Consider the following 55268-nt stretch of genomic DNA (forward strand, 5'->3'; position numbering starts at 1 on the left):
AAGATAGACAGGTCGTTGCCGCTGCGCGGCTTCACCGCCATGGCCTGCACCACCAGCAGTTCGAGCAGTTCCTCGAGGCTGGCGCGTGGCCCGTCGGGCTTGGCCTGGCGACGGTCCAGTTCCTTTTCCAGGCTGGCGCAGAAGGGCCCGAGGAAGCGCGAGAAGACCGCCTGGATCAGCGCCTTCTTCGAGCCGAAGTGGTAGTTCACCGCCGCCAGGTTGACCCCGGCCTTGCTGGTGATCAGACGCAACGAGGTCTCGGCGAAGCCTTTTTCCGCGAACAGCTGCTCCGCAGCATCGAGGATACGTTCGACGGTTTCCGACTGGGCCATGGATGAATCCACCTGACAAACACTTGTTTGAAACTTACGTTTCACAGCAATCCATTGTCAAGCCTGGCACGGGGGATTGTTGCGGATTTTCAGGCAATACGACGAACGATACCAGCGGGACGTTGGCCGAATCCGCCGAATTACCACCCCGCCCGACGAAATAATTCGTTGCCAGCGGCCGACCACTGTATATAATTCCAGCAACTGTACAAAAAGACAGAGTAGGGACATGCAGAAGCTGACGCCGCGCCAAGCCGAGATCCTCGCCTTCATCAAGCGTTGCCTGGAAGACAACGGCTACCCGCCCACGCGCGCCGAGATCGCCCAGGAGCTCGGCTTCAAGTCGCCCAACGCCGCCGAGGAGCACCTCAAGGCCCTGGCCCGCAAGGGCGCCATCGAGATGACCCCGGGCGCCTCGCGCGGCATCCGCATTCCCGGCTTCGAACCCAAGGCCGCGGCCAACGAGGACGAGCTGCCGATCATCGGCCGCGTCGCCGCCGGCGCGCCGATCCTCGCCGAGCAGAACGTCGAGGACGCCTGCCGCATCAACCCCACCTTCTTCAACCCGCGCGCCGACTACCTGCTGCGCGTACGCGGGCAGAGCATGAAGGACGTCGGCATCCTCGACGGCGACCTGCTCGCCGTGCACGTCACCCGCGAGGCGCGCAACGGCCAGATCGTCGTCGCCCGCCTCGGCGAGGAAGTCACGGTGAAGCGCTTCAAGCGCGAGGGCAGCAAGGTCTGGCTGCTCGCCGAGAACCCCGAGTTCGCCCCCATCGAGGTCGACCTCGAGGAACAGGAACTGATCATCGAAGGCTTGAGCGTCGGCGTCATCCGCCGCTGACAGGAGGCACCATGCAGTATCCCCAGCCGCTGGACCTGCCCCAACTGCCGCTGTTCCAGGAGGCGCTCTGGGCCAACGCCGAAGAGCCCCTGCTGGCCCAGCTGGCGGAACCGGACACCACCGAGGACGAAGCCTTCAGCGAACTGTCGCTGCGCGGCCTGCCGGGCCACTGCCAAAGCCTGCTGGCGCCCATCCTGCGCGAACTCAGCGAAGAACAGGATGCCCGCTGGCTGACGCTGATCGCCCCGCCGGCCAGCCTCACCCACGACTGGCTGCGCAAGGCCGGGCTGAACCGCGAGCGCATCCTGCTGCTGCCGGCCCGCGACCAGGCGTCCGCCCTGAGCCTGGCCTGCGAGGCGCTGCGCCTGGGCCACAGCCACACGGTGGTCAGTTGGCTGCCGGCGCTCAACGGCCGGACGCGCGCGCAACTGTCCCGCGCGGCACTCGCCGGGCAGGCGCAGAGCCTGAATATCCGTCTGGGGTAGAAAAGAAGGGAATCAGTGCAGGACGCGCGGGCCGTCCTGCTCGACCTCGCCGCCTTCGGCGAGGCGGCCGGCCAGTTGCACGCCGACGTTGAACATCGCCTTGGCGATCTCGATGTGCTGGCCCTGCAGGAAGCCCTTGGCGTCGTTGGAGAACTCCAGGGTCACCAGCGCCTCCTCGTCCTCCGCGCGGCGCAGTACGATGCGGCCATCGGGCAGTTCAACGATTTCCAGGAATGAGGTCGGCATGGCTAGGTTCTCTCACAGCAGAACGGCCATTGTAACAGCGATGACCGCCCTACCCTAGCCCGCCGACTTACGGCTTGCATCAGAGTTCGGTCAGTGCCCCGCGGAAACGCAGCACCATTTCCTTCAGCGACTTGCGCCAGGCTTCCAGCTCGGCATTGCCCAGGGCCTGCGGCGCCTCGTCGTCCAGACTGACGGCCTGGATCAGCGGCTGGGTCGGGTCGACCTTGGCCTTGCGCGGCTCGCGCGGCGGCTGGAACAGCTCGGCGTAGGCGGCCAGCAATTGCGCCAGCCAGGTTTCCGGCTGCTGCGCCAGTTCCACCAGCTCGGCCAGTTCCGGGCTCGGCGAGGCCGCCAGCACCTCGGCGTTGAGCAGCAGCTCGACGCGCGGCGCATTGGCCTCGGGCAGGCGGTAGTAGCCGGCGATCTCGTGGGCCACGCCCAGCACCGCGCCGTACAGGTGGAACAGCGCCGCCTCGCGCTCGGCCTGGACCTGCGCCTGGGCGTTCATCGGCCGCACCTCTTCCGCCTTGCGCCAGGCCTCCAGGGCCAGGCCGGCGAAATACAGCTTCTGGTTGGTGCGGGTGTAGCGTTCCTGAGCCATCAGCGCGCCCTCATACGGTCACTCGGCAGTATATGCGCACCCCGCCTGCGCGGGGCGCGCCGCCCATCAGCGCTTGTCCTCGACCTTCCACTTGCCGCCGTCGAAGAAGGCGCGCCAGCCGCTGGGCTTGCCGTCCACCTCGGACTGCACGTACTGCTCCTTGGTCTTGCGGCTGAAGCGGATCACCGCCGGGCGGCCGTCCGGGTCCTTCTGCGGCGCGGAGAGCAGGAAGTGGTACTTCGGGTCCAGCTCGTCCTTGTGCGGCACCAGCTCGCTCACCAGGGGCGCGCGGGTCTCGCGGTTCTTGGGGAACTGGCTGGCGGCCAGGAACAGGCCGGAAGCGCCGTCGCGCAGCACGTAGACGTCGTCGACCTTCTCGCACTTGAGCTCGGGCATGCGGATGGCGTCCATCTTCGGCGGCGCCGGCTCGCCGTTCTTCAGCAGCTTGCGGGTGTTCTTGCAGGCCGGGTTGGTGCAACCGAAGAACTTGCCGAAGCGGCCGGTCTTGAGCTGCATCTGGCTGCCGCACTTGTCGCATTCCAGGCTCGGGCCCTCGTAGCCCTTGATGCGGTACTGGCCTTGCTCGATCTCGTAGCCCGGGCAGTCCGGGTTGTTGCCGCAGATGTGCAGCTTGTGCTTCTCGTCCAGCAGGTAGGCGTCCATCGCCGTGCTGCAGATCGGGCAGCGGTGCTTGCCGCGCAGCACGCGGGACTCGGACTCGCCCTCGTCGTCCGCGGCGATCTCGTCGCCGGGGATGAGGTTGATGGTGGCCTTGCAGCGCTCCTTCGGCGGCAGGCTGTAGCCGGAGCAGCCAAGGAACACGCCGGTGGAGGCGGTGCGGATCATCATCGGCCGGCCGCACTCGCGGCAGGGGATGCTGGTCAGGGTCGGCTGGTTGGCGCGCATGCCCCTGTCGCTGACCTCGGCCACTTCGAGCTTCTTCTTGAAGTCGCCGTAGAACTCGTCCAGCAGGTGCTTCCAGTCGCGCTCGCCCTGGGCCACGTCGTCCAGGTGCTCTTCCATGCCGGCGGTGAAGCCGTAGTCCATCAGGTTGGAGAAGCTCTCGTTGAGGCGGTCGGTGACGATGTCGCCCATCTTCTCGGCGTAGAAGCGGCGGTTGTGGGTGGTGACGTAGCCGCGTTCCTGGATGGTCGAGATGATCGCCGCGTAGGTCGATGGGCGGCCGATGCCGCGCTTCTCCAGCTCCTTGACCAGGCTGGCTTCGGAATAACGCGCCGGCGGCTTGGTGAAGTGCTGGCTGGGGTCGAGCTTGAGCAGCTTCATCGCCTCGCCCTGGGCCATGTCCGGCAGCACGTCGTCCTCGCCCGGCTTGTTCTGCTGCGGCAGCACCCTGGTGTAGCCGTCGAACTTGAGGATGCGGCCCTTGGCGCGCAGCTCGAAGTCACCGGCGGCGACGCTGACGGTGGTGGACAGGTATTCGGCCGGCGGCATCTGGCAGGCCACGAACTGGCGCCAGATCAGGTCGTAGAGGCGCTCGGCGTCGCGCTCCATGCCCGACAGCTGGGTCGGGCGCAGGTTGACGTCGGACGGACGAATCGCTTCGTGCGCCTCCTGGGCGCCTTCCTTGCTCGAATAGAAGTTCGGCTTGGCCGGCAGGTATTTCTTGCCGAACTCGCCGTCGATGAAGCCGCGCACCATGTCGATGGCATCGGCCGACAGGTTGGTCGAGTCGGTACGCATGTAGGTGATGTAGCCGGCCTCGTAGAGGCGCTGGGCCATCATCATGGTCTTCTTCACGCCGAAGCCCAGGCGGTTGCTCGCGGCCTGCTGCAGGGTCGAGGTGATGAAGGGCGCCGAGGGCCGGCTGGAGGTCGGCTTGTCCTCGCGCTTGGCCACGCTGTAGCTGGAGGCCTTGAGCTTCTCCAGGGCGGCCATGGCCTGGGCTTCGTTCAGCGGCTTGAAGGCTTCGCCCTTCTCGCGCACCACTTCGAAGCGGGCCTTCTCGCCGCGCGGGGTGTTCAGGTCGGCATGGATTTCCCAGTATTCCTCGGGGACGAAGGCGCGGATCTCGCGCTCACGCTCCACCACCAGCTTCACCGCCACCGACTGCACGCGGCCGGCGGACAGGCCGCGGGCGATCTTGGACCACAGCAGCGGCGAGACCATGTAGCCCACCACGCGGTCGAGGAAGCGCCGCGCCTGCTGGGCGTTGACGCGGTTGATGTCCAGCTCGCCGGGCTGCGAGAAGGCCTCCTGGATGGCCTTCTTGGTGATCTCGTTGAAGACCACGCGCTTGTAGCGGCTGTCGTCGCCGCCGATGGCCTCGCGCAGGTGCCAGGCGATGGCCTCCCCTTCGCGGTCCAAGTCGGTTGCGAGGTAGATGGTGTCGGCATCCTTGGCCAGGCGGCGCAGTTCGTCGATCACCTTCTCCTTGCCGGGCAGGATCTCGTACTTGGCCTTCCAGCCGTGCTCCGGGTCCACGCCCATGCGGGTGAACAGCTGGCGCTTGGCCTTTTCCTTCGGCGACAGCGCAGGGGCTTCGGCGGCGCTCTTGCGAGCCTTGGCCGCGGCCGGCTCCTTGGCGCTGGACGATCCGCTGGTGGGCAGGTCGCGAATGTGGCCGATGCTCGACTTCACCACGTACTGGTTGCCCAGGTACTTGTTGATGGTCTTGGCCTTGGCCGGTGATTCCACGATGACCAGCGATTTACCCATGGATCGGAAGATTCCTGCTTCGAGAAGGTGAATATAAGGAGGGAGGCGCCCGGAACGGCACCGCTATATATAGTGGCGGTCCGTCCAAGGTCAAGCTCAGGATTCCCTGGAACCGACCTGGGTCAATCCCAGCGGGTCGCTTTCGGGCGTTACCAGAGCAAAGCGCGGAACCAGCTCGCCGTCCACCTCCACCGCTTCGGTGAACATGCCCAGCGGGCGTACCCACAGGCCGAATTCGCCGTACAGCGCCTGGTAGACCACCAGGGTCTCCTCGCTCTCCGAATGCCGCGCCACGCCCAGCACGCGGTAGTGCTGGCCCTTGTAGTGACGGTACAGGCCGGTCTGCAGTTCCATACGCTGCCCTCCTCGACGAAAAAAGCCGCGATTCTCCGGTGCCGGGGCGCGCCAGGCAATCCCCCGTTCCGGAAAAACGAAAGCCGGGGCACAGGGCCCCGGCTCGTCCACCTGCGAAAGCTTAGAATCTGTTCACGATCTCGCGAGCTAGCGCAGAACAAGGCGCAACGACCAACGGGAGTAACAGCCGAAGGCTGGCCCGAAGGGCGAGCGCAGCGAGTCAAATAGGCGAGGAAGCGCAGTTTAGTCCACTAAATGAGCATTGCTCGCCTGTTTTTAACGCAGTTATGCCGACGCGCAGCAGATCGTGGGCAGGTTCTTAGACGCGTTCGAAGATGGTGGTGATTCCCTGGCCGAGGCCCACGCACATGGTGGACACGCCCAGGGTGCCGCCGTTCTGCTTCATCACGTTCAGCAGGGTGCCGGAAATACGCGCACCGGAGCAGCCGAACGGGTGGCCCAGGGCGATGGCACCGCCATGCAGGTTGACCTTCTCGTCCATCTTGTCGAGCAGCTTGAGGTCCTTCAGCACCGGCAGGGCCTGGGCAGCGAAGGCTTCGTTGAGCTCGACGAAGTCGATGTCGGCGATGGTCAGGCCGGCGCGCTTGAGCGCCTTGTTGGTCGACGGAACCGGGCCGTAGCCCATGATCGCCGGATCGACGCCCGCCACGGCCATGGCGCGGACCACGGCCATCGGCTGGATGCCCAGGTCCTTGGCGCGCTGGGCGCTCATGACGATCATGCAGGAGGCGCCGTCGGTGATCTGCGAGGAAGTCCCCGCGGTCACGGTGCCGCCTTTCGGGTTGAACGCCGGCTTCAGCGAGGCCAGGCCTTCCAGGGTGGTTTCCGGACGAATGGTCTCGTCGAAGTCGAAGACCTTCAGGAAGCCGTTCTCGTCATACCCTTCCATCGGGATGATCTCGTCCTTGAACTTGCCTTCCTGGGTGGCCTTCCACGCCAGCTGGTGCGAACGCACGCCGAACTTGTCCTGGGCTTCGCGGGTGATGCCGTGCATCTTGCCCAGCATCTCCGCGGTCAGGCCCATCATGCCGGAGGCCTTGGCGGCGTACAGCGACAGGTGCGGGTTCGGGTCGACGCCGTGCATCATGCCGACGTGGCCCATGTGCTCCACGCCGCCGATGACGAAGACGTCGCCGTTGCCGGTCTGGATCGCCTGCACGGCGGTGTGCAGGGCGCTCATCGACGAGCCGCACAGGCGGCTGACGGTCTGGCCGGCGCTGGTGTGGGGGATCTGGGTCATCAGCGAGGCCATGCGGGCGATGTTCCAGCCCTGCTCCAGGGTCTGGTTGACGCAGCCCCAGATCACGTCCTCGACTTCCGCCGGGTCGACCAGCGGGTTGCGCTCCAGCACCTTGCTGATCAGGTTCGCGGACAGGGTCTCCGCGCGGGTGTTGCGGTGCATGCCGCCCTTGGAACGCCCCATCGGGGTGCGGCCGAAGTCGACAATGACAGCGTCTCTCGGATTCAGGCTCATAAATTCACTCTCGCTCTATTCGTTGCGCACTCAACCGAAGAACTGCTGGCCGTTCTTGGCCATTTCACGCAGCTTCGCGGTCGGGTGGTACAGCGGGCCAAGGTCGGCGTACTTGTCGGCCAGGGCGACGAATTCGGCCACGCCGATGGAGTCGATGTAGCGCAGCGCACCGCCACGGAAGGGCGGGAAGCCGATGCCGTAGATCAGGCCCATGTCGGCCTCGGCAGCGCTCTCGACGATGCCGTCTTCCAGGCAGCGTACGGTTTCCAGGCACAGCGGGATCATCATGTAGTTGATGATGTCCTCGTCGGACAGCTCACGCTGCTCGCTGACGATCGACTTGAGCAGTTCGTAGGCCTGCGGGTCGCTGACTTTCTTCGGCTTGCCGCGCTTGTCGGTCTCGTAGGCGTAGAAGCCCTTGCCGTTCTTCTGGCCCAGGCGGTTGGCCTCGTACATGACGTCGACCGCGGTGCGGCCCTCGACCGCCATGCGGTCCGGGAAGCCTTCGGCCATCACGTCGCGGCCATGATGGCCGGTGTCGATGCCGACCACGTCGGACAGGTAGGCCGGGCCCATGGGCCAGCCGAACTTCTCCATGACCTTGTCGATGCGCGCGAAGTCGACGCCGAAGCCCAGCAGCTTGGAGAAGCCGCCGAAGTACGGGAACAGCACGCGGTTGACCAGGAAGCCGGGGCAGTCATTCACCACGATGGGGTTCTTGCCCATCTTCTTGGCATAGGCCACGGTGGTGGCGACGGCGACGTCACCGGACTTCTCGCCACGGATGACCTCGACCAGCGGCATCATGTGCACCGGGTTGAAGAAGTGCATGCCGACGAAGTTTTCCGGGCGCTTCAGGGCCTTGGCCAGCAGGCTGATGGAGATGGTCGAGGTGTTGGAGGCGAGGATCGCGTCCTCCTTGACCACGCCTTCCACCTCGGCCAGCACGATCTGCTTGACCTTCGGGTTCTCGACCACGGCTTCGACGACGATGTCGACGTTGCCGAAGTCGCCGTAGGACATGGTCGGGCGGATGGCGTTCAGCGCCTCGGCCATCTTGGCCGGGGTCAGGCGGCCCTTCTCGACGCGCTTGCCGAGCAGCTTGGAGGCCTCGTCCAGGCCCATCTGGATACCCTCTTCGCGGATATCCTTCATCAGGATCGGGGTGCCCTTGACCGCCGACTGGTAGGCGATGCCGCCGCCCATGATGCCGGCGCCGAGCACGGCGGCCAGTTTCACGTCCCTGGCGACTTCATCGTACTGCTTGGCTTTCTTCTTCAGTTCCTGGTCGTTCAGGAACAGGCCGATCAGGCTTTCGGCAACCGAGGTCTTGGCCAGCTTGACGAAGCCCTGGGCCTCGACTTCCAGCGCCTTGTCACGGCCGAAGTTGGCGGCTTTCTGGATCGACTTGATGGCTTCCACCGGGGCCGGGTAGTTCGGGCCGGCCTGGCCGGCGACGAAGCCCTTGGCGGTTTCGAAGGCCATCATCTGCTCGATGGCGTTGAGCTTGATCTTTTCCAGCTTGGGCTGGCGGCGGGCCTTGTGGTCCAGCTCGCCGGCGATGGCGCGCTTGACCAGGTCGAGGGCCGCGGCCTGCAGCTGCTCGGGGGCGACCACGGCGTCGACGGCGCCGACTTTCAGGGCGTCCTCGGCACGGTTTTCCTTGCCCGAGGCGATCCACTCCACGGCGTTGTCCACGCCGATCACGCGCGGCAGGCGCACGGTGCCGCCGAAGCCCGGGTAGATGCCCAGCTTGACTTCCGGCAGGCCGATCTTGGCGGTCGCGCTCATCACGCGGAAGTCCGCGGCCAGGCACATTTCCAGGCCGCCGCCCAGGGCGATGCCGTTGATCGCGGCGACGGTCGGGACCTCGAGGTCCTCGAAGGCGCTGAAGATCTTGTTGGCTTCGAGGTTGCCGGCCAGCAGCTCTTCGTCGGGCAGCTTGAAGTTGTCGACGAATTCGGTGATGTCGGCGCCGACGATGAACACGCCCTTGCCGCTGGTCACGATCACGCCCTTGACGGACGCATCGGCCTTGATCGCATCGACTGCTTCACGCAGTTCGTTCAGGGTGAGCCGGTTGAACTTGTTGACGGACTCGCCCTTGAGGTCGAAATTCAGCTCGACGATGCCGCTCTCAAGAGCCTTAACCGTGATGGCTTTACCTTGGTAAATCATCAACTGATCTCCACGCTAGGGAAGCTTGAACTCACGCATCGGACGCCGTGTATCGGGACCCTTCCGCCGTCGCGGAGCATAGTCCCAAAGCCTGCGGCACACCCGCCGATGCGATAGTCGGGGCCTTTGTTCGACCGTTCGTACGCAGCAAACGCTCGATTCATACGCCCGTTTGATTCGGGTGTGCACACCTTCTTCGAAAAGCCTGCGCTTGTCAATCGCGGAGAACCGTCCGAAAGGCCTCTGGTTCGCCGCATTCAGCGGCGTTCTCGCGCAACATTCACTAAAACCATGGCGTGCCGCGCCGCTGGCTGGCCTGGGGCCAGCCCCGCCGTTGGCAAAACGCCCGGACGCGGGTTAGAGTCCGGCGAATCGCTTGTCGCCGAGCATCGCGAAGAACAAGAAGAAGCCCCACGGCCCCAAGGAGACGCGCCCATGCCATGCCGACCGCTGGCCCGCCTGTTGTCCCTGTTCGTACTGTCCGTCCTGCCCCTGCTGGCCCACGCCGAGCCCGCCGGCGACCTGCTGGCGCTGCACCAGATGCGCCTGGCCGCCCAGCGCAGCCTGAGCGACCTGTTCCTGCTCAACGCCATGGCCGGCGACCCGCGCTACGCGGGCCTGGTGGCCAGCTCGACGGCCGACGCCGGCGCCGCCCTGGAACGCCTGGGGCAGATGCCCGGCAGCGCCTCGGCGCAGCTCAGGAGCAAGCTGCAGGAACAATGGGACGGCTACCGCCAGGCCCTGCAGCAGCAACTGCAGGCGCAGAAGCAGAACGGCTACAACGACTTCCAGCCCCTGGGCGACCTGGCCAGCCGCAACAGCCAGTTGCTGGATACCGCCGAACAACTCTACGACGGCATCCAGAAGGACAGCGGCCAGCAGGTGCCGCCGCTCACCCAGCAGAGCCGCGAGCAGAGCCTGCTGATGCAGTCGATCACCTGGAACTACGTGTCGCGCAACGCCTCGGTGGGCGCCAACCCGGTGCGCAGCGAGGACCAGCAGGCCCTGGACGACCTGACCAACCGCTTCGCCATCAACCTGCTGCAGTTGCAGCAGGCGCCGCAGACCAGCCCGGAGATCGGCCGCGAGCTGCGGGCCATCTCCACCAAGTGGCGGTTCATCGAGAAATCGCTGCAGAGCGCGGCGCAGAGCAACGTGCCCTTCCTCATCGACAAGTACTCCGACGGCATCATCGCCGACCTGGAGCAGGTCTCGGGCCTGTATGCCGCGGCGCAGCTCTGAATGAGGGCAGCGCTACGGCGCTCAGGCGCGCCGGGAAAGGAACTCGGCGATGCGCTGCAGGTGGCTGGCGTCGCCGCGCTCGCCCCAGTACAGGGCGATGAACTGCGCCGAAGCCTCGGCCATGTACACGTCGCCCGGCAGCGTCGCCAGGTCGGCGAGCAGCTGCGCATCGCCGCAGGGCTCGCGCCAGCGGTCCAGCCAGACGCCCGGCGCGCTCTGCCAGTAGCGCCACTCGTCCGTGCGCCCGCGGCTGCGCCCTCGGTGGTACTGCGCGCAGCTCTGCGGCGGCTGCCGCTCCAGCCAGTGCGGCCACTCCTGGCGCGCCATCTGCATGGCCAGCCCCAGGCGCCGCGCCTGCAGGCGCAGGTCCATCTGCCCGCGCTGCCCGCGCGAGGGCATCAGCCAGGCCAGCGGGCTGAGCACCAGCGCCAAGAGCAGGATCGACCACCAGACTGTCATATCAGGTATACCCCGGCCCGAAGGGCCATACTTGCATTCATAACTGTCCCCCGGAGGAGACGCTCATGCCCTACCAACACATCCTGGTCGCCGTGGACCTCACCGACGAATGCGACCCGGTGATGAAGCGCGCCGTGGCGCTGGCCTCCAGCACCCAGGCGCAGCTCTCCACCGTGCATGTGGTCGAGCCCATGGCCATGGCCTTCGGTGGTGACGTGCCGATGGACCTGTCGATGCTGCAGCAACAGCAGTTCGACCAGGCCAAGGAGCGCATGCACCAGTTCACCCTCTGCTACCCGCAGGTGTCCATCGCCCAGAGCCACCTGGTCTACGGCCAGCCGCGCCAGGAAATCCACCGCCTGGCCAAGGAACAGGGTTGCGACCTGATCATCGTCGGCAGCCACGGCCGCCACGGCCTGGCCCTGCTGCTGGGCTCCACCGCCAACGACGTGCTGCACGGCGCGCCCTGCGACGTGCTGGCGGTGCGCCTGCAGAAGACCGAGTGAGACAGACCGGGCGCCCGCCGCGGCGGGCGCCCGGGTTCAGAACACTTCCCCCCCGCTCATCAACGCCGGGCGAACCTTCTGCAGCTGCGCCTCCAGCGAGTAGCTCATGCTCGAGGACATGGAGAAGAAGCTGAGGAAGGCCTTGAGGTTGGAGTCGCCCACGCAGGTGTCGTGGATGCGCTGCCAGAACGCCTGGTTGACCAGCTGCAGCTGCTGGTACAGGCGCACCAGCCCCTTCAGTTCCCAGTCGGCGTGCCGCCCCTCGCGGTAGTTGAAGTACTGGCGCATCAGGTACAGCGACACCGCGCGGGTGATGAACTCCTGGTTGCTGGCGAACGGCAGGTGCTGCTGGGCCATCGGCTTGAGCCGCCCGAGCAGCGGGCAGGCGCTGGTGGCCATGATCACCCCCAGCAGCGCCCGCAGGCCCTCCTCCAGGCCGACCTGCTTGTGGTACTCGCGCTCGGGGGTGCGCACCAGCACGTCCACCTTCTTCAGCGCTGGCAGGCCGCGGAAGTCCTCGATCACCCGGTGCAGGTCCACCGCCGCCGGGCAGTAGCGGTGCTGCTCGCGGGACAGCGGGCAGTTGCTGCACTGGTTGTGCCCCAGGCGCGTCCACGCCGGCGCCCCGGCGGCCCGCTCGCCGTCGGAGCCGCGCTCCAGCTCGATGCGGTAGCTGAAGCCCTGCTCGTCATCCAGATTGATGCGGTACTCGATTGTCATGCCCTTCCCCAACTCGCCGATCGCCGCCACGGCGGCAGCCCCCGGGCACCTTCCCGACAGGGCGGGTCACTCTTCCAGTTCGGCCCAGCGCTCGATCAGCCGGTCCAGTTCGGCCTGCAGGCTGTCCAGGCGCTCCAGCACCACGCGGGTCTCCTCCGCCGGGCGCTGGTAGAAGCTGGGCGCCGAGATTTCCCCCTGCACGCCAGCCAGCTCGGCCTCCAGGGCATCGATCTGCCCGGGGATGGCCTCCAGTTCGCGCTGCAGCTTGTAGCTGAGCTTCTTCTTCGCCGCCTCCGGCGCCGCCGCTGCCTGCGGGGCGGGCTCGGCGGCGGGCTTCGCCGCCTTCTCCTCGCCCACGCCCAGCAGGCGCGGCGAACCGCCCTGGCGCAGCCAGTCGTTGTAGCCGCCGACGAACTCGCGCACACGGCCCTCGCCTTCGAAGACCAGGGTGCTGGTCACCACGTTGTCGAGGAACTCCCGGTCGTGGCTGACCATCAGCACGGTGCCATCGAAGCTCAGCAGCACCTCTTCCAGCAGCTCCAGGGTTTCCACGTCCAGGTCGTTGGTCGGTTCGTCCAGTACCAGCAGGTTGGCCGGCTTGCTGAACAGCTTGGCCAGCAACAGACGTGCCCGTTCGCCGCCGGACAGCGCCTTGACCGGGGTGCGGGCGCGCTGCGGGGTGAACAGGAAATCGCCCAGGTAGCTGAGCACGTGGCGGTTCTGGCCGTTGATGGTGATGAACTCGCGGCCTTCGGCGATGTTGTCGATGACGGTCTTTTCCGGCTCCAGCTGGTGACGCAACTGGTCGAAATAGGCCACTTCCAGGCGCGTGCCTTCCTTGATGCTGCCGCTGGTGGGCTGCAGGTCGCCCAGCAGCAGCTTGAGCAGCGAGGTCTTGCCGGTGCCGTTGGCGCCCAGCAGGCCGATGCGGTCGCCGCGCTGCAGCACCAGGGAGAAATCGCGGATCAGCGGCTCGCCGCCGGGGTGGGCGAAGCCGACCTTCTCGGCGACTATCACCTGCTTGCCGGACTTCTCTGCCGTCTCCAGCTGGAAGCTGGCCTTGCCGGTGCGCTCGCGGCGCTCGGCGCGCTCGTTGCGCATGGCCTTGAGCGCGCGCACGCGGCCCTCGTTGCGGGTACGCCGGGCCTTGATGCCCTGGCGGATCCACACTTCCTCCTGGGCCAGGCGCTTGTCGAATAGCGCGTTGGCCGCCTCTTCGGCCGCCAGCTGCTGCTCCTTGTGCACCAGGAAGCTGGCGTAGTCGCCCTTCCAGTCGATCAGGTGGCCGCGGTCCAGTTCGAGGATGCGGTTGGCCACGGCCTGCAGGAAGGCGCGATCGTGGGTGATGAACAGCACCGCGCCCTGGAAGCCGGACAGCGCCTCTTCCAGCCAGGCGATGGCGCCGATGTCCAGGTGGTTGGTCGGCTCGTCCAGCAGCAGCAGGTCCGGCTCGGCCACCAGCGCCTGGGCCAGCAGCACGCGGCGGCGCCAGCCGCCGGAGAGCTCGGCGAGGGTCTTGTCGGCCGGCAGTTGCAGGCGCGTGAGGGTGGTTTCCACCAGCTGCTGCAGGCGCCAGCCGTCGCGGGCCTCCAGCGCCTGCTGGACGCGCGCCAGCTGGGTCAGGTCGTCCTCGCTCTGGATGTGCAGGCTCAGGTGGTGGTAGCGGCTGAGCAGCTCGCCGACCTCGGCCAGGCCCTCGGCGACCACGTCGTAGACCGTGCGCTCGTCGGCCACCGGCAGTTCCTGGGGCAGCTCGCCGATCTTCAGCGCCGGGGCGCGCCAGATGGCGCCGTCGTCGGGCATCTGCTCGCCCTTGACCAGCTTGAGCATGCTCGACTTGCCGGTGCCGTTGCGACCGATGATGCAGACCCGCTCGCCCTTCTCGATCTGCCAGGACACCTTGTCCAGGAGCGGCGTGGTGCCAAAGGCGAGGGATACATCGGTGAACTTCAGCAGGGTCATGGGGCATCTCCGGAAACTGGGGCCGCAGTGTAAGGGAAACTCGAAAAAAGTCAGAGCCTTGCGCGGGCGCCGCGGCTGACATCTTTTGTGCCCGACGGTAGCCCCGCGACGCTTCCGCCGTCGCCGCGCAACAGGCTAAGCTTGTGCCTATAGGCGCCGATCAGACTGCGCCACGAATTACTTTGCGGAACAGTCATGCGCGGTCGCCTTTCACTTTTGTTCTCCTGCCTGATCCTCACCCTGACCAGCGCTGCGCCGGCGCATGCCGCCCCGCTGCAGCAGCAGCGGCAGATGTACGACGAGGCCAAGGCCGCCCTGGCGCGCAACGACAACGGCCCCTACCTGCGCTACCGCCAGGCCCTGGCGGATTATCCGCTGGAACCCTACCTGGGCTACGACGACCTGACCAACCGCCTGAAAAGCGCCAGCGACGCCGAGATCGAGGGCTTCCTCACCGAGCACGGCGACCTGCCGCAGATCAACTGGCTGAAACTGCGCTGGCTGCGCCAGCTGGCCGACCGCCAGGACTGGAAGACCTTCCTCGACTATTACGACCCGAAGATGAACTTCACCGAGCTGGACTGCCTGTACGGCCAGTACCAGCTCACCCACGGGCAGAAGGCCGCCGGCTACGAGACCGCGCAGAAGCTGTGGCTGGTGGGCAAGTCGCAACCCGACGCCTGCGACACCCTGTTCGACCTCTGGCAGGCCGACGGCCAGCTCACCGAGGACATGGTCTGGAAGCGCCTGAAGCTGGCGGCCGAGAAAGGCAACTACGGCCTGGCCACCACCCTCGCCAAGCGCCTGCCGACCCTCGGCAGCCTCGGCGAGCTGATGGTCAAGGTCGCGCAGAACCCCTCCCAGCTGAGCCAAACCGAACGCTTCAGCCTGCGTACCCACGCCATGGCCGACGTCGTCGGCCTGGGCCTGCGGCGCCTGGCCAAGCAGGACCCGGAGCGCGCCCTGGGCCTGCTCGACGGCTACGAGAGCAGCCTGCCGTTCACCGGCGAAGAGAAGGTCAACATCGCCCGGCAGATCGGCCTGGGCCTGGCCCGCCGCTACGACCCGCGCGCCCTGCCGCTGATGACCCGCTACGACCCCGAGCTGCGCGACAACACCGTCAGCGAATGGCGTCTGCGCCTGCTGATGCGCCTGGGCCGCTGGGAAGACGCCTACCAGTTGACCCGCCAACTGCCCAAAGACCTGGCCGAGACCAACCGCTGGCGCTACTGGCAGGCGCGTACCCTGCAACTGGCCCAGCCGCAGAACCCGCAGGCCATGGCGCTGTACCAGCCGCTGGCGCGCGAGCGCGACTTCTACGGCTTCCTCGCCGCCGACCGGATCAACGCGCCCTACCAACTGAACAACCGCCCGGTGAGCATCAGCCCACAGGTGATGCAGCGCGTGCGTAACGCCGCCAGCACCCGCCGCGCCCTGGAGTTCTACGCCCGCGGCGACGTGATCAGCGCCCGCCGCGAGTGGTACTACGCCGCCCGGGTGTTCAACCGCGACGAACTGCTGGCCCAGGCCCGCATGGCCTACGACATGCAGTGGTACTTCCCGGCCATCCGCGCCATCAGCCAGGCGCAGTACTGGGACGACCTCGACATCCGCTTCCCGGTGGCGCACCGCGACAGCCTGCTGCGCGAGGCGCGCAACCGCGACCTGCACCCCAGCTGGGTGTTCGCCATCACCCGCCAGGAAAGCGCCTTCATGTCCGATGCGCGCTCCGGCGTCGGCGCCACCGGCCTGATGCAGCTGATGCCGGCCACCGCCAAGGAGACCTCGAAGAAATTCGGCATTCCCCTGGCCGGGCCGCAGCAGCTGATAGTGCCGGACCTCAACATCCGCCTCGGCGCCGCCTACCTCAGCCAGGTGCAGGGCCAGTTCAACGGCAACCGCGTGCTCGCCACCGCCGCCTACAACGCAGGCCCTGGGCGCGTGCGCCAGTGGCTGAAGGACGCCCGCCACCTGTCCTTCGACGTCTGGGTGGAGAGCATTCCCTTCGACGAGACCCGCCAGTACGTGCAGAACGTGCTGTCCTACTCGGTCATCTATGGGCAGAAGATAGGCGTGCCGCAGCCGCTGGTGGACTGGCACGAGCGCTTCTTCGACGAGCTCTGAGCCGCCCCGCCACCACGGCAAGCCGCATCCTCCCTCACGGATTTCCACCGGGCGCCTATGCTTGCAGGGGCGCCCGAGCATCCCGCTCCGGCCAGTGATTTCCGCCGCCTTGCGGGAGATGCGCCATGCGTCCAGTCCGTACAGCCCTGACCTTCGCGGTGCTGGCTCTCGCCAGTCTGTCCCTGCAACCGGCCTGCGCGGCCGCCCCTGGTGCCCCGGCGGACAACCCGCCAGCGCCGGCCGACGCGGCGCCAGCGGCCCAGCCGGCCGCGCCGGAGCAGATAGCACCGCCGCCTGCGCCCCTGCCAGCCGCAGCGCCAGCGCCGGTCGAAGCCGTCTTCAACGCGGAACAGCTGGAACAGATGCTCGCGCCCATCGCGCTCTATCCCGACTCGCTGCTGGCCCAGGTGCTGATGGCTGCGACCTACCCCGGCAACGTCGCCGACGCCGTGGCCTGGTCCAAGGCCCACCCCGGCGTCGAGGGCGACGACGCGGTGCGCCAGGTCGGCGACCAGCCCTGGGACCCCAGCGTGCAATCGCTGGTGGCCTTCCCCGCCGTGCTGCACCTGATGGGCCAGGACCCGGCCTGGGTGCAGCGCGTCGGCGACGCCTTCCTGGCCCAGCCCGACGACGTGATGCAGAGCGTGCAGAAGCTGCGCCAGCGCGCCCAGGCGGCCGGCACCCTGGCGTCCAACCAGCAGCAGAAGGTCTCGGTGAAGGAGGCCGCGCCAAGTGCCACGACGCAAGCGGCGGCGCCGGCGCAGACCATCATCATCGAGCCCGCCGACCCGCAGGTGGTCTACGTGCCCAGCTACGACCCCAACGTGGTCTACGGCCAGTGGCCGGCGCCGGCCTATCCGCCGACCTACTACCCGCCGCCACCGCAGTACCCCATCGCCACCGGCCTTGCGACCGGGCTGGCGTTCGGCGTGGGCGTGGCGGCCATCGCCTCGCTGTGGGGCGATTGCGACTGGGACCACGGCGACGTCGATATCGACGTGAACCGCTACAACAACATCAACGTCAACCGCCGCATCGACGCCAGCCAGCGTACCTGGCAGCACAACCCGAGCTATCGCCAGGGCGTGCCCTACCGCGGCCAGGCCGCCCAGCAGCGCTACGACCGCCGCCTGGCCGGCGCCGACCAGCGCGCCGCCCTGCGCGGCCAGGACCCGCGCGCCGCCGAGCGTGACCGTGCGCGGCAGAGCCTGGCCAAGCACGGCGTGGAAGCCCCGGCCACCAGCAACCGCCAGGCCCGCGAGCGCGCCCAGAGCGCCAGCCGCGAGATGCGCCAGGAGCCGGGGCTGCGCCAGGACAACAAGCTGCGGCAACGCGAACAGGCCAGTTCGCGCCCCCGCGAGCGCGCGCCGGACAACCTGAAGTCCCAGCGCCAGGCCCGCGAGCGCTTCGCCGGCAGCCAGGGGCCGCGCAACAACGCCTTCGCCGACGCCCGCAACCCGCGCCAGGCACGCGCCAGCAGCGAACGCGGCCAGCTCAGCCGGGCCAGCTCGCGCAACAGCATCGGCGCCGGCCGGGCGCAGGCCCAGCATGTCGGGCGCCCGGTGCAACGCTCTGCCCCCGCGCTGTCGCGCGGCGGCCGTTCCAGACGCTGAGAGGAGCACCGCCATGTCCCGTATCCCGCGCATAGCCCTGCTCTCGCTGCTACCGCTGCTCGTCCCGCTGGCCCAAGCGCAGCAAATGTTCAAGACCCCGGACGAGGCCGCCGCGGCCTTCGTCGCCGCGCTCGGCACCCAGCACGCCGACGCCGGGCGCCTCGCCGCGCTGCTCGGCGACGACTGGCGCACCTACATCCCGGCCAGGAACATCGAGCGCAAGGACGTCGACGCCTTCCTCGCTCTGTACAAGCAGAAGCACGTCATCCACGACGATGGCGACGACCGCGCCCACCTGGTGGTCGGCGACGACGGCTGGACCCTGCCGCTGTCGCTGCAGCACGGCAAGCAGGGCTGGGCCTTCGACGCCAAGGGCAGCGTCGAGGAGATTCGCGACCGCCGTATCGGCCGCAACGAGCTGGCGACCATCCAGGCGGTGCAGGCCTACCACGACGCGCAACTGGACTATGCGTCGGTCGACCGCAACGGCGACGGCCTGCTCGAATACGCGCAGAAGTTCCAGAGCAGCGACGGCAAGTTCGACGGCCTGTACTGGGCCGAACAGCCCGGCGTCGAGCAAAGCCCGCTCGGCCCGCTGTTCGGCGACGCCAAGCCCGGGGGCGAATGGCACGGCTACCACTACCGCATCCTCACCGCCCAGGGGCCCTCGGCGCCCGGCGGCGCCTACGACTACCGGATCGGCGGCCACATGACCCGCGGCTTCGCCCTCGTCGCCTGGCCGGCGCGCTACGGCGACAGCGGGGTGATGTCGTTCATGATCAGCCACGACGGCGAGGTCTTCGAGAAAGACATGGGGCCGGACAGCGCCAGGCTCGCCCTGGCGATGAAACGCTTCGACCCGGACAGCAGCTGGACCGAGGTGAAGGACGCCGCCAACCCCTGAGGCCCGCGCCGGGCCGGGCCCGGGTTTACTCGAGCACTTCCACCGGCATGCCCACGCGCAGCTCGCCGCGGCCGACGGGGATCAGGTTCTGCCCGAACAGCGCCTCGCCATCCACCTGGCGGTACTTGAGCAGGGTCGCCAGGGGTTCGCGGTTCGGGTCGCGCTCGCCGGTGTGCGGGTCGATGGTGGTGAGGATGCAGCGGCCGCAGGGCTTGGCCACGTGGAACTCGATATCGCCGATGCGGATGCGCTTCCAGCCATCCTCGGCGTAGGGCTCGCTGCCCGCCACCACCAGGTTGGGGCGGAAGCGCAGCATCTCCAGGGGCTGGCCGACGCGGGCGGCCAGGTCGTCCACCGAAGCCTGGCTCATCAGCAGCAGCGGGAAACCGTCGGCGAAGTGCACCTTCTCGCCCGGCTCGGCATAGGCGGTATCCACCTGCCGGGCGCGCTGCTCGGGAATCTCCACCAGCCGGCAGGGGCGGCCGAGGAAGCGGCTCAGCCAGTCCGCCGCGGCATCGCCGGCGTCCGGCACCTGCAGGCTGTCGCGCCAGATGGTCACGCCGCGCAGCGCATCGTCCACGCCCGGCACCGCCACCCGCAGGTCCTCCATCCCCGGCGCGCGCAGGCGCAGGGCCTGGCCACCGTCCTGCCAGCGCGCCTCGATGCGGCCCAGTTGCGGCAGCAGGCGCTGGGTGAGAAAGCGCCCGTTGGCAGCCTCCACCACCATCCAGCGGCGATCGCCCTGCAGGCCGAGGGCGTCCAGCCCGATGCTGTCCAGAGGCTCGAACCGGCCGGACTTGAGCGGGTAACGGTAGAGGGCGCTGAGGGTGACCATGCTGGCGGCTTCCTTGTTGCGGGCAAAGAAGCCGTTATACGGGGCGGGCCGGCGCCTAGCAATCGGGCATCGTGGACGGAGTCCGCTCCTACGGCGATGCGTCCTGGAACCGTAGTAGGACTCTGTCCGCCCTACGGGTCAGGATGACTCCTGATTCTCCAGCCAGCTCAGGACAGCCCCCTCTCCCTTCAGGGAGAGGGTTGGGGAGAGGGGCGGAGCCAACCCCAGGCGCCGTGGCCGCCGGGAAACGCCATTCGCGAGCAAGCTCGCTCCTACGAAGAGCATTTCAACATGGCCTGCAAGACAATTGCCCCTACAGCTCCAGGGAAGCACGGTCGTAGGAGCAACTGTCTTGCAGGCTGCGCCGCCTCTTTCCAACCCGTAGGGCGCATAACGCCTACGGCGTTATCCGCCGCGGCCGTCGGGCACCGGCGTTCCGGCCAACGGCGGATAACCGCGAACGGTTATTCGCCCTACGGTCGAGCACGGTCGTAGGAGACTCCGTCCGCGATTGAACCCGCCAGCCGCGCCGGACCATCCCGTAGGGCGCATAACGCCTACGGCGTTATCCGCCGCGGCCGTCGGGCACCGGCGTCCCGGCCGACGGCGGATAACCGCGAACGGTTATTCGCCCTACGGTTGGACACGGTCGCGGCTCAGGCCGGCAGCTTCTCCAGGCGCCGGCGGATCACGTCCACCAGCAGGTCGGGTTGGAACTTGGAGAGGAAGTCGTCGCAGCCCACCTTGCGCACCATGGCCTCGTTGAAGCTGCCCGACAGCGAGGTGTGCAGCACCACGTAGAGCCCGGCCAGGCGCGGGTCGTTGCGGATCTCGGTGGTCAGGCGGTAGCCGTCCATCTCCGGCATCTCGGCATCGGTGAAGACCATCAGCAGCTTCTCCTCCACGTCCTCGCCGGCGTTGGCCCAGGCCTGCAGCTGGCGCAGCGCGCGCAGGCCGTCGGTGGCCACGTGCAGTTTCAGGCCGAGCTGGCCGAGGGTGTCGCGCAACTGGGCCACGGCGACACTGGAGTCGTCCACCACCAGCACCTCGCGGCCACTGGTCTGCGCCAGCAGGTCGTGGTCCAGGCGCTCGGCGGAGACGCGGGTGTTCATCGGCACTATCTCGGCCAGCACCTTCTCCACGTCGATGATCTCCACCAGGCGCTCGTCGACGCGGGTGATGGCGGTCAGGTAGTGCTGGCGCCCGGCGCCCCCGGGCGGCGGCTGCACCGCCTCCCAGTTGAGGTTGAGGATGCGCTCCACGCCGCCGACCAGGAAGGCCTGCACCGAGCGGTTGTACTCGGTGACGATGATGGTGCTGCGCTCCTCGGGGCGCAGCGGGCGCATGCCGATGGCGTGGGACAGGTCGATCACCGGCAGGGTCTGGCCGCGCAGGTTGATCACCCCGCAGATCATCGGGTGGCGCTGCGGGATCAGCGTCAGGCGCGGCAGCTGCAGCACCTCCTGGACCTTGAACACGTTGATGGCGAACTGCTGCCGGCCGGCCAGGCGGAACACCAGGATCTCCAGGCGGTTCTGCCCCACCAGTCGGGTGCGTTGATCGACGCTGTCGAGAATGCCGGCCATGGGGGCTCCTGAAATCGGGATGAATAGCGTAGGGCTATCGGCCAGAATTCCGGCGACGAAATACTGGCGCTACGCCATCATGCCTTAGAAGCCCGTCCCGGGCCAGCCCCGGCGATCAGTCGCTGAGCAGCGGCGAATCCGCCGGCAGGTGCAGGCGCAGCGCCGCCGGGCGTACCTCGAAGCGCGCCCGGCGGGCTTCCAGGGGCTCGCCGTCGAGGTTGATCGCCAGGCCCTCGCCGGCCTCCAGTTCGAGCCACGGCAGGCGCGCGCGGACGAATAGCTCCTGCAGCCCGCCACCACTGCCGAGCAGCGTTCCCAGGGCCGACAGCATGTCGCCCGGCGCCGGCAGGATGCTGACGTCCAGCAGCCCGTCGTCGGCCAGGGCCTGGACGCACAGCGGGTGGCCGCCGCCGGCCTGGCGGCCGTTGCCGATGCCCAGGGCGAGGAACTCGCCCTGCCAGTCGAAGCCCGGGCCGCGGAAACGGCCCTGGGCCGAGTGCACCTCGGAGAAGCGGCTGATCCCGGTCAGCAGGTAGGCCGCGCCGCCCAGGGCCTTCTTCAGGTCCTCGGAGGTGTTGGCGGTGACCGTGGAGCCGAAGCCGCCGGTGGCCATGTTGAGGAAGATGCGCCCCTGGACCTCGCCCAGGTCGATGGGCCGCGCCGCTTCCTCCAGCAGCCCCAGGGCCGCGTCCGGCTCCAGCGGGATGCCGGCGGCGCGGGCGAAGTCGTTGGCCGTGCCCAACGGCAGCAACGCCAGGCTCGCCGCTGCGCCGGCGCGGTACAGCGCCTCGGCCACGGCCCGCGCGGTGCCGTCGCCACCGCCGGCGACCAGCGTCGGGTAGCCGGCCGCCAGCGCCTCGCCGACCAGGCGCTCGGCGTCGCCCTCCTCCCAGGTCACCCGCACGTCCAGCCGCCAGCCGGCCTCGCGGCGCGCCAGCACCGCCGCGCGCACGGCGTCGTTGGCCGCCTGCTTGCCGTGCAGGATGAGCATTGCCTCGGGTTTCGCCATGGTCCCTCTCCCCTTATCGAAATCCATTCACTATGGACCAACCAACCGGGGAGCGAAGTTCAGGCCGGGTAGCCGGTGATCTCGCGGATGCTCCGGTACAGCGGCCGGAGTTGCCGGTACATGCGCTGGTAGACCTCGCGGTACAGCCGCTCGTAGGTGCGCTGCGCCTGCGGGCGCGGCTGGAATACCTGGCCGACGCGGGTCATGGCGGCGATGGCGCTGGCGAAGTCCGGGTACAGCCCCAGCCCCACCGCGCAGTCGATGGCCGCGCCCAGGCCGGAGGCCTCGTAGACGTGCGGGCGCTCCGCCGGCAGGCCGAAGATGTCGGCGGTCAGCTGCATGGCGGCGTCGCTCTGGGAGCCGCCGCCGGCCACGCGCAGGCGCTCGATGCGGGTGCCGGAGCGCTTCTCGATGCGCTCCTTGCCCTGGCGCAGGGCGTAGGCCAGGCCTTCGAGGATGGCGCGGTACAGGTGCGCGCGGGTGTGCACGTCGCCGAAGCCGATCACCGCGCCCTTGGCCTCCAGCCCCGGCTCGCGGATGCCCGGCGTCCAGTAGGGCTGCAGCATCAGGCCCATGGAGCCGGGCGGCACCTGCTCGACCAGTTCGTCGAACAGCTTCTCCGGCTCCACGCCCAGCTCGGCGGCGCGCTGCATCTCGCGCAGGCCGAACTCGCGCTTGAACCAGCTGACCATCCAGAAGCCGCGGTAGATCATGACCTCGGTGTTGAAGTGGTCGGGGATCGCCGCCGGGTACGGCGGGATCAGCGGGATGGTCTCCAGGTAGCGCGGGCGGGTGGTGTTGATGGTCGCGGTGGTGCCGTAGGATAGGCAGGCCACGCTGGGCTCGATGGCCCCGGCGCCGAGCACCTCGCAGGCCTTGTCGGCGCCGGCGGCGATCAGCGGCAGGCCCTCGGGGATGCCGGTGTGGCGGCTGGCCTCGGCGCTGATCTCGCCGAGCTTTTCGCCAGGCTTGAACAGCTGCGGCAACTGCTCCTGGCGCACCTTCACCGCCTGCCATTTCCAGTCGCGCGGGACGGCCCACTTCAGGCGTTTGTAGTCGAACGGCAGGTAGGCCACGCTGCACGCCAGGGAATCGACGAAGCGCCCGCACAGGCGGTGAGTGAGAAAACCCGACAGCAGCAGCACCTTGTGCGTGGCCGCGTGCAGCTGCGGCTGCTGCTGCGCCACCCAGTTGACCTCGGCCTGGCTGCGGAAGTAGTCCACCGCGCCCTCGGCGCCGGCCAGCTTGAACAGCCAGCCCCAGGCCCCCTTGATGCGCCCCTCGACCTCGGCGCGGCGCTGGTCCAGCCAGAGGATCGCCGGGCGCAGCGGCTTGCCCTGCTCGTCCACGTGGATCACGGTGCCGCGCTGGGTGGTCAGCGACACGCCGCGGATCAGGCTGCGGTCGACGCCGGTCTGCGCCCAGAGCAGTTGACAGGCCTCGCCGAGCCTGGCCCAGTAGTACTCCGGGTCCTGCTCGGCCCAGCCGGGCTGGGTCGAATAGTAGGCCTCCAGCTCCACCTTGCCCTTGCCCACCAGGTTGCCGGCGAGGTCGAAGAGCAGCACGCGCACGCTCTGGGTGCCGTTGTCGATGGCCAGCAGGTAGCTCTTGTCGTTATCCATTGCGCGCTCTCGGTCTTCTTGTGGCTTGCCGCTCGTGGCTCTCAACTACCCGCCGGGGCCGGCAGGCTGTAGCAGCGCCGCCAGAGGTCCAGGTAGGCACGTTCTTCTTCGCTCCAGCGGGCGTCGTCCCAGCCCAGGCGCGCCTGGCACAGCGCGCGGATGGCCGGCAGCTCGGCGGCGCCGCCGTGCGCCAGCAGCAGGCCCAGGCGCGTGCGGCGCAGCAGCAGGTCGTCCAGGTGCAGCACCAGTTCGCCTTCGGCGGCCCAGGCCAGCTCGGCCCACAGGCAGTCGCTGTCGCCCACCCGGCCGTTGCCGACTTGCGCCAGCAGCCCGGCCAGCTGCGCCAGGTTGCGCCCGTGGCGGCCGGCCAGGCGCCGCCGTTGCTGCGGCCCCAGGCCCGGCAGGTCGACTTCGGGGGCTGCGGCGAAGATCGGCTCGGGGCTGTCTTCCAGCGTCTTGCCGAGCATGGGCGCGCAGGCCCGCAGCACTTCCAGGGCCAGCAGGCGGAAGGTGGTGAGCTTGCCCCCGGCCAGGGTCACGCAGCCGGGTTCGCTCCACAGAGCGTGCTCGCGCTTCTCGTCCGAGGGCTTCTTCTGCTGCGCGGCGCCGCTGGCGACCACCGGGCGCACGCCGGCCCAGGTCGAGCGCACGTCGGCCTCGCCGATGCGGGCGGCGGGAAACTGCTGCGCGCAGGCCTCCAGCAGGTAGTCCAGCTCCGCGCGGCTGATGCGGGCGTCGCCGTCCAGGCCGTCGCCATGGTCCAGGTCGGTGGTGCCGACCACGGTGGCGCCTTCCCAGGGGAAGACGAACACCGGGCGCTTGTCCGCCCGGTGCATGAAGCTGAAGGCATGGGCCACCGGCAGGCGCCAGGCCGGCAGCAGCAGGTGGCTGCCGCGCAGGGGGCGGATGTGCTCGTCGCCCTCCATCCGGCGCAACCGGTCGGCCCAGGCGCCAGTGGCCAGCGCCACCGCGCCGGCGCGGAAGGCGAAGCGCCCCGCGCCTTCGCGGTCCTCCGCCAGCAGGCCGGTGACCCGCCCGCCGTCGCGGCGCAGTTCCAGCACGCGCAGGCCGTTGAGCGCCTCGCCGCCGTCGGCGCGGGCCTCGTCCAGCACGCGCATGACCAGCCGGGCGTCGTCCACCACCGCATCGGCGAAGCGCGTGCCGCCCAGCAGGCCTTCCTCCTTCAGCCCCGGCGCCAGGTAGCGCAGTTGCTGCAGCGGGTAGTAGAGGTGGTTGCGCTTGCCGGCCAGGGCGTCGTACACGGCCAGCAGGCCGCCGAACACCTTCGGCCCGGGGAAACCGCCACGGTAGTGCGGCATGATGAAGCTCAGCGGCTCCACCAGCCCCGGCGCCTCGCCGAGCAGGCGCTGGCGCTCGCGCACCGAGTCGCGGGTCAGGCCGACCTGGCCCTTGGCGATGTAGCGCAGGCCGCCGTGGACCATCTTCGAGGAACGGCTGGAGGTGCCCCAGGCGAAGTCGCGCTGTTCCAGCAGCAGGCAGCGCCAGCCGCGCCGCGCGGCCTCGCGGAGGATGCCGGCGCCGGTGATGCCGCCGCCGACCACGATCAGGTCCCAGTCGCGCCCGGCCAGTTCGGCCAGCGCCTGCCCGCGCCAGGCGGCGTTCCACATGGCGTCAGTCCTGCAGCAGGCTGCCGGGGTTGAGCCGGCCGGCGGGGTCGAAATGGCTGGCCAGGGCCCGCAGGGTGGCCATGCCCAGCTCGCCCTTCTCCACCGCCAGGTAGGGCGCGTGGTCGCGGCCCACGCCGTGCTGGTGGCTGATGGTGCCGCGGTTGTCGACGATCGTCCGGCTGGCGGCGTCCTTGAGCCGGCGCCAGCGTTCGAGGGTGGCGGCGTAGCTGGCCGCGGGGCGGAACACGTAGGTGGTGTAGATGCTGGAGCCTTCGCCGTAGACGTGGGACAGGTGGGTGAACACGTGCACCCGCTCGCCTTCCGCCGCCAGGCCGTCGCGCAGGCTGGCCTCGATGCGCTGCATGAGGTTGTCGACGTTGCTCCAGTCGGTGGCGGTCTCCAGGGTGTCCACCACGTAGCCGGCCTGCCAGAGCGTTTCGCGCAGGTAGGGCGAGCGGAAGCGGCTGGCCTCCCACTTGCGCCCCAGCAGGGTGCCGGTGAACACCCCGCCGAAAGCCTTCAGCAGGCGCCGCGCGAGCTTCAGCGAGGCGGCGTTCTGCGCGCGGCTGCCGGTGACGCCGAAGGTCAGCATGCACTTGCCCTCGCCCGCCCCGCGCCACTTCAGGTAGCGCTCCAGCCAGGCGATCTGCCCGGGGTGCCCGGCGAGGGTCAGTTGGGTGCGGGTTTCCACGGCATTGGACAGGCGCAGCATGGACAGCTGCACCCGTGCCTGGGCCAGGTCGCGGATGGCCGCCAGGCCCTGTTCCCAGGACGGCAGGAAGACCACGTAGAAGCGTTCCTGCTCGGCCAGCCGCGAGACGCGCACCTTCACCGAGGAGAGGATGCCGAAGCGGCCTTCCGAGCCCAGCACCAGCTCGCGCAGGTCGGGGCCGGCGGACGAGGCCGGGAAGGTGGGGATGTCCAGCGGCCCAGCGAAGGTCTCCAGGGTGCCGCCGGCGAATAGCTGCTCGATGCGCCCATAGCGCAGCGACTGCTGGCCGCTGGAGCGGCTGGCCACCCAGCCGCCGAGGGTCGAGAGCTCCCAGGACTGCGGGAAGTGGCCGAGGGTGTAGCCGCGGGCGCGCAGCTGGCTTTCCACCTGCGGGCCATTGGCGCCGGGGCCGAAGGTGGCCACCAGGCTCTCCTCGTCCAGTTCCAGCAGGCGGTTCATGTGCGCCAGGGAGACGGTCAGCACCGGCTTGTCGGCGGCCGGCGGGTTGATGTGCCCGGCCACCGAGGTGCCGCCGCCGTAGGGGATCAGCAGGCAGTCGGTGGCCTGGGCATGGCGCAGCAGTTCGCGGATCTGCTCGGCGCTCTGCGGGTAGGCCACGCCGTCGGGGAAGCGGCCGAACTCGCCCTCGCGCATGGCCAGCCAGTCGGCCAGGCTCTGGCCGCGGGCGTGCAGCAGGCGGTCCATGGGCTCGCGCAGCACCAGCGGGTGGTCGGCCAGGCGCGAGGCCGGCACCCTGGCCAGCACGCTGTCGAGGCTGGCGTCGGGCAGCGCGAGGCCAGGGCCGATCTGCTCGGCGAGAAAGGCGCGGCCCGAGCCGGGCAGCTCCATCGAAGTGCTTTCCTCACCCCAGCCATTCCAGCGTCGCATGCCTGCCGTGCTCCTGTTCCGATCGCTTGCAATGGCTGCCTATACTAGTGCGCCGCCCGAGCCTGTCACTGTCGGATCGGGCCAGCGCCTGTCGCCAATAGAGCCACCAGAACAAGAGCGCCCCCATGCACGCCCTCGGCTACACCTCCGTACCCGCCCTGCTCAAGTACCTGCGCCAGGCCGAGCACCTCGGCCTGGACGTCGACGCCGGCCTGCAGGCCGCCGGCCTCACCCGCGCGCAGCTGGCCGACAACAGCCAGCGCCTGCCCAGCGAGGCCCACGAGCGCCTGCTGGGGCATTTCTGCGAACACGCCGACGACCCGCTGTTCGGCCTGCACGCCGCGCGCTTCGTGCAGCCGGGCTCGTGGAGCGTGCTCGGCTACATCACCATGAACTGCGCCACCCTGGGCGAGGCGATGAACCGCATCATCCCCTACGAGAAGCTGGTGGGGGACATGGGCGTGAGCCGCGTCGAGCCGGGCGACGGTCACGTGCGCCTGGTCTGGAGCTGCCGCCACCAGGCCGCCGACATCCGCCGCCACATGGTGGAGAACGTGCTGGCCTCCTGGCTGCTGTACGCACGCTGGATCGCCGACTTCGAAGGCTCGCCCGAGGAGGTCTGGTTCGAACACCCGCAGCCGGCCGGCACCGACCTGGCCGAATACGAGCGGCTGTTCGGCTGCCCGGTGCGCTTCGAAAAGCCCTGCAGCGCCCTGCTGGTGCCCCTGCCGCTGCTGGCCTTCCCGCTGCGCCAGGCCGACGCCAACCTGCTGCGCACCCTGGAAGAGCACGCCCTGGCCATGATGGCCGAGCTGGACGACGACGAGCCGTTGCCGCTGCGGGTGAAGAACGCCCTGCGCCTGCTGATGAAGGACGGCCTGCCGCGCAAGGAGCGCGTCGCCGAGCGCTTCGAGATGACCGTGCGTACCCTGCAGCGCCACCTGCAGCAGGCCGGCACCAGCTACCAGCAGATACTCGACACGCTGCGCCAGGAACTGGCCGAGCACTACCTGCTGCACAGCGACCTGCAGATCCAGGACATCGCCCAGTACCTGGGCTTCACCGAGTCGCGCTCCTTCCACCGCAGCTTCAAGGGCTGGACCGGGGAAACGCCGGGGGAATACCGCCAGCGCCATCGGCCGGTGGCAGGGTGAACGGCTTCGCCCTACGTCATGGGTAGGCCCGGCGTAGGGCGCATAACGCCTACGGCGTTATCCGCCGCTTGGCCGTGCCCTCCGACGGCTCCGAGGCTGACCTGGGCATTGGCCGTGGCCCCGGCGCATCGGCGGATAACCGCGAACGGTTATTCGCCCTACGTCACGGGTAGGCCTGGCGTAGGGCGCATAACGCCTATGGCGTTATCCGCCGCTTGGCCGTGCCCCCCGGCGGCTCCGAGGCTGACCTGGGCATTGGCCGTGGCCTCGGCGCATCGGCGGATAACCGCGAACGGTTATTCGCCCTACGCCCTACGTCTGGGCGTGGGGAAATGCCTGCTGGGAAAAATCGCAGGCAATAAAAAACCCGCCGGTTAAGGCGGGTTTTTCGGGAATTGGTCGGAGCGACTGGATTCGAACCAGCGACCTTCTCGTCCCGAACGAGACGCGCTACCAAGCTGCGCTACGCTCCGTTTGATGGCGCGCATTCTACCGAAAAACTTTTGATGCACAAGGGGTTAGCGAAAATTTTTTCAGAAATATTTTCTTCCCCCCGAAAAAGCCGACGCCCCGCGGGACTCGGAGTCCGGCGGGGCGCCCGGGTGCTGGCGGTCGGGGATCAGAGATCCTTGACGGTACGCACCTGGTCCTTGTTCACGCGTACGCGTTTGCCGTCCAGTTGTTCGAATTCATAGAAACCGGTGTCGTCGTCGTACTTGGGCGTGTCGACGGACTGGATCTCGCGGCCGTCGTTCAGGGTGATGACGCTGGGGCTGGAGCAGCCAGCGAGTGCGCCAAGGCCCAGGACGAGCAGGAAAGCTGGGAGCGCGCGATTGATCATTCGTATATCTCCTGTACGAATCGAGGTTTGTTCGGAGTTTCCGACTGGGAGAGTAGTGGCAAAGTTCCCCGTCATTTCTCGAAAGACCCTGGATCGAGCGTCTAGCCCGGGCTGTTCAGCAGCTCGGGGGAGTTCAGGTTGGCCAGGCGCGGGTCGTCCCTGGCGCAGGCCACCGGGCACGCCCCCAGGGGCAGCAGGACCTGGCGCGGGCTGCGCTCGCCGCGTTGCCAGGCGGCTTCCAGCTGGGGCGCCAGGGCCTTGGGCAGGATGCAGAACAGCGGCTCCCAGTGCTCGCCGTCGTGCAGCATGTGCGGTACTTCGGGTCGCGCGGCGGCGGCCTGGCGCAGGCGCTCGATGAGTTCCTCGTCGAACAGCGGGGCGTCGCAGGGCAGCACCAGCAGCCAGGGGTGACGGGCGGCCTGCAGGCCGGCGCGGATGCCGGCGAGCGGGCCGGGGTAGTCCGGGGTGTCGTCGTGCACCAGCTGGTCGGCGTAGGCACGGTAGATGTCGGCGTTGCGGTTGCAGGAGACGATCAGGTCGTCGCTCAGCGGGCGCACGCGTTCGTGCAGGTAGCTGATCAACGGGCGCCCGCGCCATTCCAGCAGGCCCTTGTCGCGCCCCCCCATGCGCTGGCCGCGGCCCCCGGCGAGCAGCAGGACGGAACAGGGCGGCAGGGTGGTGTCAGGCATGGCGAGGTCTCCGGAACGGGCCTGTGATATAACACCGGCATCCCCGTCTCTCAAGCAAGGACACCGTCCATGAGCCACCTGGCCACGCCCGAATTCGTCCCGCTGAACATCGCCGTGCTCACCGTCAGCGACACTCGCACCCTGGAGACCGACACCTCCGGCCAGCTGTTCGTCGACCGTCTGAGCGCCGCCGGCCACAACCTGGCCGCGCGGGTGTTGCTGAAGGACGACCTCTACCGCATCCGCGCCCAGGTCGCCACCTGGATCGCCGAGGAGCAGGTGCAGGTGGTGCTGGTCACCGGTGGCACCGGCTTCACCGGCCGCGACAGCACCCCGGAGGCGGTGACCTGCCTGCTGGACAAGGTGGTGGACGGCTTCGGCGAGCTGTTCCGGCAGATCTCGGTGGCCGACATCGGCACTTCCACCGTGCAGTCCCGCGCCCTGGCCGGGCTGGCCAACGGCACCCTGGTGTGCTGCCTGCCGGGCTCCACCAATGCCTGCCGCACCGCCTGGGACGGCATCCTCGCCGAGCAGCTGGACGCCCGCCACCGCCCGTGCAACTTCGTGCCGCACCTGAAGCAGGCCACGCCCTGCGAGAGCCGCGGATGAGCTGCTGCGACAAGCCCGGCCTGCGGCCGGTCGAGGAGGCCCTGGCGCAACTGATGGCGCTGGCGGCCCAGGCGCCGATCGAGGAAATCGAGCAGGTTCCCCTGGCCGAGGCCGAGGGCCGCGTGCTGGCAGCGCCGCTGCTGTCCGGTTTCGACCTGCCGCCCTGGGACAACAGCGCCATGGACGGCTACGCGCTGCGCCTGGCCGACTGGCAGGGCGAGCCCCTGGTGGTGAGCCAGAAGATTTTTGCCGGCGTCGCCCCCGAGCCGCTGCAGGCAGGCACCTGCGCGCGCATCTTCACCGGCGCGCCCGTGCCCCATGGCGCGGATTGCGTGGAGATGCAGGAAAACGTCGAGGTGCTGGAAGACGGCCGCGTGCGCTTCCTCGAAGCGCTGCGCTTCGGCCAGCACATCCGCCCGCAGGGCCAGGAGACCCGCCAGGGCGACCAGGTGCTGCCCGCCGGCACGCGCCTGGGCGCCATCGAACTGGGCCTGGCCGCCTCGCTTGGCCAGGCCGTGCTGAACGTGCGGCGCAAGCCGCGGGTGGCGCTGCTGTCCACCGGCGACGAGCTGGTGGAGCCGGGCCAGCCGCTGCGCACCGGGCAGATCTACAACAGCAACCGCGCCCTGCTGAAGGCCTGGCTGCTGCGCTCCGGCTGCGAGGTGCGGGATGCCGGCATCCTCCCCGACGACCTGGCGAAGACCCGCGAGGTGCTCGGCTCGTTGGGCGGCGCCGACCTGATCCTGACCACCGGCGGCGTCTCCGTGGGCGAGGCCGACTTCCTCGGCGCGGCCCTGCGCGAGGCCGGCGAGCTGGCGCTTTGGAAGCTGGCGATCAAGCCGGGCAAGCCGCTGACCGTCGGCCACTACCAGGGGACTCCGGTGATCGGCCTGCCGGGCAACCCGGCTTCCACCCTGGTCACCTTCGCCCTGCTGGCGCGCCCCTACCTGCTGCGCCGCCTGGGAGTTGAGGCGGTGATGCCGCTGCGCTTCGAGGTGCCCGCCGGCTTCGCCTGGAAGCACGCCGGCAACCGCCGCGAATACCTGCGCGCGCGGCTGGAGAACGGCCGTGCGCTGATCTACCCGAACCAGAGCTCCGGCGTGCTGCGCAGCGCCGCCTGGGCCGACGGCCTGGTGGAAGTGCGCGAGGGGCGGACGCTGGAAGAGGGCGAGACGGTGCCCTTCATCCCGCTCAGCGAGGTGTTGTTGTAGGGCGAATAACCGTTCGCGGTTATCCGCCGATGCGCCGGGGCCACGGCCAATGCCCAGGTCAGCCTCGGAGCCGCGGAGGATCACGGCCAAGCGGCGGATAACGCCGTAGGCGTTATGCGCCCTACGCCAGGCCTATCCGTGACGTAGGGCGTATAACCGTTCGCGGTTATACGCCGTTTCACCCAGCTCATGCCCGGCTTCGCGGTTGAACTCGGAGTGCCCGGAACGAGGTACTCCGTGACCAAGCCCGAGGCGCGCCTGAGGCCAAGGTCAAACGGCGGATAACGTCGAACGTTATCTGCCCTACGCCCTTACGCCTGCCCGGAGCGGCGCATCGCCACCTGGGCCAATGCCGCCCAGTCCCGCTCGCCATCGCCCTGGGCCACCGCTTCCAGCAGGTTGTCGCGCAGCACGCTGGCGAACGGCAGCGGCACGTGGCGGCTCTGCCCCGCCGCCAGGGCCAGGCCCACGTCCTTCAGGCCGAGCACCAGGCGAAATGCCGCCGGCTCGTAGCGCTGCTCGGCGATCAGCGCGCCGTAGTTGCGGTACACCGGCGCGTTGAACAGGGTGCTGCCCATGATCTCCAGCAGTTGCGCCGGCTCCACGCCGAAGCCCTTGGCCAGGGCCGAGGCCTCGCCCATGGCCTCGATGGCGCTGGCGATCATGAAGTTGCCGGCGATCTTCACCGCCGCCGCGCTCAGGGGGTCGTCGCCCAGCGGCCAGGTCTTCTGGCCCATCAGGTCGAGCAGCGGCTGCACTTCGGCGATGGCCTCGGCGGGGCCCGCGGCGAGGATGTTGAGCTTGCCGGCCTCGGCCACGTCGGTGCGGCCGAACACCGGCGCGGCGATGAAGGCCAGGTCACGCTGGCGGTGGCGCTCGGCCAGCTCGCCGATCAGGGCCACCGACAGCGTGGCCATGCTCAGGTGGATCAGCCCCGGCCGCGCCGAGTCCAGGGCGCCGCTGTCGAGGAGCACCGCGCGGGTCGCGGTGTCGTCGGCGAGCATGGAAATCACCACGTCGGCATCGAAGGCCGCCACCGGGTCGGCCGCCGCCAGGCCGCCCAGGGCCAGCAGCGGCTCCAGCGCCGCCGGCGAACGGTTCCACAGGTGCACCTGGTGGCCGCCGCGGATGAGGTTCGCGGCCATGCCGGCGCCCATGCCGCCAAGGCCGAGGAATCCGATTTTCATAGTGCTGTCTCCAACGAGGGGGTTAGACAGCACAAGACTGACACAGAGCGGCGCCGGGCGCAGAGGCGTCGCAGGAACGATCAGCCGCTGAGGAAGGCGGCCACCTGTTCGGCGTCGAACGGCCAGTTCAGCTCCGCCCCCGTGTCGCAACGGCGCAGCACCGGGATGCTGAGGCCGTAGCGCTCGACCCACTCCTCGCGGTCGGCGATGTCGACCAGTTCCACCAGCAGGCCGTGCTCGACGAAAGGCATCAGCAGCGCCTCAGCCACCTCGCACAGGTGGCACCCCAGGGTTCCGAACAGCTGGCATTCAGGGCCCATCGCATCCTCCCCCGTCAATGGCCGGCCTGGCGCAGCAAGGCTTCCGCCACCTCGCGCGCTTCCAGGGCCTGGTCGGCCGGACCGTGCATGTGCGCCATGACCAGCACCCCTTCCAGCAAATATTGCAGCTGCCGCGCCAGCTTGCCCGGCTCATGCACGCCCAGCGCCTCCAGTTGGCGACGGAAGAACGCCTCGATGAAGCCCTTGTGCTCGGCGGCCTGGCGGTGGATCGGGTGCCCGCGGTCATGGAACTCGGCGGCCGCGTGGATGAAGGCGCAACCGCTGAAGCCGTCCTCGTGCAGGTAGCCGTGCAGGTTGTCGAAGACCGCCAGTATGGCCTCGCGCGGAGCCAGGCGCGAGCCGTCGCGGAAGCGGCGCAGGGTGCGCGCGTGGCGTTCCTCCAGGGCAGCCATGATCAGCTCGTCCTTGGACTTGAAGTGCTTGTACAGGGTCATCTTGGCCACCCCGGACTCGGCCAGGATGCGGTCGATGCCCGTGGCGTGGTAGCCCTCGCGGTAGAACAGGTCGAGGGCGGTATTGAGCAACTGCTCGCGCTTGCTGGAAGCCTTGCTGGACGTCATGGGCACCTCCTGGGCGGTCATTATGCGCGAGGCGCCGGCGCTCTTGAACTGGCGGGCACCGGGAGAGGCGTATTTCGAGCTTGAACTATACAGACTTGTCTGTCTACTATCTGCCGGAGCCGTTCCCGACAACAACACCCAGCAGGAACACCGCCATGAAACTGCACGACATCCCGCTCTCCGGAAATGCCTACAAGGTCCGCCTGTTCCTCAGCCTGATCGGCCAGAGCGCCGACCTGGTCAACGTCGACCTGCGCAGCGGCGTGCACAAGCGCCCGGCCTTCCTCGCCATCAACCCGCGTGGCCAGGTGCCGGCCCTGGAAGACGGCGACTTCGGCCTGGGCGACTCCCAGGCCATCCTGGTCTACCTGGCGCGCCGCTATGCCGAGCCGTCCTGGTACCCGCTGGACGCCGAGCCCCAGGGGCGCATCGCCCACTGGCTGAGCTTCGCCGCCAACGAGATCCAGCACGGCCCGGCCCAGGCGCGGGTGATCCAGCTGTTCAAGCGCCCCGGCGACCTCGGCGCGGCCCAGGCCAAGGCGCGCCAGGCCCTGGAACTGCTCGACGGGGAACTCTCGCGCCAGCCCTGGCTGGCCCGCACGGCCGGGCCGAGCATCGCCGACATCGCGGTCTATCCCTACGTGGCCCTGGCGCCCGAGGGTGGCCTGGAGACCACCGGCTACCCCCACGTGCAGGCCTGGCAGGAACGCATCCGCGCCCTCCCCGGCTACCTCCCCCTGCCCACCCTCTGAGCCTACGGACCAGGATGCCCGCCATGCGCCTCGCCAGACTCTTCCTCGCCCTGCTGCTGGGGTTCGCCAGCCTGCCCGGCCACGCCGACGGGCTGCGCTTCGCCCTGGTGCGCACCTCCGGGCTCACCACCCTCGACGCCCTGACCCTCGCCGGCGGCGACTGGACGCGCCAGGTGCGCGTCAACCACACCGCGCTGCTCATCCAGCACCACGCGGCCACGCTGCTGTTCGACACCGGCCTGGGCAGCCGGGCGCAGGCGCAGTTCGAGCAGGACATGCCCTGGTGGGACAAGCCGCTGTTCCGCTTCGGCGAGGTGCACCCGGTGCGCGAGCAACTGGCCGGCAGCGGCATCCGCATCGACCGCATCTACCTGTCCCACGCTCACTGGGACCACGCCTCGGCCCTGGTGGACTTCCCCGAGGTGCCGGTGTGGGCGCCCTATGCGGAAATCGACTACGCCCACGTCGCCACGCCGCCGGCGGTGTTCCCCAGCGAGTTCAGCGCGGCGACGCCCTGGCGGCCCTACGTGTTCTCGCCCACGCCCTTCCTGGCCTTCGACGAGAGCCTGGACCTGTTCGGCGACGGCAGCCTGGTGCTGGTGCCCATGCCCGGCCATACACCCGGCTCGGTCGGCCTGTTCCTCACCCTGGGCGACGGCCGCCGCTTCTTCTTCAGCGGCGACACCAGCTGGCGCCTGGAAGGCTTCAGCGGCCCGCGGCAGAAGTTCTGGGTCAGCAGCCGCCTGGTGGACCGCGACCGCGAGCAGACCCTGGCGCAGCTGGCGAAGGTCCACGAAATGCTCCTGGCGCACCCGGAAATCACCGTGGTCCCGGCGCACGACGCCCAGGTGCAGGACCGCCTCGGCTACTACCCGCAATGGGTGCAGTGAAAGTCCTTCGGTCAACTCCAGGCAAATCAGCGGGATACCCCGGGCAACAGCGACTAAGGTCTAAGAGTCGGAAAAAGCCTGTAATGATTTAGTAGGCAGGCTGTAACAGATCGACATGCCGGCGTAGTCCAGGCATCACCGAACTGCTCAAAGCGCTCGAGGAGACAATAACAATGAGCAAGACTCCGATCGCCCGTGCCGTGGCCATGGCCACGCTGGGTTCCAGCTGCATCATCCCTGCCCTGGCTCACGCCGATTTCATCTCGGACAGCAAGGCCAGCGTCGAACTGCGCAACTTCTACTTCAACCGCGATTTCCGCACCTCCACCCCGGCCCAGCAGAACAAGGCCGAGGAATGGGCGCAGGGCTTCATCCTGCGCTACGAGTCCGGCTACACCGAGGGCACCATTGGCGTGGGGGTAGACGCCATCGGCATGCTCGGCCTGAAGCTGGATTCCAGTGCGGACCGTACCGGCTCCGGCCTGCTGCCCAAGACCGCCAGCGGCGACGCCGCCGACGACTACAGCAAGCTGGGCATGACCGCCAAGCTGCGCTACGAGAAGAACACCCTGAAGGTCGGCACCCTGATCCCGAAACTGCCGGTCATCATGCCCAACGACAGCCGCCTGCTGCCGCAGGTGTTCCTGGGCGGCGCCTTCAACTCCACCCAGCTCGACGGCCTGACCTTCGACGCCGGCCGCCTGAACCAGACCAACCTGCGTGACTCCTCCGACTACCAGGAGATGACCATCACCGGCGGCGGCAAGAAGAACATCAGCTTCCGCACCGGCACCACCACCAACGAGTTCGACTTCGCCGGCGGCACCTACGCCTGGACCAAGAACTTCAGCACCGGCTACCACTACGGCCAGCTGGAGGACTTCTACAAGCAGCACTTCCTGACCGCGACCTACCTGCTGCCGATCACCGAGGGCCAGTCGCTGAAGACCGACCTGCGCTGGGCCAAGTCCACCGACGACGGCAGCAGCAACGTCGACAACAAGGCGCTCAACGCCATGTTCACCTACAACCTGGGCTACCACGCCTTCGGCGTCGGCTACCAGAAGATGAGCGGCGACACCGGCTTCGCCTACATCAACGGCGCCGACCCCTACCTGGTGAACTTCGTCCAGATCAACGACTTCGCCAACAAGGACGAGAAGTCCTGGCAGGCCCGCTACGACTACAACTTCGCCGGCATCGGCATCCCCGGCCTGACCTTCATGACCCGCTACATCAAGGGCGACAACATCGACCTGCTGACCACCAGCGGGGAAGGCAAGGAATGGGAACGCGACACCGACGTCGCCTACGTCTTCCAGGACGGCGCGCTCAAGGGCTTCGGCGTGAAATGGCGTAACGCGACCACCCGCAGCAACTTCAGCCGCAATACCGCCGCCAGCAACGCCGCGGACGAGAACCGCCTGATCCTCAGCTACACCATGCCGCTGTGGTGACAGTGCGCTGAAGGAAGACACCGCTCCTATGGTTTGAGCCCCGCCACCCGGCGGGGCTTTTTTATGCCCGCGGTATACCTGCTCGACGCAGGGCGGATGACGCCCCAGGCGTTATCCGCCTGATCGCGGACAGAGTCCGCTCCTACAGTTCCCGGCAAGCACGGTCGTAGGAGCAACTGTCTCGCGCCCGCGCCGAGATGCTCTTCGTAGGAGCGAGCTTGCTCGCGAACTCTGGCCTCTCGCTCCTCCCTTAACCTTGCCATTCCCGCGAACGCGGGAACCCAATGATGTCGGGTTTGGGTGTAGCGCGCCGCTCCGAGTATTCGGATGTTTCTTGTTTCGCCCCCTCGGGCGAGTCACTTTGGCAATCGCCCCAAAGTAACCAAAACGCTTGCCCCGACATACGGGCCCGATGGAGCCGGGCTACCCTCACGAATTCCCCCGCCACGGAGGCCCGCCCCGACAACACGTCCCTGTGCTGATCGGGGCTCTCGCGACATCCATGTCGCATGACCTCCTGAGCGCCGGTTTCGCTCGGCCTTCTGAAGGGGCGTTCCGGTGCGCTCGGATATTTCTCTGGAAACCCGTAGGGCGCATAACGCCTACGGCGTTATCCGCCATCGTCGTCGGGCATCGGTGTTTGGGCTAACGGCGGATAACCGCGAACGGTTATTCGCCCTACGAGTTTGCCGGCTGACGCTGCGTTATCCGCTTGCTCGGGACAGCCCCCTCTCCCTTCAGGGAGAGGGTTGGGGAGAGGGGACGGACTTCGCTCACGCACCTCTGCCAACCCTGACGCCGCTCCCCCTCCCTAACCCTCCCCCGCAAGCGGGAGAGGGGACCGTTCGGCACGAGGCGAAACCACGAAGCTCCCGGGCTCCCCGTAGGGCGCATAACGCCTACGGCGTTATCCGCCAAAATCGCGGATAAGATCCTACGCCGCCCCACCGCACCATTCCCATGTAGGAGCGCGCCCTGCGCGCGATTTCGCGGGCAGGGCCCGCTCCTACAGGCTACCGTGAGGCATGGCATTTCTCCGGTAGAAGCGGCACGAACGCCCTTCAATCATCCGCCTTCGGATCCAACCCCGGGAACAACACCTCGGTGAAGCCGAACTTGCCGAAATCCGTGATCCGCGACGGATACAGCCGGCCGATCAGGTGGTCGCATTCGTGCTGCACCACCCTTGCATGGAAGCCTTCCACCGTGCGGTCGATGGGCTGGCCCTGGGGGTCAAGGCCCTGGTAGCGGATGCGCTTGTAGCGGTTCACCGCGCCGCGCAGGCCGGGGACCGACAGGCAGCCTTCCCAGCCCTCCTCCATTTCCTCGCCCAAGGGCGTGATCACCGGGTTGAGCAGGATGGTCGGCGGCACCGCCGGGGCGTCCGGGTAGCGTTCGCTGCGTTCGAAGCCGAAGATCACCAGCTGCAGGTCCACGCCTATCTGCGGTGCGGCCAGGCCGACGCCGCCGGCGTGGTGCATGGTGTCGAACATGTCGTCGATCAGCCGCTGCAGTTCGGTGCTGCCGATCATCTGCGGCGGCACCGGCGGGGCGACGCGCAGCAAGCGTTCGTCGCCCATCTTGAGAATCTCGCGGATCATGCCCCTGGGCCCCTGGCTGGCGGTTGTGCGTGAACTGGCATCCTCGCCCCTCGCCGGGCGCCTGGCAAGGCCCGCTACGCCCGTCGCCGGCGGCGCCGCCCCTTCACCGCGGGCGTAGAATCATAGGTACGGGGCGTGGCCGTGGGGCTGCGTTCCGCATGGAACTGCAGCGAACGCTGGAGCGTTTCGTGGGGGGACCCGGGGGACTGACCTGGAGGTGCTCCATGAACAGGCACTACTACATCAGCAACGACCTGGACGAGCTGGAGAACGTCGAGAGCGAGCTGAAGGCCAACGGCATCGCCGAGGAGCAGATGCACGTGCTCAGCGAGCAGGACGCGCAGCTCGACCAGCGCCACCTGCACGAAGTGCCGGACGTGATGCGCAAGGACCTGGTGCGCGGTGGCAAGTACGGGCTGGGCATCGGCGTCGCCCTGGCGCTGCTGGTGCTGGCGCTGGGCTACTTCGGCGGCTGGAGCGAAAGCGCCGCCGGCTGGATCCCGGTGCTGTTCCTGGCGGCCGTGCTGCTGGGCTTCAGCCTGTGGGAAGGCAGCTTCTTCGGCCTGCAACGGCCCAGTGGCGACGTGCGGCGCTTCGCGCCCTCGCTGCAGGCCGGGCGGCACGTGTTCTTCGTCGACGTGCGAACGGACCAGGAGCCGCTGCTGGACATGGTCGTCGGGCACCACCCGCGCCTGGAAGTGGCCGGGTTCGGCGCGCCCATGCCGCGCTGGGTGCTGGCCTGGGAACAGGCCTGGCACCGCTTCAGACGCATGATGTAGCGACCGCGGCGGCCGGACCTGCCGCCGCATGATCGCGCTGCGGGCGGCCGCGAGGCTGCCGGGGGGAGCTGCGGCCCGGTGGAATCAGCGCAGCTCGATGCGCTCGTCGAGGATGGTGATCAGGCCCTGCTTGAACAGCCCGCCGATGGCCTTCTTGAAATTGCCCTTGCTCACGCCGAACTCGCGGCTGATCACGTCCGGCGGGCTCTTGTCCGACAGCGCCAGGCTGCCGCCGGCCTCGCGCAGGGCGGCGAGGATGCGTTCGCCGAGGTCGTCGCGGGCGGCCTGGCCGACCGGCTGCAGGCTCAGGCTGATCTTGCCGTCGGCGCGCACTTCCTTGATGTAGCCCTTTTCGCGCATGCCGCTGCGGACGAACTTGAACAGCTCGTTCTTGTGGATGAGCCCCCAGTGCCTGCCGTCGATGATGGCCTTGAAGCCCAGGTCGGTGCGCTCCACCACCAGCAGGTCCACTTCCTGGCCCGCCTGGTAGTGCGCCGGAGTGTTGTCCAGGTAGCGGTCCAGGCGCGCGGTGGCGGTGATGCGGCGGGTGCGCTCGTCGATGTAGCAGTGCACCACGCAGTAGTCGCCGACCTGCAGCGGGCGCTTCTCTTCCGAGTGCGGCAGCAGCAGGTCCTTGGGCAGGCCCCAGTCGAGGAACAGGCCGACGCGGCTGACCTCCACCACCTTCAGGCTGGCGAAGCCGCCGACCTGCACCTTGGGTTTCAGGGTGGTGGCGATGATGCGGTCTTCGCTGTCGAGGTAGATGAAGACGTTCAGCCACTCGCCCGGCTCGGTGGGCTCGTCCTTGGGCACGTAGCGCTTGGGCAGGAGGATTTCGCCATGGGGGCCGCCATCGAGGAACAGGCCGATCTCGGTGTGCTTGACCACCTGCAGGGAATTGAAGCGGCCGATGGCTGCCATGTGCGTGACTCCGGGGAAAAGGCCGGCATTCTACACGCTCTGCACCTGGCCGAACTGCAATTCCGCCAGGCGTGCGTACAGCGGGTTGCCGGCCACCAGCTCGGCGTGGGTGCCCAGTGCCAGCAGGCGGCCCTGGTCGATCACGGCGATGCGGTCGGCGCCCAGCACCGTGGCCAGGCGGTGGGCGATGACCAGGGTGGTGCGCCCGCTCATCAGCTGCGGCAGGGCCTGCTGGATCAGGTGCTCGCTCTCGGCGTCCAGCGCGCTGGTGGCTTCGTCGAGCAGCAGGATGGGCGCGTCCACCAGCAGCGCGCGGGCGATGGCCAGGCGCTGGCGCTGGCCGCCGGAAAGGCCCACGCCGCTCTCGCCCAGGTGGGTGCGGTAGCCCTCGGGCAGGCGCTGGATGAAGCCGTCGGCATGGGCCGCGCGGGCCGCCGCGCGCACCGCCTCGTCGCTGGCGTCGGGGCGGCCGTAGCGCAGGTTGTCCTCCACCGTGCCGTAGAACAGCGCCGGGTTCTGCGACACCAGGGCGAAGCAGCGGCGCAGGTCGGCGGGGTCGAGGCGGGTGATGGGCGTGCCGTCGATGCGGATCTCGCCCTGCTGCGGGTCGAAGAAGCGCAGCAGCAGGTCGAACAGGGTGGACTTGCCGGCGCCGGAGGGGCCGACCAGGGCCAGGGTCTCGCCGGGACGCACGTCCAGGTCGATGCCGTCGATGGCCCAGTGCTCCGGGCGCGACGGGTAGGCGAAGCGCAGGCCGCGCAGCTCGATGCGCCCCTCGACGCGCCCGGGCAGGCGCAGCAGCCCTTCCTGCGGCGCGACTATCTGGTTGCGCGCGCGCAGCAGCTCGGCGATGCGCTCGGCCGCCCCGGCGGCGCGCTGCAGCTCGCCCAGCACCTCGCTGAGGGTGCCGAAGGCCATGCCGACGATCAGGCTGTAGAACACGAAGGCCGCCAGCTCGCCGGGGCTGATGCGCCCGGCGATCACGTCCATGCCGCCGACCCACAGCATCACCCCCACCGCGCCCAGCACCAGCAGGATGACCACGCTGACCAGCCAGGAGCGCTGCAGGATGCGCTTGCGCGCGGTGCCGAAGGCGGCCTCCACGGTGCGGCCGAAGCGCTCGCGGTCCTGGGCCTGGTGGTTGTAGGCCTGCACCGTCTTGATCTGCCCGAGGGTCTCGCCGACGTAGCTGCCGACGTCGGCCACGCGGTCCTGGCTCTGCCGCGACAGCTCGCGCACGCGGCGGCCGAACAGGAGGATGGGGACGATCACCAGGGGCAGCGCGGCCACCACTATGCTGGTCAGCTTGGCGTTGGTGACGAACATCAGGATCACCCCGCCGGCCAGGGTCAGGGCGTTGCGCAGGGCCATGGACAGCGAGGAGCCGATCACCGTCTGCAGCAGCGTGGTGTCGGCGGTCAGCCGCGACTGGATCTCCAGCGCGCGGTTGCTCTCGTAGAAGCCCGGGTGCAGCTCGATCAGGTGGTCGAACACGCGCTGGCGGATGTCGGCGACGAAGCGCTCGCCGATCCACGACACCAGGTAGAAGCGCACGAAGGTGCCGAAGGCCAGGCCCAGCACCAGCAGGAAGAAGATGCCGATGGAACGGTTGAGCAGGTGCTCGGACTGGGTGACGAAGCCCTGGTCCACCAGCAGGCGGATGCCCTGCCCCAGGGACAGGGTGATGGCCGCGGTGAACAGCAACGCCAGCAGGGCGCCGAGGGCGCGCCAGCGGTAGGGGCCGAGGAAGGCTCGGGCCAGGCGCAGGGCATTGCGCTGGCGGGATGACAGCAGGGGCATGGGCGGCTCGCGGCGACCGGGAATCGGCCGAGGTTAACACCCCGCCGCGGGCCCCGCGATGGCGCTGCAATGGCCCTTCGGTCGATTTTCACCCCGAAGGACGGTCATTTCCTGTACAATGGGCGGCCATTTCGCGAATGAACAGGTAATGGCAAGCATGTCCAGCAAAACCATCTCCCGCCAGAAGTCCGCCCCGAAACCCGCTGCGGCCGTGACCAGCCGCGAGGCCCTGGAAGCCCAGGTGGCCGCCTTCCTCAAGTCCGGCGGCGAGATCCAGCAAGTCGCCAAGGGCGTCACCGGCCAGCCCAACGGCGCCGCCAGCCGCCACATCAGCCTCGGCAAGAAGTAATCCCCCCGCTCCCCCTGCAGGAGCGAGCTTGCTCGCGAACCCCGCCGTTTTCCCGGCCCGGCGTTCGCGGGCAAGAGCCCTGCCCCCGCGTTCCGCCCCTCCGCTCGCCCCCATCGATTTCCCCCGCCCGACTTGCATTCCAGCGCGCACGGCCAATGCTCTGAGGAACCCCACGAGGCTTTCCAAGGAGAGATGCCATGCTGCCATCGGCGGACCGGATACTGTCGCGCAACCTGCTGGACGTGCTGATACGCGCCGGGCTCATCCTGTTCCTGGCGGTGTTCTGCTTCCGCATCTTCCACCCCTTCCTCGACCTGATGCTCTGGGCGCTGATCCTCGCCGTCACCCTCTACCCGCTGCAGGGCATGCTGCAACGCGGCCTGGGCGAGCGGCCGGCCCTGGCGGCGACGCTGCTGGCGCTGTTCGGCCTGGCCCTGCTGCTGGTGCCGGTGGTGCTGATCGGCTTCTCCATCGCCGACTCGGTGGCCGACCTGGTGCACCGCTTCCAGGCCGGCGGCCTGCGCGTGCCGGCGCCGCCCGAGGCGGTGGCGAGCTGGCCGCTGGTGGGCCCCTACATCTACAACGCCTGGCTGCGCCTGGCCGAGGACTTCCTCGGCGCCGCCCAGCAGGCCGCGCCGCACCTGCAGGGCGTGGCCCGCACGGTGCTGGCCAAGGCAGCCGGCGTGGGCATGGAGCTGCTGCAGTTCCTCGGCGCCTTCCTGGTGGCCTGCGTGATCATGGCCTACGGCCCGCTGGGCGCGCGCACCGCCGAGGACATCGCGGTGCGCATCTCCGGCCCCGAGCGCGGCCCGGAGCTGGCGCGGCTGAGCACCTCGACCATCCGCGCGGTGGCCCAGGGCGTGGTCGGCGTGGCCTTCATCCAGACCTTGCTGCTGGGCCTGGGCTTCATCGTCATGGGCATCCCCGCCGCCGGCCTGCTGTCCCTCGGCGTGCTGCTGCTGGGCATCGTCCAGCTGCCCACCGCGGTGATCTCGCTGCCGGCCATCGTCTACGTGTTCTGGAGCGGCGACTACGGCACCGTCAGCGCGGTGGTCTTCACCATCTGGACGGTGCTGGCCGGGCTCTCCGACAACGTGCTCAAGCCGCTGATGCTCGGCCGCGGCGTGGCCGTGCCGATGCCGGTGATCCTCCTCGGCGCCCTGGGCGGCATGCTCACCGGCGGCATCATCGGCCTGTTCATCGGCCCGGTGGTGCTGGCCCTGGGCTTCCAGCTGTTCATGACCTGGGTCCGCGAGGGTGCCCGGCCGCCGGAGCCGGGGGACGTTTCGCCCTGAACGCTCAGGGCCCGAGGCGCGCCAGGTACAACTGCTCCAGCCCGGCCTGCCAGTGCTGCCGCTGCGCCTCGTCCAGGCCCAGCAGCAGGGCGTAGCGCCAGCCGCCCCAGGTGGCGATGAACAACGCCTGGGCGGTGGCCGCGTCGACCGGCCTCGGCAGGTCGGTGCAGGCCTGCAGCGCTTCGCGCCACTTGCCGGCGAGTTCCTCGAAGACGCGCTGGTGGTGCTTGGCTTCGGCGATCCGCTGTTCCAGCTGCAGCAGCTCGCCGTCGGCCAGCGGCATGCCCAGGCCTGCGCCCAGGGCCAGCAGGCGGCGCACGCGCTCGCGCCAGTCCAGCGGCGGCGCTATCACCTCGCTGTCGATGCGCGCCGCCAGGGCCTCCAGGCAGTGCCGCACGTAGCCGGAGAGCAGTGCCTCCTTGCTCGGGAAGTAGTCGTACAGGGTGCCCACCGCCACCCCGGCCTCCAGGGCCACGGCGCGGGTGCTGACGCCGGCCCAGCCGTCGCGCCGGCAAATCCGAACGAAGGCCTCGTAGATGGCTTCCACGGTGAAGCGCGCGCGGTCCTGGGTCGGCCGCTTCAGCGGCTTGGCCCGCGGCCCCGGCGCCGTGGTGGCCGGCCTGTGGCGTTTTCCGAACCCGTCGTGCATCGCGCTTCGCTAGCCTGTAGGCAGCCCAATCCCCTGTCGAGAAGGAGCCGGAAAATGGAAGGAAGCGTCACGGTAACACGCCTGCTGAACCACAAGAACGCCCTGGACCAGGGCCGCCTGGAGCACCACGAGCAGCCCCTGCCGCTGCAGGATGGCGAGGCGCTGCTGGTGATCGAGTGCTGCGCGCTGACCACCAACAACATCACCTACGCTGCCTTCGGCGATTCCATGCAGTACTGGCAGTTCTTCCCCAGCGGCGAGGAGGCCTGGGGGCAGATCCCGGCCTGGGGCTTCGCCCGGGTGCTGGCCTCGACGGTGCCCGGCGTGGCGGTCGGCGAGCGCTTCTACGGCTACTTCCCCCTGGCCAGCCACCTGCTGGTGAGCCCGCAGCGCGTCAGCGAGCGCGGCTTCTACGACGGCGCCGAGCATCGCCAGGCGCTGGTCTCGGCCTACAACCAGTACACCCGCTGCAGTTGGGACGCCTACTACCGCGAGGACCAGGAGAACCTGCAGATCCTCCTCAAGCCGCTGTTCCTGACCTCGGCCATGCTCGCCGACTTCCTCGCCGACAACGACTACTTCGGCGCCGAGCGCCTGGTGTTCTCCAGTGCCTCCAGCAAGACCGCCTACGGCACCGCCGTGTGCCTGGAAGGCGCGCCGGTGGAGCGCATCGGCCTGACCTCGCCGCGCAACCTCGACTTCGTCGCCGGGCTGGGCTGCTACCAGCAGGTGCGATCCTATGCCGACCTGGAGCAGCTGGACGCCAGCCGGCCGACGCTCTACGTCGACTTCGCCGGCGACCTGCCGCTGCGCGAACGCGTACACCGGCACTTCGCCGACAGCCTGCGCTACAGCTGCATGGCCGGCTCCGCCCAGGTGGCCGCGCCGGCCGACCTGAGCGCCCTGCAGGGGCCCGGGCCACAACTGTTCTTCGCGCCCATCCAGATTCGCAAGCGCAACGCCGACTGGGGCCCGGAAAAGGTCAGCCAGTACATCGGCGAGGGCCTGCTGGACTTCTACCGGCGCGTCAGCCGCGGCCCGCAGCCGCTGTTGCGGGTGGTAGAGTCCGAGGGGCTGGAGGCGGCGCAGCGGGTGGTCGCCGACCTGCTGCACGGCCGGGTGTCTGCCGACGAGGGCCACGTCATCCGCCTGCCGGGCTGAGCAAGGAGTACAATGGCGGCCCTTCCCGCCGCCGATTCCCCGTCATGACCGAAACCATCCGCCTGTCCAAGCGCCTCGCCGAACTGCTGCCCTGCTCCCGCCGCGAGGCCGAGCTGTACATCGAGGGGGGCTGGGTGACGGTGGATGGCGAGCGCGTCGAGGAGCCGCATTTCCGCGTGGCCGAGCAGCGCATCGAGCTGCTGCCCGGTGCCATCCCGGCGCCCATCCCGCCGGCCACCCTGCTGCTGTACAAGCCGGCCGGCTGCACCGCCGAGCAGGCCCTGGCGCTGCTCGACAGCGCCCACCGCTGGGAGGCCGACAGTTCCGACCAGCAACCGCTGCGCAAGCACTTCGCCCGCCAGCAGAGCGTCACCCCGCTGGACGACGCGGCCAGCGGGCTGCTGGTGTTCACCCAGAACTACGGCGTGCTGCACCGCCTGCAGGACGATGCGGCGACCATCGAGCACGAATACCTGGTGGAAGTCAGCGGCAGCCTCGACGACGCCGGCCTGGCGCGCCTGCGCCATGGCCTGCTGTACCAGGGCCGGCCACTGCCGGCGCTGAAGGTCAGCTGGCAGAACGAGACGCGCCTGCGCTTCGCCGGCAAGGGCTTCCGCCCCGGGCAGATCGCCGACATGTGCCGCCAGGTCGGCCTGGCTGTCGTGGCCATCCGCCGCCTGCGCCTGGGCGGCGTGTCCATGGGCAAGATGGAACAGGGGCAGTGGCGCTACCTGCTGCCCAGCGAGCGCTTCTGAGCCTCAGAGCGGCTGGGCCAGGCCGCGCAGCACCGTCTTGAAGGCCTCGATCTGCTCGGCGCTGAAGCGCGCGAAGACCTTGGCCTGCTGCTCCTCGGCGATGCCCCACAGCGTCTCGGCCTGGTCGATGCCGGCGGCGGTCAGCGCGCAACCGCCCTCGCCCACCTGCAGCAGGCCCTTGCGTTCGAGGTTGGCGCGGGCCTCCTCGATCTCCCGCAGCGGCATGGCCACCAGTTGCTGCAGCGCCGTGGTGTCCAGGCTGGCGTCCTTCTCCATCACCATCAGCATGCGCGCCTCGCTGGTGCGCAGGCCGCTGGCCACCTGCCGCGGCTGGTAGTCGGCCTGGTAGCAGCGCACCGCCTGGGTCATCAGGTAGTAGAGGTTGTGGTTCAGGCGGCCCTGGAAGGCGGTGCGCGGCACCCCGGCCTGGGCCTCGCGCAGGCGCGGGTGCGGCAGCACGCTGGAGTACACGCCCTGGTGGTAGAGCAGCGGCGCACGGCCGAGGTCGTCAAAGGCCAGCACGCGGCCGATTAGGATCCAGTGGTCGCCGCCGTCCAGCTTCTGCTGCATCTCGCACTGGAAACGCGCGGCACAGTCCGGCAGCAGCGGCGCGCCGCCGGCGCCCTCCTCGCAGGCCACGCCGGCGAACTTGTCGGCGCTGGGCCGGGCGAACTGGTTGGACAGGTCGATCTGGTCGGCGGCCAGCACGTTCACCGCGTAGTGGCTGGCCTTGTCGAACACCGCCAGGCTGGTGGCGCGCTTGTCGATGCTCCAGAGCACCAGGGGCGGGTCGAGGGACACCGAGTTGAAGCTGTTGGCGGTCATGCCGACGCGCTCGCCGTCGGCGGCGGCGGTCATCACGGTGACGCCGGTGGCGAAGTTGCCCAGGGCACGGCGGAAGGCACGCGGGTCCAGGCCCGCTTCGTTGTTCTGGTTCATGGCGGTTCCTCCGCGCCGGCGCGGGGCCGGCGGGATTGAGAAAATTCAGCTGCGGGCAGCGCTTTTGTAGGAGCGAGCTTGCTCGCGAACGGATTCCGCAGCGGGGTCGGTTCGCGAGCAAGAACTAGGCGTCCCCCTCGCTCCTACGAAGAACAGGCTGGGCGTGGTGGCTCAGACCATGCTCGGATCAGGCTCCAGGCCCATCAGCTCGCGGCCGAGGATCTGCGCGCAGACGTCGTAGTCGGTGTAGGCGTGGGCGCCGGTCATGTGCGAGTCGCGGAACAGCCGCTGCATCTCGTTGCTCTCGAACCAGGCGGTGCCGCCGGCGGCCTCGAACAGGCGGTCCACCGCCTGGATGCACATCTTCACTGCGTAGGCCTGGTTGGTGCGCCAGTAGGCCAGGGTCTCGCGGCTGGGGTACTCGTGGCGCTCGCCATGCTCGGCGTGGTCCTGCCAGGTCTTCTCGAGGAAGGCGCGGGCGGCGGCCACCTGGTGGGTGGACTCGGCCAGGCGCATCAGCGCCGGGGTGGCGGTGCCGACGCTGGCGCCGGTGTAGGCGCGCACGCGGTTGCGCGTCTTCTCCTTGAAGGCTTCCAGCATGCGCTCGGCGATGCCCAGGCCGATGGAGGCGAAGCCGCTGGCGAAGTACGGGCGGTACGGGGTGTAGAAGATCTTGCTGTAGGGGTACAGGCCGAAGCCGGCGGAGCGGCCCTCCATCATGTCCTTGGCCGCCTGGATGCGGTGGTTGGGCACGAAGGCGTCCTTCACCACCAGGGTCTTGGTGCCGCTGCCCTTCATGCCGGCGGCGTACCAGTCGTCGCGGATCTCGTAGTCGCTGCGCGGCAGCACGGCGAAGCAGTACACCTGCTCGCCCTCGGCATTCTGCCGGCGGCAGCCGAGGATGGCCCATTCGGCGTGGTCGCTGCCGCTGCTCCAGCCCATCTCGCCGTTGAACAGGATGCCGCCCTCGACCTCCTGGATACGCCCGAACGGGGCGATGCTGCTGCTGGCGGTGGCGTCGGGGTTCTCGGCCCAGACCTCGTCCTGCAGCTGCTTGGAGAACATCGCCAGCTGGTGGCTGTGGGTGCACAGTAGGCTGAAGGCCCAGGCGGTGCTGGCGCAGGCGCCGGCCAGGGCGACCACGCAGTCGGCGAACTCGGGCAGGGAGATTTCCATGCCGCCGTAGCACTTGGGCTGGAAGGCGCGGTGCATGCCGATGCCCTTGAGCAGGGCGATGTTCTCGGCGGGTGCGGTGCGCGCCTGTTCGGCCTTGGCGGCATTGGCGGCGATGGCGGGCAGGACGGATTTCAGGTCTTCGAGCAGGGGGTTTGGCTTTTTCATCTTGGCGGCCCTTGATTGTTATTGGAGGCGCGCCGCCGTCGCGATGGTGCCTGGCGACGGCGGCAGGGCTCTCGTGGCGAGAGTGACAGGGCCGATTATGGGAGCCGTGCGGCGGCGCCTTGAATGCAACTTCCGCGGACTCGATTGCACTTTTCATGGGATTTCCCGGCGCCCGGAAGCGCTGAAATCGGCGCCAGGCCAGGCGCCGCGCGGCTTTCGTTAACATCTAAACGTTCTGACGGAAAATTTCCGCTATGATGGCCGCCTCCCCTCCTTCATCCTTCGCCCGAGCGAGCCGCCGATGTCCGCTTCCCGTTCCTGGCCGAACAGCCTGCGCGCGCTGCGCCACCGCAACTTCCGCCTGTACTTCGCCGGCCACGCGATCTCCACCCTGGGCACCTGGGTCCAGCAGGTGGCGCTGGCCTGGCTGGTCTACCGGCTGACCGGCTCGGCGGCGCTGCTGGGCATCACCAGTTGCGTGGCGCTGCTGCCGCAGCTGTTCATCGGCCCCCTGGCCGGCGCCTGGATCGACCGCCACGACAAGCGCCGCCTGCTGCTCGCCAGCCAGAGCCTGATGGCGCTGCAGGCCGCGGCCCTGGCCGGGCTGACCGCCAGCGGGCTGATCACCCCGGCGCTGATCGTCGGCATGTCGGCGCTGCTCGGGGTGCTCAGCGCCTTCGACACGCCGCTGCGGCAATCGCTGCTCAGCCGCTTCGTCGACGACCGCGCCGACCTGCCCAACGCCCTGGCGCTGAACGCCTCGCTGTTCACCTGCTCGCGCTTCGTCGGCCCGCCGCTGGCCGGGCTGCTGCTGGGGCTGACCAGCGAGAGCCTGTGCTTCGCCCTCAACGCCCTGTCCTACCTGGCGCTGGTGGGCGGCCTGTTGCGGGTGCGCCTGGCGCCCGGGGTGCGCGCCAGCGGCAGCATGGGCAGCGTGTTCCGCGAGGGCCTGGACTACGCCCTGCGCACGCCGAGCGTGCGCCAGCTGATGCTCGGCGTGCTGCTGGTCAACCTCACCGCTTCCAGCTACGCCGCGCTGCTGCCGGTGTTCGCCCGCGACGTCTTCGCCGGCGACGCGCGCACCCTCGGCTGGCTGTGGGGCGCGGCCGGCTTCGGCTCGCTGCTGTCGAGCCTGTTCCTGGCGCAGCACCAGGACCCGGCGCGGCTGCCGCGGATCATCCTGCTTTCCGCCCTGGCCAGCGCCGGCGCCCTGCTGGCGTTCGCCCTCAGCCGCAACCTGCCGCTGTCGCTGGCGGCCATGGCGGTGCTGGGCTTCGGCGTCACGGTGAACAACGTCGGCACCAACATCGTCATCCAGAGCAGCGCGCCGGAGGCACTGCGCGGCCGCGTGGTGTCGATCTACACCGCCACGCGCTTCGGCTTCGACGCCATCGGCGGCCTGCTCGCCGGGCTGCTGGCCGCGCGCTACGGCGGCCCCTGGGCGATGGCGGTGGCCGGCGCCCTGCTGCTGGCCTACTGCGCCTGGCAGGGCCTGCGCCGGGCGGCGCGGGCGGAGGAACAGCCGGCCTAGGTCAGGCGGCTTCCGGCGACGGCTGCGGGGCGTGCCGGCGGGCCAGGAGGAAGGCCAGCAGGCAGCCGAGGCCGGCACAACCGACCACCAGGCACATCGGCCAGGGGCTGCCGTCGGAAAGCGCGCCGACCAGGGCGCTGCAGGCCGCCCCCAGGGCGAACTGCCCGGTGACCGCAAGCCCGGCGGCGGCACCGGCCTCGCGGGGGAACAGCGCCAGCAGGCTGGCCACGCAGTTGGCGCCGAGCAGGCCGGTGACGCTGACGTAGAGCAGCACGCCCGGCACCAGCGCCGGCAGCCCGCCCCAGCCAGCGAAGCCGCAGCCCAGCAGGAGCGCCCCCGACAGCGCGGCCAGGGCAGCGCCGAAGGCGAGCATCCGCTGCGGCCCGAGCCGCCCCACCAGCCGCGCATTGAGGCTGGTGGCCAGGATGATGCCGGCGATGTTCAGGCTGAACAGCCAGGCATAGGCCTGAGGCGAAACGCCGAAATACTCGATGTAGACGAAGGGCGAGGCGGTGATGAAGGCGAACATGCCGCCGAACGACAGGCCCATGCACAGCATGTAGCCCAGCGCCCTGGGCTGCAGCAGGATGCGCCCGTAGGCGCGGAACACCTGCGCCACCGACTGCCCGCGGTGCTCCGCCGGCAGGCTCTCGGGTATCCGCCGGAGCACGGTCAGCAGGCACGCCGCGGCGAAGGCGAAGAGCACGGCGAACACCGAACGCCAGCCGGCGGCCTGGGCCAGCAGGCTGCCCAGCAGCGGCGCCACCAGGGTGGCGAGCATGGTCACCAGGTGCATCAGCGAAAGCACCCGCGCCGACTGCTGCAGGGGGAACAGGTCGCGCACTATGGCCCGCGCCAGCACCGAGGCCGCCGCCCCGCCCAGGGCCTGGAAGAAGCGCCAGGCGATCAGCGCCGAGGCGCTGCCGGCGAACAGGCAGCCGAGGGTGGCCAGCAGGTACAGGCAGATGCCGCCCAGCAGCAGGCGGCGACGGCCGAAACGGTCCGACAGCGGCCCGTAGAACAGCATGCCCAGGCACAATCCGGCGAGGAACAGGCTGATGGTCAGCTGCACCTCGCCGGCGCCGGCCCCCAGGTCGCCGGCGATCAGCGGCAGGCTGGGCAGGTAGGTGTCGATGGACAGGGGCGCGAAGGCGACCAGCGCGGCCAGGGGCAGGATCAGGCGCTGGGGGCGGTCGGGGATGGGCATGGGGGACTCCGGGCATGGGGTGTGGATAACGTTAACAAGTTAACCAATAATCCGAAACCCAAGCATCCTTCCTTGTAGGAGCGAGCTTGCTCGCGAATGGAGTTTCCCGGTGGCCGTGGTGTTTCGGATTGACTCCGCTCCCTCTCCCTAACCCTCTCCCTGAAGGGAGAGGGGACCGTTGGGCAGAGTTGGATGTCATGGTGTTAGCCGGCAACCTCGGCGATATCAGGTTGAAACCATGTTTATCCGCGGGCACGGACAAGCCCCCTCTCCCTTCAGGGAGAGGGCTGGGGAGAGGGTACGGAGCCCACCGAAAGCACCACGGCCACCGGGAAACCCCATTCGCGAGCAAGAACTAGGCGTCCCCCTCGATCCTACGAAAAGCCAAAGCCCTAACGCCAGGCCTCTTCCTTGTCACCCGCCCTGCGCTGGCGGTACTCCCCCGGAGCCATCCCGGCATTACGGGCGAAGAAGCGGCTGAAGTAGGCCGGGTCCTTGAAGCCGAGCTGGTAGCAGATTTCGTTCACCGAGCTGCCGCTGAACAGCAGCAGGCGCCGCGCCTCCTGCATCAGCCGCTCGTGTACCAGGCGCTTGGAGGGCAACCCGGCGACGCGCCGGCAGATGTCGTTGAGGCGCGCCTCGGTGACGCCGATGCGCTCGGCGTAGGCCGCCAGCGGCCAGTGCTCGGGGTAGTGCTGCTCGATCAGCTGGTTGAAGCGCTGGAACAGGCGCAGGTCCTCGCGGCGCATGGGCTGCGCCTTGAGCGAGCGGGCCGAGAGGCGCAGCAGGCTGACGAAGATCAGCCGCACCAGGTCGGCCAGGGCGAGTTCGCGGCCCGGGCGCTCGCCGCGGAACTCCTCGCGCAGCAGGTCGAACAGGCCGTCCAGGCGCGCCACCTCGCCGGCGGAGGTCTCGTCCAGCTGGTCGAAGGCCACGCACACCGGGCCTATGTCCGGTCCGGCGGCCAGGCCCTGCTCCGGCGCCAGCAGCGGCCAGAGCAGTTGCTGGCGCACCGTCAGCACGTGGCCGTCGGCGTCGTTCTCGGTGACGAAGGCGTGGGGGATGGTCGGCGGGGTGAGGAAGAACAGCGGGCCCTGCCGGTGGTAGAGCTGCTCGTCGAGGTAGACGCGCACCGAGCCGCTCTTCACGTAGTGCACCTGGAAGAAGCGGTCGTGGCGGTGCACCGGCATGTTGCGGCCGAAGAAGTCGGCCAGCTTGCCCAGTTCCTCGTAGTGCACCTCGGAATCGCTGTAGCGCAGGTCGTAGACCTGGCCGATGTCGATGTTGGGGATGGGTGCGCGGGCCATGGTGTTACCTACCTGCAGGAGCGAGGGGGACGCCTGGTTCTTGCTCGCTCCTGCGAAGCGCCTCAGGGCTTGATCTTCTTCAGCTCGTCGAGCAACCCCAGCAGCTGCTGCAGCTTGTCCTCGCCGAACTGCTCGAGGATGCGCCGGTAGTTGTTCTCCATGTCGCCGCTCATGGCCACGAAGCACTGCTGGCCCTGCTCGCTCAGGCACACCAGCACGCGGCGCTGGTCGTGCTCGGACTTCCAGCGGCGCACCAGGCCGTCGCGCTCCATGCGCGCCAGCACGCCGGTCATGCTCGGCTTGAGGATGCAGGCCTGCTGCGCCAGTTGGTAGATCTCCATCTCGCCCTGCTGGCGGAGGATGCGCACGATGCGCCACTGCTGCTCGGTCAGGTCGTGCTGGTTGAGCGAAGGGCGGAAGAAGGCCATGGCGGCCTCGCGGGCCTGTAGCAGGGTGAGGGTCAGGGACGGACGCGGCGTGGACATGGAAAGAGGCTACTCGACTGAAAGTAGGAAAGATTTTAACCAGCATAGCCCCTCCCCAGGCAAACCCGGCGAAAGCCCGCCCGGCTTCCTGGCAGCGTCGGTCAAGGCCATGGCAGCGCCGGACAATCCCAACATGTGCATGCCTGCTCCAATGTTCGCAGCGGGATCAGGCCCCGATGGAAGAGGCTTGACCATAGTTAACATATTAACTATAACGCTAACATGTTAACGATAACCGGCCGCCTGCAGGCGGCCGGGAGAAACAGGAGAACCAAGCCATGCGTCGCGCTGTCAGCGAAGCCGCAACGGGCACCCTGTTCGGCGTCGCGCTGAACTACCGGGGCCTGTTGCAGAGCCGGCTGGAGGAATTCCAGCAACCGCCTTATCAGAAGCCGCCGGTCAAGCCGGTGCTGTTCATCAAGACGCCGAACACCCGCAATGGCGACGGTGCGCCCGTGGTCTTCCCGGCCGGCGTCGAGCGCCTGCAGCCGGGCCCGGCCCTGGGCGTGGTGCTCGGCCGCGACGCCAGCCGCGTGGGCGTGGACGACGCCATGGCCTACGTCGCCGGCTACGTCATCGTCAACGAGTTCAGCCTGCCGGAAGACAGCTACTACCGCCCTGCGGTCAAGGCCAAGTGCCGCGACGGCTTCTGCCCCCTGGGCAGCGAAGTCGTCGGCCGCGACGAGATCGCCGACCCGCACGCCCTGCCGGTCCGCCTGCTGGTCAACGGCGAAGTGCGCCAGCAGAACAGTACCGCCAACCTGGTGCGCAGCATCCCGCAGCTGATCGCCGAGATCAGCGAATTCATGACCCTGCACGCCGGCGACGTGCTCATCACCGGCACCCCCGAGGGCCGCGTCGATGTGCGGCCGGGCGACGAGGTGGTGGTGGAGATCGAAGGTCTCGGCCGCCTGGTCAATCACGTGGTGGCGGAGGAAGCCTGAGATGAAACACGCACGCATCCGCTACCAGGGCGAAGTCCACGCGGTCACGGTGGAAGCCGACAACGCCGTGCGCCTGGCCGATGGCCGGCTGCTCGGCGAGCACGAGGTGCAATGGCTGCCGCCGGCCAGCGGGACCATGTTCGCCCTCGGCCTGAACTACGCCGACCACGCCGCCGAACTGGCCTTCAAGGCGCCCACCGAGCCGCTGGCGTTCATCAAGTCCAAGGGCACCTACACCGGCCACAACCAGGTGACCTGGCGCCCCGACGGCGTCGCCTACATGCACTACGAGTGCGAGCTGGTGGCGGTGATCGGCAAGCCGGCGCGCAACGTCAGGCGCGAGGACGCCCTCGCCTACCTGGACGGCTACACCGTCTGCAACGACTACGCCATCCGCGACTACCTGGAGAACTACTACCGGCCCAACCTGCGGGTGAAGAACCGCGACGCCACCACCCCGGTCGGCCCCTGGATAGTCGACGCCGCCGACGTGCCCGACCCGTCGCGGCTGAAGCTGCGCACCTGGGTCAACGGCGAGCTGAAGCAGGAAGGCACTACCGCGGACATGATCTTCGACATCCCCTACCTGATCGAATACTTCTCCAGCTTCATGACCCTGCAGCCGGGCGACATGATCGCCACCGGCACGCCGGAAGGCCTGGCCGACGTGGTGCCGGGCGATGAAGTGGTGGTGGAAGTGGAAGGCGTCGGCCGCCTGGTCAACCGCATCGTCAGCGAGGCCGAGTTCTTCGCGAACCGCGCCCGTACCTAATCGAGACAGAGATACAAGCATGATCAAGCACTGGATCAACGGCCGCGAGGTCGAGAGCAAAGAAGTCTTCCAGACCATCAACCCGGCCACCACCGAGGTGATCGCCGAGGTCGCCAGCGGCGGCGCCGAGGAAATCGCCCTGGCCGTGGCCGCGGCCAAGGAAGCCTTCCCGAAATGGGCCAACACCCCGGCCAGGGAGCGCGCGAAGCTGATGCGCAAGCTGGGCGAGCTGATCGACGCCAACGTGCCCAACCTGGCCGAGCTGGAAACCCTCGACACCGGCCTGCCGATCCACCAGACGCGCAACGTGCTGATCCCGCGCGCCTCGCACAACTTCGAGTTCTTCGCCGAGGTCTGCACGCGCATGGACGGCCACAGCTACCCGGTGGACGACCAGATGCTCAACTACACCCTGTACCAGCCGGTGGGGGTATGCGGGCTGGTCTCGCCGTGGAACGTGCCGTTCATGACCGCCACCTGGAAGACCGCGCCCTGCCTGGCCCTGGGCAACACCGCGGTGCTGAAGATGAGCGAACTCTCGCCGCTGACCGCCAACGAGCTGGGCCGCCTGGCCCTGGAAGCCGGCATCCCGCCGGGCGTGCTCAACGTGGTGCAGGGCTACGGCGCCACCGCCGGCGACGCCCTGGTGCGCCACCCGGACGTGCGCGCCATCTCCTTCACCGGCGGCACCGCCACCGGGCGCAAGATCATGCAGACCGC

The 55268-nt window shown here is 68.8% G+C and carries 52 protein-coding genes and 1 tRNA gene (2 of these 53 only partly in view); 22 read left to right on the forward strand and 31 right to left on the reverse strand.

Annotation, left to right across the window (positions count from 1 at the left end; genetic code table 11):
• Positions 1-332, reverse strand: partial view of a TetR/AcrR family transcriptional regulator gene (locus VV867_RS10970; protein ID WP_109936836.1) — the start only. It extends 376 nt beyond the left edge of the window; 332 of the gene's 708 nt are visible here — the first part of the coding sequence; the start codon lies at positions 330-332; its stop codon lies beyond the left edge, outside the window.
• Between the two features lie 229 nt (positions 333-561).
• Here VV867_RS10970 and lexA point away from each other — a divergent pair, with 229 nt between their 5' ends.
• Positions 562-1176: a transcriptional repressor LexA gene (gene lexA, locus VV867_RS10975; protein ID WP_109936837.1), complete on the forward strand. Its 615-nt coding sequence runs from the start codon at positions 562-564 to the stop codon at positions 1174-1176.
• Positions 1177-1187: 11 nt separating this feature from the next.
• Positions 1188-1661 carry an SOS-induced cell division inhibitor SulA gene (gene sulA / locus VV867_RS10980; RefSeq protein ID WP_275627194.1) on the forward strand — a complete coding sequence of 158 codons (474 nt, stop codon included), beginning with the start codon at positions 1188-1190 and terminating at the stop codon, positions 1659-1661.
• Positions 1662-1673: 12 nt separating this feature from the next.
• Here sulA and VV867_RS10985 read toward each other — a convergent pair whose 3' ends face one another.
• The 6 genes from VV867_RS10985 to fadB all read right to left on the reverse strand — a co-directional run bounded on the left by VV867_RS10985 (position 1674) and on the right by fadB (position 9211).
• Positions 1674-1907, reverse strand: a complete 234-nt coding sequence (locus VV867_RS10985; RefSeq protein WP_009621357.1) for a hypothetical protein — start codon at positions 1905-1907, stop codon at positions 1674-1676.
• Between the two features lie 79 nt (positions 1908-1986).
• Positions 1987-2508 carry a DUF6586 family protein gene (locus VV867_RS10990; protein ID WP_328566372.1) on the reverse strand — a complete coding sequence of 174 codons (522 nt, stop codon included), beginning with the start codon at positions 2506-2508 and terminating at the stop codon, positions 1987-1989.
• 66 nt (positions 2509-2574) lie between these two features.
• The gene (gene topA / locus VV867_RS10995) at positions 2575-5184 is read right to left on the reverse strand and encodes a type I DNA topoisomerase (RefSeq protein ID WP_328566373.1); all 2610 of its coding nucleotides are present in this window, start codon (positions 5182-5184) and stop codon (positions 2575-2577) included.
• A 96-nt stretch (positions 5185-5280) separates the two neighbouring features.
• Complete coding sequence (locus VV867_RS11000; protein ID WP_177412120.1) at positions 5281-5538, reverse strand: DUF1653 domain-containing protein; 258 nt, start codon at positions 5536-5538, stop codon at positions 5281-5283.
• A 319-nt stretch (positions 5539-5857) separates the two neighbouring features.
• The gene (gene fadA / locus VV867_RS11005; RefSeq protein WP_109936840.1) at positions 5858-7033 is read right to left on the reverse strand and encodes an acetyl-CoA C-acyltransferase FadA; all 1176 of its coding nucleotides are present in this window, start codon (positions 7031-7033) and stop codon (positions 5858-5860) included.
• Between the two features lie 30 nt (positions 7034-7063).
• Positions 7064-9211, reverse strand: a complete 2148-nt coding sequence (gene fadB, locus VV867_RS11010) for a fatty acid oxidation complex subunit alpha FadB (protein WP_328566374.1) — start codon at positions 9209-9211, stop codon at positions 7064-7066.
• A 435-nt stretch (positions 9212-9646) separates the two neighbouring features.
• On the opposite strand from fadB, the gene VV867_RS11015 reads away from it, so the two are divergent.
• Positions 9647-10453: a hypothetical protein gene (locus VV867_RS11015; protein WP_109936842.1), complete on the forward strand. Its 807-nt coding sequence runs from the start codon at positions 9647-9649 to the stop codon at positions 10451-10453.
• Positions 10454-10474: 21 nt separating this feature from the next.
• Here VV867_RS11015 and VV867_RS11020 read toward each other — a convergent pair whose 3' ends face one another.
• Complete coding sequence (locus tag VV867_RS11020) at positions 10475-10912, reverse strand: hypothetical protein (RefSeq protein WP_275627198.1); 438 nt, start codon at positions 10910-10912, stop codon at positions 10475-10477.
• Between the two features lie 65 nt (positions 10913-10977).
• Between VV867_RS11020 and VV867_RS11025 the strand changes: the two genes are divergently transcribed.
• Positions 10978-11418 carry a universal stress protein gene (locus VV867_RS11025; protein ID WP_043267328.1) on the forward strand — a complete coding sequence of 147 codons (441 nt, stop codon included), beginning with the start codon at positions 10978-10980 and terminating at the stop codon, positions 11416-11418.
• A gap of 36 nt (positions 11419-11454) precedes the next feature.
• Here VV867_RS11025 and VV867_RS11030 read toward each other — a convergent pair whose 3' ends face one another.
• Together VV867_RS11030 and VV867_RS11035 are read right to left on the reverse strand one after the other, a co-directional pair.
• Positions 11455-12138 carry a DUF6901 family protein gene (locus tag VV867_RS11030; protein WP_109936843.1) on the reverse strand — a complete coding sequence of 228 codons (684 nt, stop codon included), beginning with the start codon at positions 12136-12138 and terminating at the stop codon, positions 11455-11457.
• 66 nt (positions 12139-12204) lie between these two features.
• On the reverse strand, positions 12205-14100 hold the full coding sequence (locus tag VV867_RS11035; RefSeq protein ID WP_328566375.1) for an ATP-binding cassette domain-containing protein: 1896 nt from the start codon (positions 14098-14100) through the stop codon (positions 12205-12207).
• A 195-nt stretch (positions 14101-14295) separates the two neighbouring features.
• Here VV867_RS11035 and VV867_RS11040 point away from each other — a divergent pair, with 195 nt between their 5' ends.
• The 3 genes from VV867_RS11040 to VV867_RS11050 all read left to right on the forward strand — a co-directional run bounded on the left by VV867_RS11040 (position 14296) and on the right by VV867_RS11050 (position 18741).
• Positions 14296-16224, forward strand: coding sequence for a transglycosylase SLT domain-containing protein (locus VV867_RS11040; protein WP_109936845.1), 1929 nt, complete (start codon positions 14296-14298; stop codon positions 16222-16224).
• 125 nt (positions 16225-16349) lie between these two features.
• Complete coding sequence (locus VV867_RS11045) at positions 16350-17837, forward strand: DUF3300 domain-containing protein (protein ID WP_328566376.1); 1488 nt, start codon at positions 16350-16352, stop codon at positions 17835-17837.
• 13 nt (positions 17838-17850) lie between these two features.
• Entirely contained in the window at positions 17851-18741 is an 891-nt protein-coding gene (locus VV867_RS11050; RefSeq protein ID WP_275627202.1) for a DUF2950 domain-containing protein, read from the forward strand.
• A 25-nt stretch (positions 18742-18766) separates the two neighbouring features.
• Here VV867_RS11050 and VV867_RS11055 read toward each other — a convergent pair whose 3' ends face one another.
• The 6 genes from VV867_RS11055 to VV867_RS11080 form a co-directional block, all read right to left on the reverse strand.
• Positions 18767-19576: an MOSC domain-containing protein gene (locus VV867_RS11055; RefSeq protein WP_275627203.1), complete on the reverse strand. Its 810-nt coding sequence runs from the start codon at positions 19574-19576 to the stop codon at positions 18767-18769.
• Between the two features lie 656 nt (positions 19577-20232).
• A complete protein-coding gene (locus VV867_RS11060; RefSeq protein ID WP_275627204.1) occupies positions 20233-21162 on the reverse strand; it encodes a chemotaxis protein CheV in 930 nt (309 codons plus the stop codon).
• A gap of 115 nt (positions 21163-21277) precedes the next feature.
• Positions 21278-22171 carry a lipid kinase YegS gene (gene yegS, locus VV867_RS11065; protein WP_328566377.1) on the reverse strand — a complete coding sequence of 298 codons (894 nt, stop codon included), beginning with the start codon at positions 22169-22171 and terminating at the stop codon, positions 21278-21280.
• A 59-nt stretch (positions 22172-22230) separates the two neighbouring features.
• Positions 22231-23793 (reverse strand): FGGY-family carbohydrate kinase, encoded by a 1563-nt coding sequence (locus VV867_RS11070; RefSeq protein WP_328566378.1) that lies wholly within the window; start codon positions 23791-23793, stop codon positions 22231-22233.
• A 41-nt stretch (positions 23794-23834) separates the two neighbouring features.
• Positions 23835-25421 (reverse strand): glycerol-3-phosphate dehydrogenase/oxidase, encoded by a 1587-nt coding sequence (locus tag VV867_RS11075; protein ID WP_328566379.1) that lies wholly within the window; start codon positions 25419-25421, stop codon positions 23835-23837.
• Positions 25422-25425: 4 nt separating this feature from the next.
• Entirely contained in the window at positions 25426-27021 is a 1596-nt protein-coding gene (locus tag VV867_RS11080) for an FAD-binding oxidoreductase (RefSeq protein ID WP_328566380.1), read from the reverse strand.
• Between the two features lie 125 nt (positions 27022-27146).
• Here VV867_RS11080 and gliR point away from each other — a divergent pair, with 125 nt between their 5' ends.
• Positions 27147-28175 (forward strand): AraC family transcriptional regulator GliR, encoded by a 1029-nt coding sequence (gliR, locus tag VV867_RS11085; RefSeq protein ID WP_328566381.1) that lies wholly within the window; start codon positions 27147-27149, stop codon positions 28173-28175.
• Positions 28176-28571: 396 nt separating this feature from the next.
• Here gliR and VV867_RS11090 read toward each other — a convergent pair.
• From VV867_RS11090 to mobA, 3 genes are all read right to left on the reverse strand, one after another.
• Positions 28572-28648, reverse strand: a tRNA-Pro gene (locus VV867_RS11090).
• Between the two features lie 146 nt (positions 28649-28794).
• On the reverse strand, positions 28795-29016 hold the full coding sequence (locus VV867_RS11095) for a YgdI/YgdR family lipoprotein (RefSeq protein ID WP_009621327.1): 222 nt from the start codon (positions 29014-29016) through the stop codon (positions 28795-28797).
• A 101-nt stretch (positions 29017-29117) separates the two neighbouring features.
• Positions 29118-29705, reverse strand: a complete 588-nt coding sequence (mobA, locus tag VV867_RS11100; RefSeq protein ID WP_109934291.1) for a molybdenum cofactor guanylyltransferase MobA — start codon at positions 29703-29705, stop codon at positions 29118-29120.
• Positions 29706-29774: 69 nt separating this feature from the next.
• On the opposite strand from mobA, the gene moaB reads away from it, so the two are divergent.
• Positions 29775-30314, forward strand: a complete 540-nt coding sequence (gene moaB / locus VV867_RS11105; RefSeq protein ID WP_328566382.1) for a molybdenum cofactor biosynthesis protein B — start codon at positions 29775-29777, stop codon at positions 30312-30314.
• Positions 30311-31525 (forward strand): molybdopterin molybdotransferase MoeA, encoded by a 1215-nt coding sequence (locus VV867_RS11110; RefSeq protein ID WP_328566383.1) that lies wholly within the window; start codon positions 30311-30313, stop codon positions 31523-31525. Before moaB ends, VV867_RS11110 begins: the two co-directional genes overlap by 4 nt.
• A 311-nt stretch (positions 31526-31836) precedes the next feature.
• Here the strand turns inward: VV867_RS11110 and VV867_RS11115 are convergent, their stop codons facing one another.
• The 3 genes from VV867_RS11115 to VV867_RS11125 all read right to left on the reverse strand — a co-directional run bounded on the left by VV867_RS11115 (position 31837) and on the right by VV867_RS11125 (position 33613).
• The gene (locus tag VV867_RS11115; protein ID WP_328566384.1) at positions 31837-32712 is read right to left on the reverse strand and encodes an NAD(P)-dependent oxidoreductase; all 876 of its coding nucleotides are present in this window, start codon (positions 32710-32712) and stop codon (positions 31837-31839) included.
• Between the two features lie 80 nt (positions 32713-32792).
• Positions 32793-33032, reverse strand: a complete 240-nt coding sequence (locus tag VV867_RS11120) for a glutaredoxin family protein (protein WP_275627209.1) — start codon at positions 33030-33032, stop codon at positions 32793-32795.
• A gap of 14 nt (positions 33033-33046) precedes the next feature.
• Positions 33047-33613, reverse strand: a complete 567-nt coding sequence (locus VV867_RS11125; RefSeq protein WP_109934288.1) for a TetR/AcrR family transcriptional regulator — start codon at positions 33611-33613, stop codon at positions 33047-33049.
• A 155-nt stretch (positions 33614-33768) separates the two neighbouring features.
• On the opposite strand from VV867_RS11125, the gene VV867_RS11130 reads away from it, so the two are divergent.
• The 3 genes from VV867_RS11130 to VV867_RS11140 all read left to right on the forward strand — a co-directional run bounded on the left by VV867_RS11130 (position 33769) and on the right by VV867_RS11140 (position 36712).
• The gene (locus VV867_RS11130) at positions 33769-34365 is read left to right on the forward strand and encodes a glutathione S-transferase family protein (RefSeq protein ID WP_275627210.1); all 597 of its coding nucleotides are present in this window, start codon (positions 33769-33771) and stop codon (positions 34363-34365) included.
• A 23-nt stretch (positions 34366-34388) separates the two neighbouring features.
• Positions 34389-35255, forward strand: a complete 867-nt coding sequence (locus tag VV867_RS11135; RefSeq protein WP_442965014.1) for an MBL fold metallo-hydrolase — start codon at positions 34389-34391, stop codon at positions 35253-35255.
• Positions 35256-35428: 173 nt separating this feature from the next.
• Positions 35429-36712, forward strand: coding sequence for an OprD family porin (locus VV867_RS11140; protein ID WP_109934285.1), 1284 nt, complete (start codon positions 35429-35431; stop codon positions 36710-36712).
• 1061 nt (positions 36713-37773) lie between these two features.
• Here VV867_RS11140 and def read toward each other — a convergent pair.
• Positions 37774-38313: a peptide deformylase gene (gene def / locus VV867_RS11145; protein WP_328566386.1), complete on the reverse strand. Its 540-nt coding sequence runs from the start codon at positions 38311-38313 to the stop codon at positions 37774-37776.
• Between the two features lie 224 nt (positions 38314-38537).
• On the opposite strand from def, the gene VV867_RS11150 reads away from it, so the two are divergent.
• Entirely contained in the window at positions 38538-39092 is a 555-nt protein-coding gene (locus tag VV867_RS11150; RefSeq protein ID WP_109936361.1) for a hypothetical protein, read from the forward strand.
• Between the two features lie 84 nt (positions 39093-39176).
• Here the strand turns inward: VV867_RS11150 and VV867_RS11155 are convergent, their stop codons facing one another.
• Together VV867_RS11155 and VV867_RS11160 are read right to left on the reverse strand one after the other, a co-directional pair.
• Entirely contained in the window at positions 39177-40013 is an 837-nt protein-coding gene (locus VV867_RS11155) for a CvfB family protein (protein WP_089394013.1), read from the reverse strand.
• 30 nt (positions 40014-40043) lie between these two features.
• Positions 40044-41813 carry an ABC transporter transmembrane domain-containing protein gene (locus VV867_RS11160; protein ID WP_109936360.1) on the reverse strand — a complete coding sequence of 590 codons (1770 nt, stop codon included), beginning with the start codon at positions 41811-41813 and terminating at the stop codon, positions 40044-40046.
• A gap of 157 nt (positions 41814-41970) precedes the next feature.
• Here VV867_RS11160 and VV867_RS11165 point away from each other — a divergent pair, with 157 nt between their 5' ends.
• The gene (locus VV867_RS11165) at positions 41971-42162 is read left to right on the forward strand and encodes a hypothetical protein (protein WP_009621696.1); all 192 of its coding nucleotides are present in this window, start codon (positions 41971-41973) and stop codon (positions 42160-42162) included.
• Between the two features lie 197 nt (positions 42163-42359).
• A complete protein-coding gene (locus VV867_RS11170) occupies positions 42360-43457 on the forward strand; it encodes an AI-2E family transporter (RefSeq protein ID WP_109934850.1) in 1098 nt (365 codons plus the stop codon).
• 4 nt (positions 43458-43461) lie between these two features.
• Here VV867_RS11170 and VV867_RS11175 read toward each other — a convergent pair whose 3' ends face one another.
• Complete coding sequence (locus VV867_RS11175) at positions 43462-44106, reverse strand: TetR/AcrR family transcriptional regulator (protein WP_328566387.1); 645 nt, start codon at positions 44104-44106, stop codon at positions 43462-43464.
• Positions 44107-44160: 54 nt separating this feature from the next.
• Here VV867_RS11175 and VV867_RS11180 point away from each other — a divergent pair, with 54 nt between their 5' ends.
• A complete protein-coding gene (locus VV867_RS11180; protein ID WP_328566388.1) occupies positions 44161-45267 on the forward strand; it encodes a DUF2855 family protein in 1107 nt (368 codons plus the stop codon).
• A gap of 44 nt (positions 45268-45311) precedes the next feature.
• Positions 45312-46022, forward strand: coding sequence for an rRNA pseudouridine synthase (locus tag VV867_RS11185; protein WP_328566389.1), 711 nt, complete (start codon positions 45312-45314; stop codon positions 46020-46022).
• 3 nt (positions 46023-46025) lie between these two features.
• Here VV867_RS11185 and VV867_RS11190 read toward each other — a convergent pair whose 3' ends face one another.
• Positions 46026-46961 carry a p-hydroxyphenylacetate 3-hydroxylase reductase component gene (locus VV867_RS11190; RefSeq protein ID WP_109934846.1) on the reverse strand — a complete coding sequence of 312 codons (936 nt, stop codon included), beginning with the start codon at positions 46959-46961 and terminating at the stop codon, positions 46026-46028.
• Positions 46962-47132: 171 nt separating this feature from the next.
• Positions 47133-48302 (reverse strand): p-hydroxyphenylacetate 3-hydroxylase oxygenase component, encoded by a 1170-nt coding sequence (locus tag VV867_RS11195; protein WP_328566390.1) that lies wholly within the window; start codon positions 48300-48302, stop codon positions 47133-47135.
• Positions 48303-48603: 301 nt separating this feature from the next.
• Here VV867_RS11195 and VV867_RS11200 point away from each other — a divergent pair, with 301 nt between their 5' ends.
• Positions 48604-49833: an MFS transporter gene (locus VV867_RS11200; RefSeq protein WP_275629253.1), complete on the forward strand. Its 1230-nt coding sequence runs from the start codon at positions 48604-48606 to the stop codon at positions 49831-49833.
• A 1-nt stretch (position 49834) separates the two neighbouring features.
• Here the strand turns inward: VV867_RS11200 and VV867_RS11205 are convergent, their stop codons facing one another.
• The 3 genes from VV867_RS11205 to hpaR form a co-directional block, all read right to left on the reverse strand.
• Positions 49835-51040, reverse strand: a complete 1206-nt coding sequence (locus VV867_RS11205) for a Bcr/CflA family multidrug efflux MFS transporter (protein ID WP_275629252.1) — start codon at positions 51038-51040, stop codon at positions 49835-49837.
• Positions 51041-51432: 392 nt separating this feature from the next.
• A complete protein-coding gene (gene hpaA, locus VV867_RS11210) occupies positions 51433-52347 on the reverse strand; it encodes a 4-hydroxyphenylacetate catabolism regulatory protein HpaA (RefSeq protein ID WP_328566391.1) in 915 nt (304 codons plus the stop codon).
• Positions 52348-52409: 62 nt separating this feature from the next.
• Complete coding sequence (gene hpaR / locus VV867_RS11215; RefSeq protein WP_089394004.1) at positions 52410-52832, reverse strand: homoprotocatechuate degradation operon regulator HpaR; 423 nt, start codon at positions 52830-52832, stop codon at positions 52410-52412.
• A 278-nt stretch (positions 52833-53110) separates the two neighbouring features.
• On the opposite strand from hpaR, the gene VV867_RS11220 reads away from it, so the two are divergent.
• The 3 genes in view from VV867_RS11220 to hpaE are tightly spaced (at most 19 nt apart) and all read left to right on the forward strand, a layout consistent with a single transcriptional unit that may run on beyond the window.
• Positions 53111-53776 (forward strand): fumarylacetoacetate hydrolase family protein, encoded by a 666-nt coding sequence (locus tag VV867_RS11220; protein WP_328566392.1) that lies wholly within the window; start codon positions 53111-53113, stop codon positions 53774-53776.
• 1 nt (position 53777) lies between these two features.
• Positions 53778-54548, forward strand: coding sequence for a fumarylacetoacetate hydrolase family protein (locus tag VV867_RS11225; protein ID WP_089394002.1), 771 nt, complete (start codon positions 53778-53780; stop codon positions 54546-54548).
• Positions 54549-54567: 19 nt separating this feature from the next.
• Positions 54568-55268 carry the beginning of a 5-carboxymethyl-2-hydroxymuconate semialdehyde dehydrogenase gene (gene hpaE / locus VV867_RS11230; RefSeq protein ID WP_328566393.1) on the forward strand. 760 nt of this gene lie beyond the right edge of the window, so only the first 701 of its 1461 coding nucleotides appear in the window; its start codon is at positions 54568-54570; its stop codon lies off the right edge, out of view.

The sequence above is a fragment of the Pseudomonas sp. JH-2 genome, from assembly GCF_036231725.1.
In the GTDB taxonomy this organism is placed as follows: domain Bacteria; phylum Pseudomonadota; class Gammaproteobacteria; order Pseudomonadales; family Pseudomonadaceae; genus Pseudomonas; species Pseudomonas delhiensis.

Coding starts and splice junctions, on each gene's coding strand:
- lexA (WP_109936837.1), top strand. CDS start 562: ATGCAGAAGCTGACGCCGCGCCAAGCCGAGATCCTCGCCTTCATCAAG.
- sulA (WP_275627194.1), top strand. CDS start 1,188: ATGCAGTATCCCCAGCCGCTGGACCTGCCCCAACTGCCGCTGTTCCAG.
- VV867_RS10985 (WP_009621357.1), bottom strand. CDS start 1,907: ATGCCGACCTCATTCCTGGAAATCGTTGAACTGCCCGATGGCCGCATC.
- VV867_RS10990 (WP_328566372.1), bottom strand. CDS start 2,508: ATGGCTCAGGAACGCTACACCCGCACCAACCAGAAGCTGTATTTCGCC.
- topA (WP_328566373.1), bottom strand. CDS start 5,184: ATGGGTAAATCGCTGGTCATCGTGGAATCACCGGCCAAGGCCAAGACC.
- VV867_RS11000 (WP_177412120.1), bottom strand. CDS start 5,538: ATGGAACTGCAGACCGGCCTGTACCGTCACTACAAGGGCCAGCACTAC.
- fadA (WP_109936840.1), bottom strand. CDS start 7,033: ATGAGCCTGAATCCGAGAGACGCTGTCATTGTCGACTTCGGCCGCACC.
- fadB (WP_328566374.1), bottom strand. CDS start 9,211: ATGATTTACCAAGGTAAAGCCATCACGGTTAAGGCTCTTGAGAGCGGC.
- VV867_RS11015 (WP_109936842.1), top strand. CDS start 9,647: ATGCCATGCCGACCGCTGGCCCGCCTGTTGTCCCTGTTCGTACTGTCC.
- VV867_RS11020 (WP_275627198.1), bottom strand. CDS start 10,912: ATGACAGTCTGGTGGTCGATCCTGCTCTTGGCGCTGGTGCTCAGCCCG.
- VV867_RS11025 (WP_043267328.1), top strand. CDS start 10,978: ATGCCCTACCAACACATCCTGGTCGCCGTGGACCTCACCGACGAATGC.
- VV867_RS11030 (WP_109936843.1), bottom strand. CDS start 12,138: ATGACAATCGAGTACCGCATCAATCTGGATGACGAGCAGGGCTTCAGC.
- VV867_RS11035 (WP_328566375.1), bottom strand. CDS start 14,100: ATGACCCTGCTGAAGTTCACCGATGTATCCCTCGCCTTTGGCACCACG.
- VV867_RS11040 (WP_109936845.1), top strand. CDS start 14,296: ATGCGCGGTCGCCTTTCACTTTTGTTCTCCTGCCTGATCCTCACCCTG.
- VV867_RS11045 (WP_328566376.1), top strand. CDS start 16,350: ATGCGTCCAGTCCGTACAGCCCTGACCTTCGCGGTGCTGGCTCTCGCC.
- VV867_RS11050 (WP_275627202.1), top strand. CDS start 17,851: ATGTCCCGTATCCCGCGCATAGCCCTGCTCTCGCTGCTACCGCTGCTC.
- VV867_RS11055 (WP_275627203.1), bottom strand. CDS start 19,576: ATGGTCACCCTCAGCGCCCTCTACCGTTACCCGCTCAAGTCCGGCCGG.
- VV867_RS11060 (WP_275627204.1), bottom strand. CDS start 21,162: ATGGCCGGCATTCTCGACAGCGTCGATCAACGCACCCGACTGGTGGGG.
- yegS (WP_328566377.1), bottom strand. CDS start 22,171: ATGGCGAAACCCGAGGCAATGCTCATCCTGCACGGCAAGCAGGCGGCC.
- VV867_RS11070 (WP_328566378.1), bottom strand. CDS start 23,793: ATGGATAACGACAAGAGCTACCTGCTGGCCATCGACAACGGCACCCAG.
- VV867_RS11075 (WP_328566379.1), bottom strand. CDS start 25,421: ATGTGGAACGCCGCCTGGCGCGGGCAGGCGCTGGCCGAACTGGCCGGG.
- VV867_RS11080 (WP_328566380.1), bottom strand. CDS start 27,021: ATGCGACGCTGGAATGGCTGGGGTGAGGAAAGCACTTCGATGGAGCTG.
- gliR (WP_328566381.1), top strand. CDS start 27,147: ATGCACGCCCTCGGCTACACCTCCGTACCCGCCCTGCTCAAGTACCTG.
- VV867_RS11095 (WP_009621327.1), bottom strand. CDS start 29,016: ATGATCAATCGCGCGCTCCCAGCTTTCCTGCTCGTCCTGGGCCTTGGC.
- mobA (WP_109934291.1), bottom strand. CDS start 29,705: ATGCCTGACACCACCCTGCCGCCCTGTTCCGTCCTGCTGCTCGCCGGG.
- moaB (WP_328566382.1), top strand. CDS start 29,775: ATGAGCCACCTGGCCACGCCCGAATTCGTCCCGCTGAACATCGCCGTG.
- VV867_RS11110 (WP_328566383.1), top strand. CDS start 30,311: ATGAGCTGCTGCGACAAGCCCGGCCTGCGGCCGGTCGAGGAGGCCCTG.
- VV867_RS11115 (WP_328566384.1), bottom strand. CDS start 32,712: ATGAAAATCGGATTCCTCGGCCTTGGCGGCATGGGCGCCGGCATGGCC.
- VV867_RS11120 (WP_275627209.1), bottom strand. CDS start 33,032: ATGGGCCCTGAATGCCAGCTGTTCGGAACCCTGGGGTGCCACCTGTGC.
- VV867_RS11125 (WP_109934288.1), bottom strand. CDS start 33,613: ATGACGTCCAGCAAGGCTTCCAGCAAGCGCGAGCAGTTGCTCAATACC.
- VV867_RS11130 (WP_275627210.1), top strand. CDS start 33,769: ATGAAACTGCACGACATCCCGCTCTCCGGAAATGCCTACAAGGTCCGC.
- VV867_RS11135 (WP_442965014.1), top strand. CDS start 34,389: ATGCGCCTCGCCAGACTCTTCCTCGCCCTGCTGCTGGGGTTCGCCAGC.
- VV867_RS11140 (WP_109934285.1), top strand. CDS start 35,429: ATGAGCAAGACTCCGATCGCCCGTGCCGTGGCCATGGCCACGCTGGGT.
- def (WP_328566386.1), bottom strand. CDS start 38,313: ATGATCCGCGAGATTCTCAAGATGGGCGACGAACGCTTGCTGCGCGTC.
- VV867_RS11150 (WP_109936361.1), top strand. CDS start 38,538: ATGAACAGGCACTACTACATCAGCAACGACCTGGACGAGCTGGAGAAC.
- VV867_RS11155 (WP_089394013.1), bottom strand. CDS start 40,013: ATGGCAGCCATCGGCCGCTTCAATTCCCTGCAGGTGGTCAAGCACACC.
- VV867_RS11160 (WP_109936360.1), bottom strand. CDS start 41,813: ATGCCCCTGCTGTCATCCCGCCAGCGCAATGCCCTGCGCCTGGCCCGA.
- VV867_RS11165 (WP_009621696.1), top strand. CDS start 41,971: ATGTCCAGCAAAACCATCTCCCGCCAGAAGTCCGCCCCGAAACCCGCT.
- VV867_RS11170 (WP_109934850.1), top strand. CDS start 42,360: ATGCTGCCATCGGCGGACCGGATACTGTCGCGCAACCTGCTGGACGTG.
- VV867_RS11175 (WP_328566387.1), bottom strand. CDS start 44,106: ATGCACGACGGGTTCGGAAAACGCCACAGGCCGGCCACCACGGCGCCG.
- VV867_RS11180 (WP_328566388.1), top strand. CDS start 44,161: ATGGAAGGAAGCGTCACGGTAACACGCCTGCTGAACCACAAGAACGCC.
- VV867_RS11185 (WP_328566389.1), top strand. CDS start 45,312: ATGACCGAAACCATCCGCCTGTCCAAGCGCCTCGCCGAACTGCTGCCC.
- VV867_RS11190 (WP_109934846.1), bottom strand. CDS start 46,961: ATGAACCAGAACAACGAAGCGGGCCTGGACCCGCGTGCCTTCCGCCGT.
- VV867_RS11195 (WP_328566390.1), bottom strand. CDS start 48,302: ATGAAAAAGCCAAACCCCCTGCTCGAAGACCTGAAATCCGTCCTGCCC.
- VV867_RS11200 (WP_275629253.1), top strand. CDS start 48,604: ATGTCCGCTTCCCGTTCCTGGCCGAACAGCCTGCGCGCGCTGCGCCAC.
- VV867_RS11205 (WP_275629252.1), bottom strand. CDS start 51,040: ATGCCCATCCCCGACCGCCCCCAGCGCCTGATCCTGCCCCTGGCCGCG.
- hpaA (WP_328566391.1), bottom strand. CDS start 52,347: ATGGCCCGCGCACCCATCCCCAACATCGACATCGGCCAGGTCTACGAC.
- hpaR (WP_089394004.1), bottom strand. CDS start 52,832: ATGTCCACGCCGCGTCCGTCCCTGACCCTCACCCTGCTACAGGCCCGC.
- VV867_RS11220 (WP_328566392.1), top strand. CDS start 53,111: ATGCGTCGCGCTGTCAGCGAAGCCGCAACGGGCACCCTGTTCGGCGTC.
- VV867_RS11225 (WP_089394002.1), top strand. CDS start 53,778: ATGAAACACGCACGCATCCGCTACCAGGGCGAAGTCCACGCGGTCACG.